Genomic DNA, 44581 nt, shown 5'->3' with positions numbered 1-44581 from the left:
ATTTGAAGATAAATGGTGAAACTGACTATATGTTTGACCACAGGATAGGCATTGATCCCAAATATCCTGAAGCAATATCAATCGTAAACAAATGCCTTGCATCAATAACAGAGGATGAACACAGGGCAATTTACAGTAAATGGCTTGCGGTTGAGTATAAAAAAGGTGTTGACTATGCACTTATCTGGAAAATTGTCATAGCAGGTGGAGGTGTTATATTCCTTTTTATTTTCTGGAACAGAAAAATGGCCATGGAGATTGCAGGCAGACGAAAAGCTGAAGAGCAGTTTCAGGCAATGGCGGCAAATGTTCCCGGAGCTATTTTTCAGGCCACTATTTCACCGGAAGGTTTTTTTGAATTTTTGTATGTAAGTCCGGGAATGGAAACCCATTTTGGCCTTTCGCCGGAGGATTTGATCAATGGGAATAAATTGTTTGTAATGTCCGGCAATGATCAGGAGCGTTTTCAAAGGAGTTTAAAAGAATTTTCAAAAAATGTTCAAAAAATTGAATTTTCCGGCCAGATGACAATGGTAAAGGGAAAAACAAGGTGGGTACACATTGTTGCAAAGCCATCTCTGCACAAAAATGGTGAGATTCCACTCTACAATGGTCTGATGCTTGATATAACTTTAAGAAAGCTTGCTGAACAGGAGAGACTTGCAAGTGAAAGAAAAATCTCTGCAATGAGTCAGGCCATGGATGATGGACTTGTTATGATTGACAGCCTGGGAAAAATACTTTTCTGGAATAGTGCTGCAGAGCGGCTTTTTGGTTATAGTGCTGATGAGGCAACAGGAGCTGATTTCCATTCCATTGCAACACTGCCTGATATTCAGCAGCAGGCCATAAGAGGATTAAAAGAGTTTGCAAAAAGCGGTCAGGGGAATGTCTTTGGTTCAACCATGCAGAACAAAGCCATAAAAAGAACCGGAGAGATTTTTCCTGTTGAGGTGACACTTTCTTCATTTCAGGTGGATGACGAATGGTTTGCAGTTGGTACTATCCGTGATATTACGGAGAGAAAAAGATCAGAAGACAAATTGAAAGCCCATATGGAAGATCTGGAGAGATTCAACCGCCTCACCATAAGCCGTGAGGAGCGGATGATTGAGCTGAAGGAGCTTATCAGACGAGGAGATCAAGCCCATGGCAATGGAGATAAACATGAATTTGGTGGTGTTGCCAATGGGTTCCCAGATGGTGCTACCCATGAGTCGTCATATTATGGATTACAGTATGACCATACAACAGATTCAGCTATATCTGAAAAAGTCAATATATGTGATGATGATGCCACTGAACAACTTGAAAGACAGCTTGAAGAGATGGCCAGATCAAGGCGGGCAATGCTCAATATCATGGATGATCTGGATGAGGCAAAAAAAGAGGCGGAGCTTGCAACAAAGGCCAAGAGCGATTTTCTTGCCAACATGAGTCATGAGATCCGAACTCCCATGAATGCAATTTTAGGGCTTACGCATCTTGCCATGAAAACAGATCTTAACCCAAGACAGATGGATTACATCTCAAAAACACATGCATCTGCCCAGAATCTGCTCGGGATCATCAACGATATCCTTGATTTTTCAAAAATAGAGGCTGGAAAACTTGAAATAGAGGTAATTGAATTTGATCTCAATGAAGTTTTGAATAATCTGGCAAGCCTTGTGACAATAAAGGCACAGGAAAAGGGCCTTGAGATGATTTTCAAAATGGATTCAGGGGTACCCAGGGCACTTATGGGGGATCCTCTGCGCCTTGGTCAGATTTTGTTGAATCTGAGCAACAATGCTGTGAAATTTACCGAAAAGGGTGAAATTGTAATCTCAATTGAGCCTGTTTTTGTGGAAGAAGATGCAGCAAAGATCCGATTCAGTGTCCGTGATACAGGCATTGGATTGACAAAAGAGCAGATATCAAGGCTTTTTCAATCATTCTCCCAGGCAGATACCTCCACAACCCGAAAATATGGAGGAACCGGTCTTGGCCTTACCATCTGTAAAAAGCTGACAGAGATGATGGACGGAGAGATTGGAGTTGAAAGTGAACCAGGAAAGGGGACAATTTTCTTTTTCACTGCAAAATTTGGCCGTCATAATCATGAAATAACGAAAAGGTTTGATGTTGTACCCGAGGCCATAAGGGGACTTAAGGTTCTTGTGGTTGATGACAATGATACGTTCCGCGATGTATTAAAGGAATACCTTGAGGTGTTCAAATTTGACGTGCATACAGCAGCCTCGGGTATGGAGGCCATCAGGAAAATAAAAACAGATCACTATCAACTGCTTTTTATTGACTGGCAGATGCCTGGTATGGATGGGTTTGAAACTGTCCAACGCATCAACTCAGATAAATCTTTGCAGGCCCATAATCCGCTTCCCAAAATCATCATGGTGACAGGACATGGAAGGGAAGATGTCATGAATCAGGCTCAGAAAGTCAATCTTGACGGTTTTCTTTTAAAGCCTGTTACACATTCCCTGCTTTTTGACTCTATCATGGAGGCATTTGGTCAGGGCAATGAACAAATGGGAGGCTACCATTCAGAAAAAGATCTTTATGTTGTCAAAGAGCTTGACCAGATAAGGGGAGCCCGTATTCTTCTGGTGGAAGACAATGAAATTAACCAGCAGGTGGCTTTGGAGCTACTCAGTGAAAAGGGCTTTCATGTAACTTTGGCAAATAATGGCAGTGAGGGTGTGGACCAGGTTGTCAAAAGTGCTTCAGGAACCCTTTTTGACCTGGTACTGATGGATCTTCAGATGCCGGTCATGGATGGCTATACATCAACAGCGCATATTCGTAAGATAGAAGGGGAGGCTGGTAAGGTTCCCATAATTGCAATGACCGCTGATGCAATGATAGGCGTAAGAGAGCATGTCATTGAACAGGGTATGGATGACTATGTAAGCAAACCCATTGATCCGGCATTGCTGTTTGATGCTCTGATCCGGTGGATAAAGCCTGGGCAAAGGGAAAAAAGCTCATATCCTGTTGATGTCTCTTATAATATGGATGGGGGCATTAGCTATGGAAACCAAGAACTAAAAGGATCTTTAAAGAAAAATCACGCCGGAGATTTTCATATTTTGCCTAAAACTGAAGATTTAGAAAAGGTAACTTTTTCCAAGGCAACTTCAGGAAACCTAACTTTTTATGACAACTTCACAAAAGCCCTTGAGCCTTTGATCAATACCGCCACAGGGCTTTCAAGGGTAAATAATAACCATGATCTATACAGCAGGCTTTTAATGAAATTTCATGATGATCATCTTGATATTATGAAGAGGATAAATGATGCTGTTAATTCAGGTGACCAGGAGCTTGCTGTTAGGCTTGTCCATACTGTGAAAGGGGTATCTGGTACCATTGGGGCTGTTTCACTTCAGGAGAAGGGCGCCTTGCTTGAACATGCTTTAAAGTCAGATTTCAATAGTGATAACAGCAAACTTGTAAATGAATTTGGTGATGCCATGCAAGAGATTCTCAAGTTGCTGGAGATGGCCCCTTCATTGCAGGCAAATGTTGATAAAGATGGAAACAGCACACCTTCTGAAATATCCGATCCGTCCAGATTGCTTGAGTTGCTTGAAGAACTTCAGCCCCATGTTGCAAAGCGTAAACCCCAGCCATCAAAAGAGTTGATGCAGAAGATAGCTTCACTGAAATGGCCGGACGATCTCTCAATTTCCGTAAAGGAGCTTGAAAAGCTGATTGGCAAGTACAAGTTCAAAGATGCATTGCAATCTGTGGAGGATTTGAAAATAAAGCTTCAAAAAAATTAATAATAACAAAGCCTTTAATGTGCTAACTTTTTATATTAAAGTCTCAGTAAGTGGCTGTTTTAAAAAAGACTTTCATCTCTTCGATTGTGGCGGAGAACCGTCATGAACGTTTTATAAGAAAGTCCCCGTGGTTAAAGGTTTTTTTAAGGACTTTCATGCTTCGTTGTGGCAGATGGAACTGCCATGGCCGTTATAGGAAAATTTTTTATGGAACTTTCAGAATTTATTGTAATGGTTGTTGATGATACCGAGACCAATATTGATGTTCTTGTGGAAACCCTTGGAGATCAATATGATGTCAGGGTGGCAATGGATGGTGAAACAGCACTGGAAGCCGTGGCTGATGAAAAACCCGATCTGATTTTGCTTGATATAATGATGCCGGGTATGGATGGTTATCAGGTGTGCGAAGAGCTGAAATCAAATCCTGAAACAAGCAATATCCCTGTTATTTTTCTGACTGCAATGACTGAAACTCAGGATGAAGCCCGGGGCCTTGAGCTGGGAGCTGTGGATTATGTTACCAAGCCTTTCAGTCCTGATCTTGTCAAGGCAAGGGTTAAAAATCAGATTGAGTTAAAAAAATACAGGGATCACCTTGAAGATGTTGTAAAGGAGCGAACAAGGGAGCTTTTGTTGACCCAGGAGGTGACAATTGAGAGCATGGGAACCCTTGCAGAGTATCGTGATCCTGAAACAGGCGGACATATTAAACGTACCAGAAACTACGTTAAGAGGCTGGCCCAACATTTAAGTAAAAATCCCAAATTCGAACATCTCCTGGATGAAAAAGCCATTGACATACTCTACAAGTCAGCTCCGCTTCATGATATTGGCAAGGTTGGTGTTAGAGACAATATTCTGCTTAAACCCGGAAGGTTGACAGAAGAAGAGTTTGAAGAGATGAAATTGCACACTGTTTATGGACATGATGCCATTTTGATCAATGAAAAAAAACTTGGAGAAGGCTCATTTTTAAGTGTTGCAAGGGATATTGCACATACCCATCAGGAGAAATGGGATGGCAGCGGTTATCCCCGGGGACTGAAAGGAGAAGATATTCCATTGAGCGGAAGGCTCATGGCTCTTGCTGATGTCTATGATGCCCTGATCAGTAAAAGAGTTTATAAGCCCCCTTTTTCCCATCAAAAAGCTGTTGAGATAATAAAAGAGGGCAGGGGTTCTCATTTTGATCCTGATATGGTTGACGCATTTATGGAAATTGCAGAAGATTTTAGACAGATTGCCCTGGAGTATGCCGATTGTGAAGAGGAGCGTGAGATGTTGTCAAAATAGAACATTTCCGGGCAAAAAACTTTTAATGTTTTCGGCATGCATCATTTGCCGGTTTACACTTTTCCAATGGTAAAATAACCCAACGGTAGAGACACAATGCATTGCGTCTCTACTCCAGACAAGAATTGTAAAGTACTTTACCGTGAAAACACATTCCGTTTTCATGATCGGGGGTGGTCGAAGTCGCATCCGGCCATGACTGTTTAATCTGATATGAAGGATGCCAAATATTTTTATCAAAGTGTTCAACGGGTTAGTTACAAAACATTTCCGGAGAGGAACCTTGTAAGACTTGATCTGGATACACTTTTTTCAAGTTTCCCAATGCTCCAAAAACACTCGGTGCAAAGATGGAGATCATCATCTGTCCAGTGCAGATCTCTTTTCACAGGTGTACCGCACATATCGCAACGGTTACAGTCATAAAATTCGTCTGTGTGTCCCAGTACAACAGAGTGGCTCATGTACTGGATGCCTGCCTGGAAAGGTGTCTGGTAAAGGTCTCCTTTGTGTTTGATCCATTTTACCTTGCCGATATAAGCATCCCACTCATTTCCAGTGTAGCCGCTGTCAGGATTGCTTATATTTTTTATATAGATGGTTATGTCCTGAGATAAATTGTATCTAACTTCAATGCGCATTCCTCCCTGACTTATGTCACTTGCATGGGCTTCGTGGATATTTTCAGTGCTGTTCCAGGCCATAAGTAGAGGAATTTTACATTTATTTCGTATTGTTGACCGTTTATTAAATATCATGACAATTCCTTTCTTTTAAAAGAGTTTGGCCGAAAAAAATACCCTGAGTGTTCTTTCAAGGTTTGATTGCCGGGTAGAAAATGCATTGAACCTTTGAAATGCCTTAAAAGTCACCCGACACTTTAAACTTGAAGAGGCACTGAGCACCATTAATTCTATATAATTCCGGCATCCTTTATATCATACGTCACTTGGCAAGCATTTTACAGTCTGGGGATGAAAAGAGCGGAAAAGAGGTTGAAGAAGAGGTTCTTTCTCAGGAAAATTGAACCTGAAAAATGAAAAACTGAAATTGGTAAATGAAGTATTTTTAAATAATAATGCAATAATGGAATGAAGTCAAGTTATTCGCTTGTGATTATAATGGTTGTTTTGTAAATATTGTTTTAGACTTGTGCTGTTCAGTTTTCAATAACGCCCATGGCAGACCCATCTGCCACAACGCAACATGAAAGTCCTTAATAACGTATATGGCGGATTTCCGCCACAATCGAAAAGATGAAAGTCGTTTTAAAACAGGCTTTTACGGGGATTTTCTTATAACCAACATGGCGGTTCACCGTCACAATCGAAGAGTTGAAAGTCTTTATAAAAACAGCCATTTGCGGGGACTTTCATATAAAACCTTAAAATACGGGACTTTCATAAAGAAATGATGTCATTATATTTAAAACTTCATTTTTCTGCTGTATGTGTGGCGCATGTCCGCATTTTTTAACCATTGTTTTTACGCTTTTGCCGGAAACCTTATTTACAATGGTATCCACCTGTGCTGCTGTCCCATACTGATCATTTACCCCCTGTATTGCCATGACAGGAGATATTATTGATGGGAGAAGATATTCAATGTTCCAGTATTTGAAGTGTGGGGAGAGCCATGTATCTGACCATGCATGGAAAGTCTTTTCTGTTTTTTCACCATGATATTTTGTAAGTGACCCTAATGCCCCTTTTTCAAATGCTTTTAGAGCCTCTTCAATTCCCCGAATGGTTTCCGGTTCAACAAAAACGTGGGCTGCCTCTGTAATAACCCCTTTAAGACGGGCATTTTGTTCTGATGCGTAAATCAGCCCAATGCTTCCGCCGTCCGAGTGACCTACTATGAAAAAATCCTTTTGTGGAGGGATAATAAGATCAATTATTTCAGGCAGCTCCATAAGGGCGTATTCGTGCAGATAATTGATTGTCCGTGGTTTTGTAATATGGTTTGACAAGCCATATCCCTGGCGATCATAGATAACCCCCGGCCATTTGAGGCGGTTGCACAGAGCATGGGGAAAATCTTTCCACATTGCCATGCAGCCCAGACCTTCATGAAGAAAAATAAGATATGGGGTATCTTCCTCGTCAGATGAAGCACTCTTCGGTTCAATTATTTGATATGCAATGGATTGCCCATTTTTAAGTATTACTCTTTTTATATTTGACAATAAACCTACTCTCCTTTTACTGTACTTTGAAAAATTATCGGGTAAACCCTCATGGCCAAATGAGATTTCGGCCACCCCCGATCATGAAAACAGAAGGTGTTTTAACGGTAAACGGCATGATTGCGTATCAATCACCCCCAAGTATAAAAATGATAGTCATTTTCACGGTAAACGGTCATGGCCGTCATTCAGCCACCCCCGAATATGGAAAATTGTATCTATTCCCACGGTAAAAAAGGGCAATATTAATATACCCAAAAAATTGCTATGCCAAAATGTTTTTTTTAAGGAGTATTATATATGACACTTAAATTGATTGACTATATTACAGGTAAAGAGATCCCAGATGTTGGTGCTGAAGGCAATCGCCAGCTTTTTGAAAAATTTTTGGTGGAAGAGAGAGGGTTTTCAAAAAATGACATCAAAGTTGATTTTCCCATTACTGTTACAATAAAAGGGGAGCCATATCACTCAAAAATTGACATTGTTGTCTTTTGCAAAGATAAACCCCTTATGGCTGTGCGATGCATAGCAGGTTCCCTTGGATCATTTGAGAGGGAGATCCTTGCTGCTGCAAGGCTTTTTTATCATGGGCAGATTCCATTTTCCGTATCAACAGATGGTAAGGATGCGCTTGTCAGGGATGTGGTATCTGGAAAGCCTGTAGGAGAGGGGCTTGAGGCTGTTCCCGGCATTAATGCAGGCCTCAAGATTGTGGAAGATCATTCATACCCCGGGTTTCCTGATAAAAAACGAGACAAGGAGATGATTATCTTTCGTTCCTACGATATTGAAAGGCTGCATGAGGAGTGCGGTAATTCTGTTATGCAATTTAAAAAATAAGAAAAGTGGGCATCCTTCATATCAACCGGAAAGTGCTTTACACTTTTGGGGTCGTGACTCCCGATAAATGGGCATGATTCCCATGAAAGTGTAAAGTGGATAATGAAGGATGCCGAAAAGTGATAGATGAAGTTTATGAGGGTGGGCAGAGAATTTTCTGTCTGCCCTTTTTATTAACTCTGATATGATGAACCTGTAAAAGGTGCTATTTTACCGTGGAAATAGATACAAATTTCCATATTCGGGGGTGGCTGATCATCAGCCATGATCGTTTAAGATTATTTTTAACCATACTCAAGAGTCCTAACTTCTCAAATCCACCACCACATATTGTACTTTCAATTCTCTGAAAAATACTATCTGTGGTCTCCATTTAGAGAAGTTATGACTGACGAGAACCATAATATGCTGAAGTTATTATGGTTAATTCCTATTTAGGGCTTTTTGCGAGACATATCAAAAATATATTTTTGTTGTTTATCCCTTTGGCACATCCTTTTGACAGTGTTTGCAAAAGGTTGCACGTTGTTTAATAATTTCTGCACAATATGGACATTCCCTTGTAAAGTGACGGCTGTGCAGTTTCTTTATCGTCTTTTCAACGGTTTCCTGAAGTACTCTGCTTGGAAATTTGTGATTCAAAAGATGTTCAACAGCTTCAGTTCCTCCGATGTCTCCAACCATTTCTGCGGCCTTCTGCCTAACCCTTGGCGGGTTTCCTGGATGAAGAACCATTTTCAGTATCTCATCCCAGTCTCCAGCCATGTAGAGGTCAGTCAACATGGCAAAACCCTCTTTCATTGCCTCTTTGAAAGCTTCTCTTATTTCCATCTCATTGTTATCTAAGAGCTGACCCTTGCCTCCTATGGGGCTAAATACAGGCATGTACTCAAAATTATCTGAACCTGGAGTGTTGATGCATCTGTAGGATGCATTGAACTCCATGGTCTCCTTAAGGTTTTCCCATCCTTTTTTGTATGATGGGCATTCGTCATTGAAGCAGACAAACATATATGGTGTGCCCCAGCCAAGACCGTCACTGAAGTTTATTTCAGGAACTTCCCACAGATCCATTGCAGTATTACAGTGGGGGCAATTGGGTCTGTTCATTTCCATTAATCTTTGAAGAACTTCTTCTTTTGTTTCAAAAGCCATAATTATCTCCTGACCGCAAACATAAATGATGCAGTCTTTAAAAGTCCTGTTTAAGCATTTTTAAGTACCGTGAGTATAAATAAGTTGTTTTCATTCTTAATGAAAAACAGGATTCAATTTGCTCTGGTATTTAAAATACACGGTCATGGCTGCCATCCAGCCACTCCCGAATATGGAAAATTGTATCCATTGCCACGGTAAAAATGCCCTTTATCCGGCATGCTTCATTTCCCGCTTTACACTTTCAATTACACTAATCCCGTTTTGCGGGAAGCTCATCTAAAAAAGTGTAAAGACCTTCTGAGGTCATATGAAGGATGCCCTTTATCCGGACATTAAATTTAAGTACAAAAAATAGATTGTCAATTAAGGGATGATTAAACTGTAAACCCACTTTTTTCTTAGAGCCAAATAATTCTTAAACAGGCTCTTAAGTCTTGCTTATCCTCTAAATGTCAGATTTGAAAAGATCATCTGGTCTGGTGAGATCGTTTTCCGAAGGAGTCGTTTGATTGGGAACTGTACCCTCTTTAAAGCATTCATATATAATTTCTTCAGATGCGGAAGAGGGGAGAAGTCCTGTTTTTGCATCCACTTTGGCAAATACAACACCTTCCGGTACTGTAAATGTTTTTACAGGTTTTCCATCAAGGGCACCCTGCATGTAGTCAAGCCATATGGGGCTTGCCGATCTTGAGCCTGTCTCGCCTTTTCCCAGTGATTTTTCAAGATCAAATCCAACCCATACGCCTGTGATGTATTCGGGTGTAAACCCTATGAAAAGTGCATCATGCAGATTGTTGGTGGTTCCTGTCTTGCCGGCAGCCGGACGTTCAAGCGCTTTTACCCTCCATCCTGTTCCCGAGGTTATCACACTTTCAAGAATGTTTGTCATTATGTAAGCTGTGCTCTCCTCTATCACCTGCCTGCGGTTAAGGTCGGCCTGTTCAAGGGTTGAACCTTCCCTGTCCTCAATCCTTGTAATAAAAACCGGTTCCACAAAATATCCAAGATTGGCAAAAACCGAATAGGCGTTGACAAGCTCCAGAAGAGAGAGACCTGCAGAACCAAGGGACATCGCAAGATTCCGGCCTATTGGAGATGTTATACCCAGTTTTCTGGCATATTGAATTACATAATCCATTCCTATGTCCTGGACAATTTTAACTGTCACAACATTTCGTGATTTTACAAGAGCGTGCCTGAACAATGTTGGACCATAGAACCTTTCACTGTAGTTGTGTGGTTTCCAAAGTTTGTCTGAGGAATCATCAAAAACAATTGGAGAATCAATAATCACAGATGCTGCAGTATATCCCCTGTCAAGTGCGGCAGCATAAATAATGGGCTTGAATGCAGAGCCAGGCTGGCGGCTTGACTGGATTGCTCTGTTAAACTGGCTGTTCAAATAGTTTCTTCCACCGATCATGGCCTTGACAAGACCGGTTTCTGCCTCAATACTTAAAAGTGCTGCTTCTGCGGCAGGCTCTTGCTCAAGGGAAAAGATCCATTTGGCAGGGGGCTGTTTTATTTTTTCCTTGGTTTTACTCTTTTCTTCCTCTTTATTAATGGTACTTTTTTTTGCGTCTTTATTGCTGTTTGCGTCAATATCATTACTGTTTTCAGGTTCTTCATACTTTTTAACAGCTTTTACAAGTATAACATCTCCCACTTTGAAAACCTGGGAGGGTTTTTTGATTTTTACGATTCCCGGCCCCACTTCAGGGTTTGGCTTCCTTGCCCATGAAATATCTTTAATATCAATGGTGCCGGTATATTCTCCCACCACTGCCTGTGTTATCTTTTTCTTGTCATTGACTTCAACAACAACAGCTTTGTAAACAGTGTCTTTTTGGAGTTCTTTCCCATTAAGGGATTTGCTGCTATCCTTTATATACTCCTCCATTGCTGTTTTGGAGTCTGTAGAGACAAGGTTTTTAATAGGGCCTCTGTAGCCCTGGCGTCTGTCAAGATCATAAAGTCCGGTTACAACAGCTTTTCTGGCAATTTTCTGCAAAGGGACATTAACTGCTGTATGGATTTTAAGTCCCTGGTGATATAGTGCATCTTCACCATATTTTTCAACCACATATCTTCTGACATGCTCGGTGTAGCATGGTACGCTGTCAATGAACCAGTTTTTACGGGGATGAATATCCAGAGCAGTATTCATGGCATTTTTTACATCTTCCGCTGTAATGTATCCCTCTTCATGCATTCTTGTCAGAACATATTGCTGACGCTGTGTTGCACGATCAGGATAACGGAATGGAGAGTATCTGCTCGGCGCCTGTGGCAATCCTGCAAGCATGGAGCACTCAGCAAGGTTCAGCTCTTTTACATGTTTGCCGAAATAGTTTTCTGCTGCTGCCTCAACCCCATAGGCTCCGTGGCCGAGGTATATCTGGTTAAGGTAAAGATAAAGGATCTCGTCCTTGGAAAAATTTTTCTCAATGCGGTAGGCCAGTATAGCTTCTCTTATTTTCCTTTCATATGTTCTTTCAGGTGTAAGCAGAAAAGATTTGGTCACCTGCTGGGTAATTGTGCTACCACCCTGAACAATGGCGCCTGCTTTCAGATTTTTTATAAATGCCCTGAATATACCCACAGGGTCAACTCCGACATGTTCCCTGAAACGAGAATCTTCTGCTGCCACAAATGCATTCTTGAGGTTTTCCGGCATATCAGAGAGAGGAACAACAATGCGCCGCTCTTTATAAAACTCTCCAATTTTTGTACCATCATCTGAAAAAACACTGCTGACAGTTGATGGACGGTAATCTCTGAGGCCATTTATCTGGGGAAGGGTTTTGGTGATATGAAGATAAACCAGAAATCCCCCTGCACAGGCTGCACATACAGATAAAAAGCCTGTAATAAGTATTGTTATTAACAGCCATCTGAAGGTGGTTGCAAAGATTCCACGTTTTGCCTTGTTCTGTGGCATCGCCTTGATTGCTTTTTGTTTGCGCCCCATCTGTTCCAGGGTGAAGCTGTCTCGTTCAGGTATTTCCATAAAGGTTTTCAACACTTTTATTTTGACGGTTAACCGTCATGTTTTTTTAATTTGCAAATTCTTGTCTTTTAATGTTTTGATACTTTAATGCTTTGTTGGTGCAGATGAGTCTGCCAGGGCAGTTGTTGCTTGTGCAGTACTTGCCTTGTCAATTTAATTTGGCAAGATAGCATAATAAGATAAAGCAGAAAAGCTCCTTTTTTTGTGAGTTGATCATGCATGTTAATATCGTAACTTGTTTTTCATTTTATGCCTGTATTGACATGATATATTCTCAAAGTTGACACCTATGATCTTGTAAGCCTTGTCAACAGTATCTGAATCAAGATTCCCAAGATTAACAAAGATAAGGCAGGATTATCTATCCTGAACATCCTATCCATCCTGGTTATCCTGATTCAGATAAATGCAATATCTTCTGAAAAAGCAATAAGATGTCGATTTTGAGTAAATTAATAGCATAGAAAATTCCATTTTATCGTCTGCAAAAGCAAGTGCTTAGGAAAAATCAGCACAAAGGGCGCTAAGTTCATATGTCAGAGTTGCCTTAAAAAATATAAGGATTTTTGGCATCTTTCATATCACCCCAAAAGTGCTTGACTCTTTCTGGATCGGAATTCTTGAAAAATCCCCATGCTATTTTGTTAAACTGCAATTAAGCATCAGCATGAGATTCACTTTTGTTTGTCATTTCATCTGTTGATGTTTATAATCACATTGAATATCCTATGGAACATCGAAAGCCCTGGAGTTTAACATGAAGAAAGTGAAAACGCCCCACGACAATCTGTTCCGTGAAACCTTCAGCCGTAGGGAGAATGCGTTGAGTTTCATAAAGACATATCTCTCCCCTGTGCTACTTGAGGCTGTTTTGTGGCTGTTTTCAAATATCTGTTTAATTCCATTGAGGGAGTTCTGGCTGAAGATTTAAAAAATATTGTGGAACATTCACTTTCAAAAAAAGAAGGAGGGTTGGTCATGACACTGGCTGAAAAACTTCGGATGGAAGGTAGGGAAGAAGGAGAGATCATAGGTATTGAAAAAGGAGAGATCATAGGTATTGAAAAAGGAGAGATCATAGGTATTGAAAAAGGTGAAGTGATAGGAAGAATTCAGCTTTATCATGAAATACTGGGGGAAATCGTTCCGTCAAAAGAGAAATTGAGTCTCAATTCCATTGAAATATTGAGGGATATGCTAAAAGAGATAGAAAAGAGATGGATGAACGTTGCATCTTAAATAAAGCAGAATAACACTGTCCATGATAAGCCAGCTACTCCGTTTCTCCGGCTTCAGAGTGTCTGTATTGCATGACCCAGTCAACTTTAATATCTTATAGTGGCATCGAATTGGGCTCTGAGACAGACCTGTATGCTTAAAACAACGGCGTTCCTGTCATGTCTGCTGGTTGTTCAAGTCCCATTACCTTTAAAACAGTGGGAGCAATATCTCCAAGTATCCCGTTTTTTATTGCAACTTTACTTTGTGCATATTTTTCTCCGGCGAGGATGAATCTCACAGGGTTTAAAGTGTGGGCTGTGTGGGGATTGCCTTCAGAGTCCTTCATCTGTTCCGCATTGCCGTGGTCGGCGGTGACCATTGCCGTTCCGCCGGTTGACCATATTGCTTCCAAAACTTTTTTAACGCACTCATCAACTGTTGAGCATGCTTTGATTGCAGCATCGAGATTACCGGTGTGACCCACCATATCCATGTTTGCAAAGTTGAGGACAATAAAACGGAATCTGCCACTATGTATCATTTCGCAAGCTTTGTCTGCAACTTCTCTTGCACTCATTTCAGGTTTTTCGTCATAGGTTCTGACCTCCCTTGGAGAGGGTATCAATACTCTCTCTTCAAGGGGGAAAATTTTTTCATCACCGCCATTAAAAAAATATGTAACATGTGCATACTTTTCCGTTTCAGCAATTCTCAGTTGTGAAAGTCCATGGCTGCTAATCACTTCTCCAAGGATATTGTCAAGGCGTTGGGGTGTAAAAATGACAGGGAACTGAAATGACTCCTCATACTGTGTCATGGTAAGAAAGCGTTTTGGTTCAAGTATGGTTTCCCTTTTAAAAAAGGTAAATGTAGCAGGCTCTTCTGTAAGGGAGCGGCTGATCTCCCTTGCCCTGTCTGCTCTGAAATTGAAGAATATAACAGCATCGTTTTCTTTTATAACAGCAATTTTTTTTCCTTCCATTTCAGAATTTTCACCATGTGCACAGGATATTACTATGGATGTGGGCTTTACAAACTCATCGGTTTCTCCTGCTTCATATGCTGCATTGATGGCTTCAAGTGGATCATTTGCTGTTTTTTCCGATCCCCGTGTGTAAAGATTGTACGCAGCCTCAACTCTTTCCCATCTTGTATCTCTGTCCATGGCATAAAACCTGCCGCAGATGGTGGCAATTTTACCTTTACCTTTTTCTTAAGAAATGACTGAAGTTGTTCAAGGTAGCCAAAGCCGCTTTTAGGTGGGGTGTCTCTGCCATCTAAAATGGCATGAATATATATATTGTCAATGCCAAAATCACAGGCCATGTCAATCAGGGAAAACAGGTGGGTTATGTGGCTGTGTACTCCACCATCTGAAAGAAGTCCCATCAGATGAAGAGCATTACCTTCATTTTTAAGGGTTTGCATGGTATTGACAAGGGAAGGTATGGATAAAAAGGATCTGTCGGAAATGGCATTATTTATTCTGACAAGATCCTGAAAGACTTTTCTGCCTGCACCTATATTCATGTGCCCGACTTCAGAATTGCCCATAATACCATCCGGAAGCCCCACAGCATTACCGGAACATAGAAGCTCTGAGGATGGATAGCTTAATTCAAGCATTTTCAGAAAAGGTGTGCCTGACATTGCAACAGCGTTGTCATCTGTAAAGGGGTTTTTCCCCCATCCATCAAGAATTACAAGGGCATCCACTCTATGGTCACAGTTTCTTTTTTGATCTCTATTATCATTTGTCATTAATTTTGGACCTTTTTATCTTATTAGATCAATTCTGAGCCTTTTATGCCTCTGCTATATCTAACAGTTCAAGGCGGGGAGCATCGCTCCAAAGTCCTTCAATATTATAAAAGTCACAGGTCTCTTTGTTGAAGATATGTATAATGATGTCCCCAAAATCCAGAAGAGCCCAGTTACCTTCTTTTAAGCCTTCAACACCAAGGGGCATATTGCCGGTTTTTTTCATTTCTGTATAAAGGTGCTCTGCAATTGAAGCTGCCTGGCGCTGGGACGACGCTGTAACCACAACGATAACATCTGCGTATGATGTAAGTTCCCTGACATCAATTGCTGTTATATTAAGAGCCTTGCGTTTTGCAATTTCCCTGATAAATGGAGAAAGACGACTTTTTAGTATTGAAGATTCATCATTGTTAGAATCTTTTTTTCCCGCAGAATCGTTTTTTGCAGATTGATGAGCAGAGAGGCCTGGGTTTGCTTCTTTAGTGAGCTCATTTTCTTCTGATTCCATCAATACTTCTTTATATTCAGTTGTCAAAATAGAGTCCTTTTTCTATAATTATTTTTTCCACAAAAGGTGGGACAAGTCCGGTTATTGTTTGATGATTTTTTAGCATTTGTCGGATTTTTGTGGAAGAGATTGGAATTGCAGGCACCTTGCAGATGTGAACAGGTCTGAAATCTGGAGCGCTGTTTGTAAAGGTATATTTGCCTGTAGGTGAATCATTTGAGTTTAAAGGCGGTATATATTGATAACCTGATGATATTACACTGTGAAGAAACAATTCAATATCCTTGAGCTTTCTTTTATCACCTGCCCGGGTCATAATAATTGTACTTGTCTCCCTGAATATACTCCTGACATCTTTCCAGGTTTCCATTTCAAAAAAAGCATCTGTTCCAATGATAAAAAATAGATTGACATTATCATTTGGTATATCCACGATATCTACATCTACATCTACATCTACATCTACATCTACATCTACATCTACATCTACATCTACATCTACATCTACATCTACATCTACATCTACATCTACATCTACATCTCCCGATGTCTCTGCCTTTTTAGAGAGGCATTTTTCAAATTTAAATTGTTTTATGGTGTCAATGCTGAAAGATTTTCCCTGGCGCTTAAGTTCAATATCAGAAGCTGTGATTCCGGAAAGTTCATTGACAGCTCCTTTGACCATCTGGAAACGAAGAGTAGCAGGTACAAGGTTTCCTGATGGTTTATGAGGCGGGATGGCAGAAGGAATCAGATGGATTATGTCAAGATCAAAGATTTTTTTAACAAATATAACAACTTCTATATGACCATTATGAAGCGGATTAAATGTGCCTCCAAACAGGCCGACATTCATACTCTCCCCTCTTGCGTCTTTTATTGCCGGATATGTCCGTTACCCCGAACGATGATCTCAAAGTGACAATGCTTCCAATGTTATTGCCGGATATGTCCGTTACCCCGAACAACAAATTTGGTGGTTGTAAGCTCCTCAAGTCCCATTGGGCCAAAGGCATGAAGTTTTGATGTACTGATGCCGATTTCAGCACCAAGACCAAGCTCTCCGCCATCATTGAAGCGGGTTGAGGCATTTACAGCAACCATTGATGATGAAACGTTTTTTATAAAATATTCGGCATTTTCTGGATTTCCTGTGACAATAATATCAGTGTGATCTGAACCATATGTTGAAATATGGGTGATGGCATCCTCCATATTTTTGACAATCTTCACAGCAAGAACAAGGTCAAGATACTCTGCGTCCCAGTCACTCTCTTCTGCCTTTTTGATATCAGCAAGAATTGCCAAAGTGGCACTGCAACCCCGAAGTTCCACACCTGCCTGGGAAAATTTTTCAGCCATTGCAGGAAGAAATGAAGATGCAATCTCTTCATGCACCAGAAGTGTTTCAAGGGCGTTGCAAACCCCTGGCCTTTGAACCTTTGCATTAATGCAGATATTCATGGCCATATCAATGTCTGCATCTTTGTCAATATAGGCATGGCAAACACCTTTGTAGTGTTTCAGGACAGGAATTGTTGAGTTTTGGACAACAAATCTAATAAGCGCCTCTCCTCCCCTTGGAATAACAAGATCAATGAACTCCTCCTGCTGAAGAAGGATATTGATTGCATCCCTCTCTTTTACCGGAAGAACCTGAACACAATCTCTGTCCAGTCCTGCTTTGGCAAGTGCATCCTGAATGATCTGGGCAAGTATCATGTTTGAATGAAACGCCTCTGAACCTCCCCTCAATATTGAGCAGTTTCCGGCTTTAAGGCAGAGAGCAGCAGCATCCACTGTTACATTGGGGCGGGATTCATAGATCATGGCAATTACACCAAGGGGTATCCTCATTTTTGATACTGCAAGACCATTGGGACGTTGCCATTTTTTTACTGTTTCACCAACAGGATCAGGAAGAGCAAGGACATCCCTTAGACCCTGTACCATTGAAAGAATTGTTCCCGAAGATATTGTGAGCCTGTCAATCATCGCAGATGAAAGACCTGATGCACGAGCTGCCTCAAGGTCTTTTTCATTCTCTTTTTTTATCTCAGTCTCCCTTTCCATGAGAGTTTCTGCAATGGTGTTGAGAGCACTGTTTTTCTGTTCTGTGGAGGCTGTTGCAATTTTTCTTGATGCAGCTTTTGAAAGCTTTGCAGTTTTTGTAATAAGAGAGGATAATATATCTAAAGATTCCTGCTTTGTGGATGATAATGGTGTGGACATTGTTCGCTATCCTTGTCGCATAAACAGGTTACAGCCAGGTTATCTCTGTGTATAACGTCATCAAAGGGTTTTGATCCAAGTACCTGGCGAATTTTATCACTTTTGAGGCCCATGATCTTCCTGATTTCAGAGGATGGGTAGTTGACAAGTCCCCTGCCAAGATGGTTTCCCTCAATAGATTGAATATCAACCGGTGCTCCCATGGAAAAGTCTCCTATGACATCTGTGACTCCTATGGGAAGAATGCTTTTACCCCTGTGGATAACAGCATCCTGGGCGCCATGATCAAGAACAATGGCACCTTCGGGTTTGAGATTAAAGGCAATCCAGCATTTGCGGCTGTTCATTCTCTTGTTTACGGGTATAAAAAAGGTTCCTTTATCTTTTCCCTGCACAAGGTCAGTTATGATGCCGTCATTGAGACCCCCTGCAATGATCATTGGAATACCGGCACGGGTCAGTTTTTTGGCAGCAGTCACTTTGCTTAACATTCCACCGGTACCAAGATTGCCGGGGATACCACCTGCGGCCTCTTCCATCTCTTCTGTAATTGTTGAAACGCTTGAGAGGAGACGAGCATCTTCATGTACCCTTGGGTCTTTATCGTAAAGTCCGTCAATATCTGTGAGATTAATCAGGATATCTGCATCCATCAGAAGGGTTATCATGGCTGCAAGGTTGTCGTTGTCTCCTAATTTGATCTCTTCAAAGACAACCGTATCGTTCTCGTTTATTATGGGAATAATCTTCCAGTCCAGAAGCTGGTTAAGGGTATTTCTAGCATTGAGGTAGCGACGCCTGTGGCTGAGATCCTCTCTGGTCAGAAGAAGCTGGGCAACCCTGGCATCATACCTGCTGAAGGCATGTTCCCATTCGAGAATAAGCCCTGCCTGTCCCACTGCCGAAGCAGCCTGTCGTGCTGGAATACCGTCGGGACGTCTTTCAAGCCCTATCTTTTTAACACCTGTTGCAATGGCTCCGGATGAGATTATTACAACCTCAACGCTGTCCTGTCTCAAGTGATTAATCTGGTCACTGATACTTGTTATCACACCTGTATTAAGTCCGTGATTAAGCGTCAGAACACCGCTGCCGATTTTCACCACAATTCGTTTTGCGTGTTTAAATAGGTCTTTTCTGTTCTCATTCATAGCAATGGCATTTCAATTTCAGGTTCTGTTTCAGGAGTCGGTCTTTGGAGAAATATCCGGCTGAGAGGCAATTCTGCGGGCAAGTTCTGCAACAAGTTTACGGGTTCCTTTTCCAGTAGCAGCAGAGATGGCAAGAATATCAGAATTTGTGGTTTCTGAGTCTTTTGTCTCTGTAGAGTCTAATTGGGAAGATTTAGGGCTGTCGCAGTATTTTGCTGTAGTATAGGCATGGATAAAAGCCTTAACCTTTGATTCAGTATCGGAAATGTCTGTTTTGTTGAGCACCACTATCTGTTTTTTTTTAGCAAGAAGGGGGCTGTAAAGAGATAATTCCCTGTTGATAAGGTTGAAATCATCAAGGGGGGATTCAGGGTTGACTTTGGAAACATCAATAAGATGGAGTAATATGCCGGTACGTTCCACATGCTTTAGAAAACGCACTCCCAATCCTGTTCCTTCATGTGCGCCTTCAATAAGCCCCGGAATATCAGCCACGGCAAATGGTTCTCCAAAATCGGGTTGAACCATTCCAATTGATGGGGTCAGAGTTGTAAAAGGATAATCGGCAATCTTGGGTCGTGCAGAAGATATAACGCTGATAAGGGTTGATTTGCCGGCATTGGGAAGCCCTACAATGCCCACATCAGCTATGAGCTTCAGCTCAAGTTTAAGATTTAGTTCCACTCCAGGCATGCCTGGCTGGGCATATCGGGGGGCACGGTTGGTTGATGTTGTAAACCGTTTGTTGCCCCTGCCACCAATGCCGCCTTTTGCTACTATGAACTCCTGTCCGGGTTGCGTCAGGTCTGCAATGACATCACCTGTATCCGCATCTGTAATAAGGGTTCCGGCCGGGAGTTCAACAATACGGTCTTCTCCGTTGCGTCCGTGGCGGTTGCTTCCTTCACCAGGCGCACCGTTGGCTGCCCTGATAAATTTCTGGCGGCGGACATCAAACAATGTCCGTTTTGAAGAGACGGTTTTAAAAATGACACTTCCGCCATCTCCACCGTCTCCACCGTTTGGACCGCCCTTTTCAATGAATCGTTCCCGGCGGAAACTTACACAACCGGGACCACCTTTACCGGAAAGGACTGTAATAATGGCTTCATCTATGAATTTCACGCGTCATAAACACAGACTCTCTTTTTGTCGCGGCCCTTTCTCTCATAGGAGACAACACCGTCGATCAGTGAAAAGAGAGTATAATCTTTCCCCATGCCAACATTCTGGCCGGGATGAATTTTGGTGCCAAGCTGTCTTACCAGAATATTTCCGGCACGAACACTTTCTCCGCCATATTTTTTGATGCCACGGCGCTGGGCATTGGAATCCCTGCCGTTTCTTGTACTACCGCCTGCTTTTTTATGTGACATTTTATTAATCTCCTTAAATACCTTGAAACAGAATAATTATTCTGTCTAAGTTCAGATTGAGGGGAAATCAATTCTTTAAAATGAAAAATACCCCTCATGATTTTCATGATCGGGGTGGCCGTTGATTTAAGGCCATAAGCGTTTAGGAAAGAGCACTTAATAACATTCCCAATTTTAAAATCTACAGATTCCCCCTATTGATTTAGTCGATTTTTGAAAAATCACCACAATATGATGTGTTATAAATTGATTTTATATCCTTCATATTGTAGTAAGATCAAATATGTAAACACTTAATCAACAAAGTCATTGATATGGGTCTTTATTTTGGAAATGTAAAAGTTATTTAAGCCCAATTCCTTAGATTGCTATTGAGTTAATTTTAACAGCAGTATAATGTTGTCTGTGGCCTTTCATTTTTCTGTAGCCTTTGCGTCTTTTGTATTTGAATACAAGAATCTTTTTGGCTTTGGCCTGCTCAACAATCTCTCCTGTGACAACGGCACTTTCAATGACAGGGGCGCCAAGGGTGAGGTTTTCTCCATCAGAATAGAGAAGTACATCATTAAACTCAATCTGTGATCCGGTATCTCCTTCCAGTTTTTCAAATCTGAGGACATCCCCTTCCTGGACCTTGTATTGTTTTCCACCGGTTTTAATTACTGCATACATTCTGATCATCTCCTTACAGGTATATTTCAAACGAACTTATGTCGAATTTAAAAATCCAGAAATACTATGATGATTATGCCCGTTTGTCAAGGTAAAACTGGTGTTTAAAATTTCTGTAAGTTTTACATGGATGTCTGGCAATTGCTTTTGTTGATAGAAAAGGCATATTTCATAGAGTCGCCAAAGTACTTTACACTTTTTTGTGAGATATTCCCGCCATTCAGGCTTTTTTCTCCGGAAAGTGTAAAACGGAAAATGAAGCATGCCATAGAAAAACAGAAAAAGCGCTTATTTCAAAAAGTTTTCATGGTAAATGGTTGCAAAAAAATTATAATCACGTAAATTAGTTGAGTTTGAGAGATTAGGGTGGGGAAAAGTTGATACAGGGAGAAAACTGCCTGGATAAAAAACAAAACAGTCTGGAGATGAGTATGAAAAATATTGTTCGTCCCGAACATCCTGATATTACACTGGAAATGTGGGACACTATAGATGATGTTATTTTAAAGTGGAAAGATACACCTGGCTCTGTGATTACTGTGCTCAGAGAGTGTCAGGATGTTGTTCGTTACCTTCCGTCAGAGCTTCTGGCATATATAAGTCAAGGTATGGGGCTTCCTGTCAGTCAGGTATTTGGGGTTGCAACATTTTATTCTTTTTTTTCGCTGACTCCCAAGGGCAGACATAATATAAAGGTATGCACTGGTACTGCATGTTATGTTAAAGGGATTAAAGAGACTATTAATCGTATTTACGGTAAGTATGGTCTGAAGGAGGGATGCACAACAGATGACAGGCGTTTTTCCCTGGAGGGAGTGCGTTGTCTTGGTGCCTGTGGACTTGCTCCTGTAATGGTTGTGGGTAAGGATATCTATGGCGCTGTTTCTGCTGATAAAGTTGTTCAGATTCTTGAAAAATATGAATAATAACAAGCGGTTCGATGGTTTGGCAGAACCTGATATTTGTTGACATTTGAAATTTGATTTCTCAAAAGAGCAAATTTAATTTCAGTATGAAAATACGAAAGAGAGAATATAATGAATAAAACCAGAGTTCAACTGATGCTGTGCGGTGGTACAGGATGTGATGCCACCGGCAGTGAAAAAGTGAGAGTTGCCCTCCAGAGCGAGATTGAAAAGCAGGGACTGTCCGATGAAGTTGAGATCATTATAACAGGGTGTAACGGTTTTTGTGCTGTCGGGCCTGTAATGGTAGTTCAGCCCGAAGGTATTTTTTATCAGAGGATTCAGCCTGAAGATGCCGCAGAGATTGTAGAATCCCATTTTTTGAAGGGAACACCTGTAAAAAAGCTTCTTTACAAAAATCCGGCAACAAAAAAATATATTCCAAAGATGGAGGATATTCCTTTTTTTTCAAGCCAGGTATTCAGGGCCATGCACAACAAGGGGCTTATTGATCCTGAAAAAATTGATGAATATATTGCAAGGGATGGCTATTTTGGGGCAGCCAAGGCCCTTACCGAGATGACCCCTGATGACATTGTTCAGGAGATGCTTGACTCAGGTCTTAGGGGTAGGGGAGGGGCAGGTTTTCCCGCAGGGCTGAAATGGCGTTTCGCACAGCAGGCACAGGGCGATGTTAAATATGTGCTTTGCAATGCAGACGAAGGGGATCCCGGGGCATTTATGGACAGAAGTATTCTGGAATCTGATCCCCACTCAGTGCTTGAGGGTATGATAATAGCCGCAAAGGCCATAAACTCCCACAAGGGATATATCTATTGCAGAAGTGAATATCCCCTTGCAGTAAAGCGCCTTGGTATTGCAATAGAACAAGCCCGTGAATATGGACTTTTGGGCAGCGATATCCTTGGTTCCGGATTTGATTTTGATGTTGAGATCTATCAGGGTGCAGGGGCATTTGTCTGTGGTGAGGAGACGGCGCTTATGCGCTCCATCGAGGGAAAGAGGGGGATGCCTGTCCCGCGCCCGCCTTTTCCTGCCCATAAGGGGCTTTGGGCAAAACCCACCATATTAAATAATGTTGAAACCCTTTCAAATGTTGCCCAGATAATGCTCAATGGTGGTAAATGGTATGCAGGGGTTGGAACAGAAAGCAGCAAGGGCACAAAGGTTTTTGCGCTTTCAGGAGATGTTTGTAATATCGGTCTTGTTGAAGTGCCCATGGGAACCACATTGAGAACTCTTGTCTATGATATAGGAGGAGGTGTTCCTGATAAGCGTAAATTTAAAGCTGTTCAGCTTGGAGGCCCTTCAGGCGGATGTGTGCCGGAGCAGTATCTTGATACCCCGATTGATTACGAAGAGATCACAAAAGTAGGTGCCATCATGGGTTCTGGAGGTGCCATTGTCATGGATAACACCACCTGTATGGTGGATATGGCACGCTATTTTATGGATTTTATCCAGGATGAATCCTGTGGAAAATGTACTCCTTGTCGGGAAGGAACCAAAAGGATTCTTACAATTCTTGAGGATATGTGCAAAGGTAAGGGGAAGCCCGGAGATATTGAGCAGCTTGAAGAGCTTTCAGAGGTTGTAAAACACGCTTCTCTTTGCGGTCTGGGGCAGACAGCGCCCAATCCTGTACTTTCAACCCTGCGCTATTTCAGGGATGAATATGAGGCACACATATATGATAAAACCTGTCCTGCAAAAACATGTCCTGATCTTGTGAAATTTGAGGTTGATCCGGAACTTTGCAAACGTTGCGGACTCTGCTTTAAAGGATGTCCGGCAGATGCCATAACCTGGAAGAAAAAAGAGGTTGCAGTTATTGACAAAGATAAGTGTATTAAGTGTATGTCTTGTTATGATCGCTGTAAATTTGATGCTATCTTGTAGCAGTTATTAAACACAATGGGCAAACAATGTGTGAATTTTGCTTCCTCCCCATAATGACTATCTGTCCTTTTTTCACGTTTGTGTTTGACTAACCGGCCGTTAAATATTATAAATACAGGTTTTGGGCATATAGACTCAAGAGTTCTTAACTCTTGAGTCTATCAATATGTATTAGTGCTTTAATCCTTAATTTTTGTTTCAAAAAAACAAGAAAATTGGGAGATGCTTATGGGTTGCGGGTTTCCCGTGATAGGTATTTTTGAAAAGGCTCAAGAGGTTTTATAAGAAAGTCCCCGTGGTTAAAGGTTTTTTAGGGCTTTCATGCTTCGTTGTGACAGATGGCTCTGCCATGGCCGTTATATGAAAGTCCCCGCCGTTTTTGGTTGCGCGGGGCTTTCATGCTTCGTTGAGGCAGACGGTTCTGCCATGGCCGTTATATGTGTCGATTTTGAGTGGCTAACCCCAAGGTATAATGACTATTGTTTTTTATTTTCTTGAAAACAACAAGCCTGTTTTGTCGGTAAGATCGTTTGTGACATACGGGTATCGGAGGATGAATATATAAAAATGCCGGAATTTGATTGTGAAAAGCCGGAGCTTGCCTTTAAAAAAACTGGGGGGCTGCTCCCTGCAATTGCTCAGGATTATCTTACAGGAGAAGTCCTGATGCTTGCCTACATGAATGAAGCCTCCTGGGAGGAGACAATCAAGTCAGGTATGGCAACATATTACAGCCGTTCTAGACAGAAACTCTGGAAAAAAGGGGAGACATCTGGACACATGCAGGTTGTAAAGGAGATCCGGATTGATTGTGACAATGATACTGTTCTGTTGAAAGTTGACCAGATTGGTGGAGCCGCCTGTCATGAGGGCTATAAAAGCTGTTTTTTCAGAAAAGTACATGACGGAGAGTCTTTAGTTATTGTCGAAAAAAAGGTTTTTGATCCTGAGAAAGTCTATTAATGGTATTGGCTGATATAACTACTCAAAATCTACATCTTGTTGGCTTTCTCGGCATTTATTGAATTTGTCTGAATCAGGACAACCAGGATTTGCAGGATGCTCAGGATTTACAGGATGCTCAGGATTTGCAGGATGCTCAGGATTTTTATCCTGTAAATCATTATCATACTGGGCATCCTGATTCAGACAGAAGTGACAAGGCTCAAAAGAGCATAGGTGTCGGCTTTGAATAACTATAGTATTCCAGATAAACCGGTTGGCATTTCTAATATATGAAAAAGCAAAATCACTTTCTGGAAATCTATACATGTCTGCTCACAGCCATAATCTAAAGAATGACAACGAACTCAAGGGTCGTAAGTTTTCAAATCTGCCATCATAAGAACTTGTGACTGACGAGGGGACGAAATTTGGAGTTAAGGAATTTAAACAGATGAAAAAATTACTGAAACTGGGTATTCCCAAGGGGAGCCTGCAGGATGCAACGGTTGCACTTTTCAGGCGGTCCGGCTGGAAAATAAATGTAAATGGACGCAGTTATTTTCCTGATATAAATGATGATGCAATTGAGTGTGCACTGTGCCGTGCCCAGGAGATGTCCATTAATGTTGAAAGTGGTATAATTGATGCCGGTCTGACCGGAAAGGACTGGATTGCCGAGCATGGCTCTGATGTACATGTTGTATCTGATCTTGTCTATTCCAAGATGAGTGCAAGACCTGCACGCTGGGTGGTGGCTGTTGCAGGTGATTCTCCAATGAATAAGCTTGAAGATCTCCAGGGAAAAACCATATCAACGGAGCTTGTAAAATTTACCAATCGCTACTTTGAAGAGCGTAATATTGATGTAAACATAAAATTCTCATGGGGAGCCACAGAAGCCAAAATTGTCTCAGGGCTTGCAGATGCAATTGTGGAGATCACGGAAACAGAGAGCACTATTCGAGCACATAATCTGAAGGTTATCCATGAAATCATGCAGACCAATACCCAGCTTATAGCAAACAGGGCAGCCTGGCAGGATCCTGCCAAGCGCCAGAAGATTGAACAGATTGCCCTGCTGCTCCAGAGTGCACTTGTGGCAGATCGGCTTGTTGGGCTTAAAATGAATGTGCCTGAATCAAAAATGGAAAAAATTGTATCTCTTCTTCCAAGCCTTAACGGCCCGACTGTTGCACATCTTTATAAGTCCGACTGGTTTTCTGTGGAAAGCATTGTGGATTCAAGTGTGGTCAGGGATCTTATTCCGGTTTTACTGAAAGAAGGGGCTGAGGGAATAATAGAGTATCCTCTTAACAAGGTTATATAACTGTCATTGCAGACTCAACTGTAACTGTAAAGGGTTGAGTACGATAAAACATTCTTATTTTAAAAGCTGCATGTTTCCTGATTCAACGGTCATTTGTTTCTGGAAATGGGGAGTTTATCAACATCATTCAACAGGGGGATTTTTTATGGCATCGTTTAAAGCTGCTGAGAGAACAAATGAAATCACGCCATTTCTTGTAATGGAGATCATGGAAAAAATCCATGAAATGGAAGCCCGTGGAATTGATGTGGTACACTTGGAGATAGGAGAGCCTGATTTTGATACACCTGAGTGTGTCCGCTCTGAAGTGACAAAGGCATTTGAATGCGGCGAAACAAGCTACACCCACAGTCTTGGCGATCCTCGTCTTAGAAATGCCATCTCAGAGTATTACCAGAAGACATACAATGTTGACGTGGCACCAGGCAGAATTGTTGTTACATCAGGCACATCTCCGGCAATGCTGCTTCTTTTTTCGGCTCTGCTTGATCCTGGGGATGAAGTGATTATTCCTGATCCTCATTACATATGCTACCCGAACTTCATAAGGTTTACCCAGGGCGTTCCTGTGATGGTTCCTGTATATGAAAAGGATGCCTTTCAATATACACCACAGGCCATCTCTGAAAAGATAACAAGTCGTACCAAGGCTATTCTTGTTAACTCTCCATCAAATCCCACAGGAAATGTAATGCCCTGGAAGACAATGGAGGAGATTGTCGCGCTTGCCGATCAACACGGTATTGCCGTGATATCAGACGAGATTTACCATGGTCTGGTTTACGGTGATGATGCCCGATCTATGCTTGAAGTTACTGATAGTGCTTTTGTTTTTAATGGTTTTTCAAAACTTTTTGCCATGACCGGTCTGCGTCTTGGATATCTCATTGCTCCGGAGGCATTTATACGGCCAGTCCAGATTTTGCAGCAGAACTTTTTCATATGTGCCAATTCGGTTATTCAGCTTGCCGGAACAGTTGCTCTAAAAGAGTCTGAAAAAGAGATAGTTGAAATGAGGCGTATTTATGACCAGCGCCGTCAATATATAATTAAAAGACTCAAGGCCATGGGATTTGGTATTACCGTGGAACCCACCGGAGCTTTTTACGTATTTGCAAATGCAAAAAAATTCTCTTTGGATTCGTATGGGTTTGCAATGGAGCTTCTTGAAAATGCCCATGTTGGCATAACTCCTGGAATTGCATTTGGTAAAAACGGTGAGGGCTACCTCAGATTCTCCTATGCAAACTCCATGGAGAATATTGAAAAGGCAATGGATCGCCTTGAGAACTACCTTAACAATCGGCAGGGAGGCTGATTTTTTGCGGGGGGGCATATGATAATCAAGCAGGCAGAATTTATTAAAAGTGCTGTTAATCCATCACATTTTCCGGAACCGGAATTTCCTGAAGTTGCATTTGCAGGGCGTTCCAATGTGGGAAAATCATCGCTTATCAATACTCTGGTCAACAGAAAGAGCCTTGTTAAAACAAGTTCAAGGCCAGGTTGTACCCAGTTGATAAATTTTTTTAATATTAACAGTAACTTTTTTTTCGTAGATCTGCCTGGATATGGATATGCAAAGGTCTCCAAAAAAATAAGAGCGCAATGGGGCCCTATGGTTGAAAGATATCTCAGTGTCAGGCCAAATCTTATGGGGGTTCTGCTTTTGATTGATATACGCCGTGAACCCCGAAAAGAAGAGTTTGAGCTGATGCAATGGCTTGCTAATCGCTCCATTCCAGCTTTGATTGTGCTTACCAAGGCGGATAAGCTATCCCGCAATAAACAGCAGAAACAACTTGCTGCCACAGCAAGTATGCTGGGGTGCAGAACAGAGGATATAATTCTTTTTTCTGCCACATCAAAGCAGGGCAGGGAGAGTGTGCTTGAAGAGCTTGGAACCCTTTTTTCTCAAAATTGATTTTTTATCGTGGAAATAGGGCATGTTTCATTTATCAGTTTACACTTTTTTGTTGGAAACTACCGAAAAATGAGAATGGTATTACGGAAAGTGTAAAGCTTGCTTATGCTACTCTCACACAAAAAACAATGATGAGGTGTCATGATGAGTGAAGTTGAAGAGTTAGAATCAAGGGTACGTTCTCTGCCAGCCGAAGATTTTGCAACATTTAGAGAGTGGTTTGTCGAATACGAAAATAGTATTTGGGATCAACAAATTGCCAATGATTACCGCTCCCCAAGGAGTTCAATGGATCTGGATTGGAAGTCACGCAGACTATGACAGTTATCTAAAATAGCTGAAATTTAATAACGTACATGGCGGATGCCCGCCACAATCGAAGAGATGAAAGTCGTTTTAAAAACAGCTATTAATTGAGACTTTCATATAAACAGAAGAGACAGGAGATTTTGTGTCAAAGACAACTTCAGAGCCACCCTCTGTAAATAAAGATGCCCATAGTGGAAAAAGAGTCGGTGCAGTTTTGCCAGCTATTTTTAGATCTGGCTTTATAGCCATTGCAGGGGCACCAAATGCCGGTAAATCAACACTCCTGAACCGTGTCACAGGAGAAAAGATATCCATAACCTCAAGAAAGCCCCAGACCACAAGGGACAGGATACTTGGAGTTGTTGAAAGACCATCTTCCCAGATAATCTTTATTGATACACCAGGTATCCATAAAGCAGGCTCTCTTTTGAATCGGAAAATTGTGGATCAGGCAATTGCAGCCATTCAGGATGTGGATGCCATTCTGCTTATGATTGATGCATCTGTGAGGGATATGACATCGGAACAGATAATCATCAAACAGCTTGAAAAGGCTCGAAAGCCTGTTATTCTTGCTATTAATAAGACAGACCTCGTATCTGCGGACAGGCTGTTACCTATGATTAAAAACTGTTCAGAACTCCATCCCTTCATGGCTGTGGTTCCCATAAGCGCTGCCAGGGGAGTTCAGATAGATGAGCTTCTTAATGAGGTGCAACTTGCTCTTCCTGAAGGTCCTAGGCTGTTTCCAGAAAATACTTTAACAGATCTCTCCGAGAAATTTATTGCCGGAGAGATGATTCGTGAAAAAATTTTTCGCATGACCGGTATGGAGATTCCCTATTCAAGTGCGGTGACTGTGGATTCTTTCAAGGTGGAATCAAAATTGATCGTTATTCATGCAAGCATTCACCTTGACAGGGATTCCCAGAAAGGAATCGTGATTGGCAAGGGTGGACAGATGCTGAAAAGGATCGGAGAGCAGGCAAGAAAGGACATAGAGCGCATGACAGGTTCTAAAGTACTTTTAAAGCTATTTGTAAAGGTTACAAAAAACTGGAGCCGAAATGAGCTAACTATGAGGGAGTTTGGGTATAAGTAGCCCGATGATTTAAATAAAATGGATTACTATTACTTTGACCTTGATGAGGGGCTTCAGAAAAGGGAAAAACAGAAGGCAAGGGAGCTGAGAAACAGTCAGTGGTGGAAAAGAAAACGATCCCAGGGTGTGTGTCATTATTGCAAAAGTGTTCATACGCCTTCAGAGCTGACAATGGACCACATTGTTCCCATTGCAAGGGGGGGGAAATCAGTTAAAAATAATGTGGTTCCATGCTGTAAGAGTTGCAACTCAAAAAAAAAACAGATGCTTCCCCTGGAGTGGGGTGAATATATGGAAAAACTTCTGCTGAAAGAGGAATTACAGGGATAATTAATAATGGCAATTGAGAACGATATTGTACTTGTATATCTTGAAGATACACCAGTTTTTTTTGCAAGGGTAGAATCAATATGGCCTGATGTTAAAAGAGACTGGTTTAATATTGAACTGCTTGTGCTTCAGATCCCTTTAAAGGTTGTGGTCTGGACATTGAAAGATCTCTATATAAATGGCGGTGAGTTTTTCATGGGTGGCAAGAGAATGCGCATTGAAGTTGTGGAATCGCCGGAAGACGACTTTGATGAGGAAGAGGAAGAGAAGCCTAAAGTGTCACGTAACAGTAATGGCTTTTATGAAATATCTGCTAAAAAGAAAAATACGGTAGAAAAACACAGTATCATGGAACCATCAGAAATAGAGGAATCAGAATCATTGTCAGCTTTGGATGAAGAAAAGTTACATACTGATGGTGATGCAGAAAAAAGCCGGATTGTCTCTTTTAATGAGTTTTTAAAGAAGAAAAATCAGGAATAAGGGCTTGTGCTGTTTTTACCGTGAAAATGACTATTATTTTTTATACTTGGGGGTGATTGATACGCAATCATGCCCGTTTAATCATGAAAATCATGGTTCAAAAAAAGTGTAAACTGACAAATGAAAGATGCCATTATTTCGTGTTCATTCCTTAGTTATCTCCATGGAAAAGTATTTCAAAAACGCTATTTTTAGATTCTTATTTTTATTTTGTGGTAAACTGCGTTAAATATGAAAATCGGTAAACTTGAAATCCAGGGAAACACCATACTTGCTCCCCTTGCCGGTATCACGAGCCAGCCATTTAGAACACTTGTAAAGCGCTGTGGATGTGCGTTGGTGTGTTCGGAGATGGTAAGTGCTAAAGGTCTGTTTTACAATTCCGATAAGACCGCACGCCTCCTTGAAACTCATCCTGATGAACACCCTGTCTCAATTCAGATTTTTGGTTCTGAGCCTGATATAATGGCAATGGCTGCAAGGAATATTCAGCAAAGAGGAGATGCTGATTTAATTGATATCAACATGGGATGCAGTGTAAGGAAGGTGGTTAAAACCGGTGCAGGTGTTGCGCTGATGCAGAACCCGGACAATGCTGAAGCTGTTATTAAAGCTGTCAGGGGTGCAACTTCTCTTCCTTTTACCATAAAAATACGTGCGGGCTGGGACAACTCCGGCAGACAGGCAGTTGATATTGCCGGCAGGGCGGAAAAATGTGGTGTTGACGCTGTGGCTATTCATCCAAGAACAGCATCCCAGGGATTCAGGGGTAAAGCAGACTGGGCTCTTATAAAGCAACTCAAAGAGATTCTCTCTGTTCCTGTGATAGGAAACGGGGATATTGTAACTCCCAATGATGGAATTCGCATGATGGAAGAGACAGGATGCGATGCTGTTATGGTTGGACGTGCAGCCATGAGTAATCCCTTTATACTCGCAGATATTGACGATATGATTGCCGGTAGAAACTGCAAGGAACGTTCAATTGACGAGATTTTTGATGCGATGCGAACGCTTCTTATGGAAAGCGTTGACTACTTTGGCGAGGAGACAGCCTGCAAGATGATGAGAAGTCGTCTTGTCTGGTTTGTTAAAGGATGGCCTGAATGCAGCAAATTCCGGCAGGCTCTTACACGTATCTCCAAAGCATACGAGGCTTTGGAATTGATGGAGTCATACAGGTCTATACTTTGAAAGGTGCTCTTTGGACAAGACGTTTTAATTGAGTAGGTGCTTATCATAATTTTTAAAAAACTTGACATAAACATCGTTATTTAAGAAAATGCCCTTACAGTTTTTTTGAGCATCGCTTTTTACGAAATCATAATCTTATGTAAACGAACATGGCTGCGATTGAGCCACCCCCTAAAGATAGAAATTTATATCCATTTTCACGGTAAACGGACATGGCTGCGATGTAACCACCCCCAAAGATTAAAATTTGTATCCATTTCCACGGTAAACAGGCATGATTGATGACGTATCAATCACCCCCAAGTATAAAAATAATAGTCATTTTCACGATAAAAATATAAAACAGGGAGACCAGATGCGATGAATGACTTTCTTCAAAGTCTCAGAGGGAACAGCCAGAAGGAAAAGCGGACGCCCAGGACCAGAAGAGGTTTTGATAATGGAAATCAGTATAATACATCACCAGGCTTACACCAGGGGCATGGGAACTATCAGAATACAAGAGGTGGCAATATCAAAAGACCTGTAACCAGAGGTTCTGCTCAGCCTCATATGCCGACTGGTGCAGATCTCCAGCCACCATACATTCCAGTGGAGGGAACTGATCAGTTGGCTGAGCTTATGGATGTTTTCACAAAAAACCAGGAGATGCTCATAAGTGTCCAGGAGAGGCGGGTAATGGTTGAAGAGCGTAAAGCAATTGCACTTGAGGAGCTTGCTGAGTACATGCGGGTTGCAACTTCCTCTTCAACATTGAAAAAACTGCTTGCATTGAGTGCTGGTTCTGAGCTGCCAGGCGCTACCATTGAAGATACATATGTTGGTGATGGCGGTGCCGAGACAGTCGGTGAATCTGCTCAAATGATTGACTCAAATGATTTTTACCAGGAAAACAATACATCTCCAAATTTTGTTGAAGAGGAAGAGTTGTTTTTTAGAGAAAAAGTCAGATTTGATTCAGGTTCTGAAAAATCTTCTTCATTAAAAGGTTCTGCAAAGAAGGACTCCTTGTCACAATTTAAGGGGAAGAAAGATACAATTGCTACTCAACCTCTAAAAAATGATTCTGTAGAAGAATCTAAAGAAAAAATTTCTCAACAGGTTTCGCCGGAATCATCAGATTCCCAAGGAACCCCAAGCCATACTGCTTCTGCAATGACACTTGAATCAGCCAACAGTGATAGAGCACCGGAACCAAAGCAAAGAAACAAAGATGTACTGCTCAGAAAAAAAGGTGAGAAAACCGGTGAGGCAGGGCATTCAGTGAGAAAAAGTTCATCAAAAGAGTCAAACAGTCAGCAGGTTACTGTTTTGAGTCGCAAAAAAGGCGAGGTAAAAACATCAAGGAAGAGTGTTTCATCGCCCTCTAACTCTTCTAATAATATTGATAAAAAAGACGATCTGCTAACCAGTAAAGGTAGCCAGGGAAAAGAGGGTATTCTCTCCCGCGAAGAAGTTATGGCTATTATTATCTCCCTGCGTGAAAAAGGTTGTACATTTGATCAAGTAGCACAGCATCTTGTTGATCTTGGCCAGCCAACTTTTTCAGGCAGAGGAGAATGGCATGCGCAGACCATACACCGTCTCTGCAAAAAACATACATGAGAAAAACGGCATCCTTCAAAACCGCTTTAAAGGATGCCCTTTTTTCATGATAGAGTCAGAAATTTTCCTGCCAGTTGTTTCAGTTCAAGGGGGATGGTCGTTATATCGTCAAAGGGTCTGACGCCTTTTCTGTCTGCTTCTGCAATTTCGTCAAACTCAGGCAAAAATCCAATTATTTCAAAGTCAGAAAGAGAGTCTGCGATCAATTTTTCGTCTTCCTTTGATCTGATTCTGTTTCCCAGTACTACGATTCGCTTTATTCCGATATCCTGACCCAGTTTGCGAATTCTTTCGGCAGCCACACGGCTTCTTGCACCTGGGTTCACCACTGCAACAAGCGCATCCACTGATCCAGAAGTTGCACGTCCAAGATGCTCCACGCCAGCTTCCATATCCATTATTACAATATCTTTTCTGGCAAGTACAAGGTGGTTCATCAAAGCCTTGAGTATTGTGCTTTCAGGGCAGATACATCCGGAACCACCGCTTTTTACTGTTCCCATGACCAGAAGTTTAACGCCATCTCTTTCCAGTGAAAATCTTTCAGGTATATCATCCACTTTTGGGTTAAGAGTAAAAAATCCACCCATTGTACCTGGTTTAGCTCCGGTTCGCTCTGCTATCAGATCGGAAAGTTCTGCCACAGGTGTAATGGGGATATTTTCGGAAATGCCAAGACCGGCAGCAAGGTTTGCCACAGGATCAGCATCAATGGCAATTACCCTGTTGTCAGGATCAAGATGTGCAATGCATCTTGCCAAAAGTGAAGTTATTGTGGTTTTTCCAACGCCGCCTTTGCCGCCGATTGCCAGTTTTAAACCCATTATGTTTCTCTCTTCCTTTGTCGTGAAAACAGATTCTTTTTCAATAGTCCAGGTGGCCGTTGCATGCGGCCATGGAGTTTTAGCATGAAAATACCCCCGACTCATCTTAATAATGCGGGGTTGCTGATGAGTGCCATCATCATTTACATAATCTCATTTTTAATGCTGCTTTTATGATCAATAAGATATACCTTGTGGCCATTGGATTTGGCATGTTCAATCAGGTCTTCTTTTATGATAGCCTGAACTTCATATTTTTTATTCATGAGATCTTTGGGCATGAGCAGGAAACATTGCTGGGCTTCTTCTTTTGTCTCAAAAGCTGGAATAAAAGGAGTGGGAATAGAATCTGTTGCGAATCCCATAAGCTCTTCTGATGATGTTCCTGGATCCTGAATAACCACGTACAGCCATTGATCCTTTATCTTGGTGGTTTTTGTGTTCATAATTGTTATAGAGGCTTTTTAATAAAAAATGTGTTTTTTGAGTAGAGCATTAAAAAAAACCTCTCCCTTGCAAAGAGAAGAGAGAGGTTTCCATTGTGTTTAACTGATTTCAGACAATATGTAAAACTGTTTTGTGGATTACAGCTCAAGCCAAGAGTCTGAATAGAGTGTATTGCCCAGAATTACGTTAACGGTCTTTGCATAATCCTGCATCTCTTTGCTGAGGCTGCCCATATCAGGCTGGTTGCCATCCATTATTGCATAAACAAGATCAATAATGTCCTGACGTTCTCCCTTTGCAATTGATGTCAATTTCTCATCAAGTGGGTCAGAGATAACAGACTCCATGCCATATTTCTGCAGCATCACCATGTAGGTCTGGTTCAGGATTGGACGAAGATGGTTTGGAGGCCCGTTGGAAATGTTGGAAAGACCGCATGTGCTCTTTGCACCAGGAGCAATATCCTGAAGCATTCCCTGGAAATTCATGAGGCTTATGGCCTGGGGCTGCTGGATATTAACCGGAGTTACGATACCATCAACCCAAATTTTTTCATTTGGAATACCTGCCTCGTTAGCAAAATAGAGAAGTTCCACAGCAAGGGCAGCACGCTCATTTTCATCCCTTGGAAGACCATCAGGTCCCCACATCAGGGCAACAAAATCTGCATCATACTTTGCAGCCATTGGTACCATTGATTCATAGCGTTCCGGTCTTGCCATGATGGAATTAACTATATGGGGTTTATCAGCAGGTTTTGCAACTTTTAATCCTGCTTCAATGGCATCAATGTTTGATGTATCGAGAAGAAGGGGCATGCCGGGAACTGCTTCCTGTACCACCTGAACCACCCAAGGCATAAGCTCTGTACCAAATTTTTTGGCAGGCCCAAGGTTGATATCAATGTAATCCATGCCCTTTTCCTTCTGCATGATAACTTCTTTCTGGATGGGTTCTGGATTACGCTTGGCAGGATCAGGCTCTTTGAACTCCTTTCCAATCACGTTGGAAATAACATTCAGGCTTTCTCCAAATAGTATCATAATCTGTTCCTTTATGGTTTAGCGTTGAAAAAAAATGAAAAATACTGGCATCCTTCATTTTACGGTTTACACGTTGCATAACTTAAACTACCTGATTGTCAATTGTGCTCCAACCAAAAAAGTGTCAAGTCTTTTTGTATGATATGAAGGATGTCAAAAAACGACTACACGCTTTTTTTCTGCAATCTATTTTGATTTAAGGAATGCAGGCAGATGTGCAGCTTCCCTTGGGCCTACTGTTATTGTCCAGCCCGGAAGTTCCTCTTCCACATCACCGGCAATGGCTGCAGCATAACCTGGAATGATCAGCTCTGTATGTTTTACCTTATCCATGATACCGCATTTTTTAACAAACATTCCCACGTCATCACCGCCGAATTTACCGGCAGCCCAGGCAGTAAGAACAGAAAGACCTTCAGAATCTTTTATTAGCAGCCAGCATGGAACCTTGCTTGCTTCAATTTCACCGGAAACGATGAAGTAGGTCAAAGCAAAGTTTGTTGTAACCACAACAGGTGAGTTTTCGTCAGGGTTGCCGATTTCAAAGATACCTTCTGTAACAGTCATTGGTCTCTGGGGATCTGTAAAGATATTAAGTCTTTCAAGAAGAAGTGGGAATAGAGACTCTGTTGTAAAATCTGACATTACAACAATTCCGCCGTATTTGGCAACAAACATGGCAGATATAACTGTTTCCATATCAAGGTTGGAAGCCATTTCACATGGGAAAGTGATTGTGGGAAAGCCCAGAGCCTTGTTACCTGCTTTAAGGGCTGCACGGCGAATTGCCACCTGATCTTCAAGGGCCTGCTTGATTTCCCTGGAACCGGAGTCAATTACAATATCCTTGATTCCCATGCCGGTAAGCTTTGTGGTCAGGGGAATAAGAGCCTCTACAGAGTCAGCTTTAACAGCAACAGGAAGATCGTTCTCTTTTGCAAGGGCGCCCATGGCATCCACATTAGCTTCTGTTGCAGCATATATCAAAGGACGTTTAAAGCCGGCAGCTTCAACGCCCGCTTTCATTACATCAACATCTTCAGTCATAAGTACAAGGTTGAATTCTGATTCAGATGCAATTTTCTTGGCAGTGTCGGCAAAAGCAGCAGCACCAGCTCCGACATCTTTTACAACCAGAAGTTCAGGTCTCAGGTTAAGACCTACCCTTTCGTACTGGAAAGCATTATAAACTTTCAGTTTGCTATCAAGAGCCGCTGCATCAATATCTGATGCAACAGTTGCAGCAAGCACTGTTGGATTAAAGAAAGTTTTTTCGTGTCTGTAAAGGACTGTCTCTCCACCGGTGGTTGTCTGGCGCACGCCCTTTCCAAGTTTTACAGGACGAATGGGTGGGGCAGATGCTTCGGCAAGCTTTTCCCGAGCTTCGTCGGATACATATGGACAACTGTCAAGTTCAGCCTTTCCAGATGCCAGATTCATGGCAAATGCAAGGCATGTGGGAACACCACACTCCTTGCAGTTGGTCTTTGGAAGGAGCTTGAATATCTGAATACCGGTTAATGCCATTGTTCTCTCCTCTTATTTGTTATAAAAATATTTTTTGTATGATCGCTTTTTTCAGATTATGCCATGCCCCGTTTTAGAAGGCATGGCTTTTCTGAATTTGGTTGCTTATGTTATGTTGATTTTAAGCTGTAATGCTTCTTTTAAGGTGAAACAAATTATTCTCCTTTCTCTTTTTTGCCTTTATTAAGGGTAGCAGGAGTTTCGGAGAAGTAAAAAGCGATCATTTTAATGTCTGTTTATCCAATGAGTGGTTCCATGCTAAGAGCTGGATGACCTTTCTCCTGGAGGAATGGAAGAATCTCTTCTTCTGTGATTCCAACAGTTTCATCTGCAATTTTGTCATAAAGATCAGGTACACCCATTGCAGCACCCCTTGCATCAATTCTATCCTTGAGCTCTTCCTTGAGCATCTTGGGCATCCATACCATTCTCAATAGGCCACCATCGCCAAGGATGAATTTACCCTGTGTGATATTGTGTTTGGAATGACCCACAAAGCCTGGAGAGCAAGCACCACCGCCCATGACACCGGCAAGTGTTGTAAATTTCATGCCGCATGGAGTATCACCGGGATAATCACGACCTACTGTCATAACACCGTTGCATGATGGTAGCATGGCAGCAATACATTCACAGCATCCGCATGTGGTCATTGGATCATGAACCATGGAGTAGAAGTTGTAGTGTGTTACAGCTCCTCTGGATGCTTTTTGTACAAACTCGTTGACACCTTTCCACTGGCCAAGTTTTGGATCAATGCACTCACCCTTTTCAATTGGCTGGTTAGGCCCTGTTGGGTTGATCTCAAATGCAGCCCGGCAGTCCATCCAGTTATATGCGCCGCAAAGTCCTGTTCTTTCAGGGCTGACGGAGCAGACGTGGTTTGGTGCAAATGACTGACACAGTGTGCAGGAGTAGAAGATTTCAACATCTTCGTCGGTCATGCTGTCAACACGTGAGTCACGGGTCTGATATTCCGCCCTTGCCCTTGCTGTAATTTTGTCAACATCTTCTGTTTTTGTGTAGAGGGTGACCTGTACCTTATCTACGATTTTTTTGAAATCCTGATGAAACTTGGCATGGAGTACAACACCGATATGTTTGAGGCTGAAGCCTTTTTCCATTGCTGCCTTGCTTATACGTACCCAGGAAATATCTCGCTGGCCAATATGCATGATGCCCTGTATATAGTTTACAAGGTGATGAATCTGGCGTTCCATGATGGGTTCAAAATCTTCCTGGAACTCACGACCTGCAATCTGTACATAGATGCCAAGTGGGAAGGTTTCGCCTTCTTTAAGGTCTGTTACATCCGGACCTTCCAGAATCACTTTGCCATCCTCGATCTCGTTCATCTGAGCCATTTTCACAAGCTCTGTACACTGGGTCTTTCCACCGCCGCACTGGACATGGAGATCTGCACCGCGAACACGCTCACCTTCAAATGCAGGACCAAATGCCATGGGGATGTCAATTTCAGTTACATTGACCTTAAGGCCGCGAGTCTCAATGGATTTCTGGCACATTTCATCATGCTTAACGTTGGTAACAACATGCTCGTATGTACAGAGACCAGTAGGCAGAATCTGTGGAATATCAGTATCAGCCAGAGTCGGAAAACCCCAGTTAACACAACCGGCCGCAGCAACACCCCACTCGGTACCAATATCACCCAGAGCGTTGACAAAGGCAAAAATTCTGTCCTTGTTGTATTTAAGTATAGTCTTGTAGTCACCGGGCTGTACGCCACCAAAAGCCATTGCAGCCCTGTTGGCAAAACCAAGGGCAAATACAGCAGATGAGATATCAGGCCCAAATGGAACAATACGTGTGTTCCATCCAACCTGAACACCGGCTTCAATAAGCTGCTCAATAACAGTCTGGCCATTATGGTTTGCAGCACAGAAAATATAGAGACTCTTTCGCTGATAATCCTCCACGATCATTTTGGCGATTTCAGGATTTGGAGCAGCACCAACAATAGCAGCAAATCCAGGGGCTGAACCATCAACAAACTCAACACCTCTTTTTCTCAGGATGGTATCATCAGCAGGGCCTGTCCAGATTTTACCGGCTTCAAGATCAGGATCTTCATGGGGATAATAGAAATCAGGATCTGTAACAGCTCGTAAAGCTTCCTTGATTTCGTATGCAATAATACCTGCCATACCTGCGTCAAGGAGTGGGCCAAGATAGGGAAGGTGATTTTTGCTTTTCACGTGTGGTGGCAAAAGTCCACGGGCAAAATCAAGTGGTTTTTTCAACTCTTCAAGATTGGTAACTTTAAGGCCTGTCAAGGAGTAAATGACAGGAAGGTAGTACCCTGTATTGGGAAATTCAACTTTTGTATCTGCATTATAGGTCTGCAGAGCTTTTCTGTAAAGCCCCTCGACTTCCGAAACTACTTTATATCCACCCTGAATAGCTGCAAATGCTATTAATTTAGACATATATATTCCTCCTTCGTTGAGGATTTATTATTTTTTGCATTTATTATTTTTTATTTCAAAGCTTGATAGTAATCAAAGCTTGATAGTAATCAAAGCTTGATAGTAATCAAAGCTTGATAGTAATCAAAAGCTTGATAGTAATCAAAAGCTTGATAGTAATCAAAAGCTTGATAGTCAAAATTCTTACGTTTTAGTCCTGTCCATGAATAAACAAAGCTTCAAGTATTCCGGTTATTTGAGATATCCATAAACAGTGGGGTACTCATAAGCAAATCAAACATCTCTGTATCCGGAGATTTGAGATATCCATAAACAAATCAAGCTTCAGGTGCCCTGGGATCTGACATACCCATAAACAGATTAGGCTTCAAGTTTCTGGCGATCCGCCATATCCATGAGAACTCTTTCTCTGGCCTTGTCAATGCCAAGCTCTTTACGCTTTTTGTCAATATGGGCAATCATTTTATGTGCATGTTCAATTGGGTCTTCAGTCACATCCCACATTCCTCCGTACATCTTCTCCATCTCTTTGAAAAGATAATCCTGGAATACAGGAGCTCCAAATGTAGGCAGAGTACCGCCAAATACTGTATAGACACCAGATGTTACAAAATAATGGCCAATGGAGATGGCTTTTTCACTCATCCACTCGGGAGCACTTCCGGCAGCAGGCAGGTCAGCAATATCATTTCCAAGGCCGCCAGCTTTGACAACCTCTGTTGCAGCAAGAAGAATACGACTGTTATCAACGCATGAGCCAAGATGAAGAACAGGTGGAATACCAACAGTTTCACAGATCTCTGCAAGGCCTGGCCCGCAGTAAACCGCAGCAGCTTCAGGGGTGAGAAGGCCGTGCATAGCAGCAGTAATAGCACTGCATCCGGTACTGAGAACAATTACATCGTTTTTGATCAGCTCTTTTATGATAGTGATGTGATGTTCATTATGTTTTGTTCTGGCATTGTTACATCCTACAACACCTGCAATACCACGGATTCGGCCATTGATGATATTATCATTGAGGGTGTAGTATGTTCCACGGAATGTTCCACCAAGGTGGTATTTGATGGATTCCACGCCAAAGCCTGCAATTTGGGCTGACTTGTGCTGGGGAATCATGACATCTGCATCACGGTTCTCAAAGTTATCAATTGCCATTTTTACAATACGTGTGGCATCTTCAAGTGCATAGTGCTCATTGAATTCGATGTGGATAACGTTTTCCTGCTCCATTCTGGCAATTGGGTGGGTTGTGATAAGTTTTGTGTGGAAGCATTTTGCTACATTTGCAAGGTTCTGGAATATACACTGGATATCAACAACCATTGCATCGCAGGCACCAGTTATAATTGCAAGTTCCTGCTGGAGGTAGTTACCGGCTGTGGGGACACCGTGACGCTGGAGCATCTCATTGGCTGTACAGCAGATACCGCCAAGCTGGATACCGTTTGCGCCTTTGCTTTTTGCATAGTCAATCATCTCCTGGGACTGTGCAACAGCAACAATAACCTCGGACAGTACAGGCTCATGTCCATGAATGATGATGTTTACATGATCTTTTTTCATTACACCAAGATTGGCTTCAGACTGGAGCGGATATGGTGTTCCAAAGAGGATATCCTGAAGATCCGTTGCCAGCATTGAGCCGCCCCATCCATCAGCCAGACATGCTCTTGTACCCTGCTTGATGAGGTTTTTGTAATCCTGGTCAACACCCATGTGTGTGCGGTGCATGATCTCAACAATTTCCCTGTCAATGTTTCTTGGTTTTACACCATATTTTTCCCATTTTTCATAAAGAGGCTGGGGTGCACGTTTCAGATAGAGAAGTTCGCCGTCGGCTTTACCCCATTCATTCAGTGCTTTTTCACCAACTTCAAGGGCTATTTCGTCAATATCTCTGTCAAGGGTTTCACCGTCAACTTCAACGGTAACTGCAACTCCAAGGTGAGGTGCAACAGCAAGGAGTTTTTCAGTATCTTTTATTGTGTATGCATCGCTCTCTTTTCTTGCAGCAGCCATAAACACTTCAGCAACAGATCTTCCGTGATCTGAATGGGCGGCAGCACCACCTGCGATCATTCTGATAAAGTTTCTTGCAGCAATTGTATTTGCAGTGGCACCGCAAAGTCCCTTACGGGTATCCTCACCTTCAATGCCGCCTTTGGGAAGGGGCAGTCTGCATGGTCCCATTGCACAGTTTTTGCAGCATATACCCTGAAGTCCGATATTACACTGTTTCATATTCAAGGCTCTGTCAAAGACAGTTTCAACACCAAGCTTATGGGATCTTGTGATCATTTCCTGGGTAGCTAAATCAATTGTGGATTCAATGGGGTCTGCTAATTTGGGACCCTTATCTTTTTTTACTTCTGCCATTAGAGGTTCCTCCTCCTGTTATGTAAGTACTTGTCATGAGCTATGAACAAGTAAAATAGTATTGGATACTCTTATTACACTCTCTTGTGTACTCTATCAAGACCCTTCAGAATCTTGTCAAGTTCCGACAACTGCTCTTTGGCAGGGGTCATGCTTACAGGGGCAGCAGGTGCCGAAGATTGTGCTGTCTTGTGTTTTGCCTGTTCCGCAGCGCGTTTTTCCCTGAGAGCCTGCTCTTCAGCCTCAATTTTGGCAGCAGCATCAGATGCAGCTTTTTTCTCTGCTTCAACTTTGGCTTTTGCATCAGCTTCAGCTTTTGCTTTTGCGTCGGCTTCAGCTTTTACCTTGGCAGCAGCGTCAGCTTTTGCTTTTGCTTCTGCATCAGCCTTTGCCTTTGCTTCTGCCTCAGCTTTTGCTTTTGCTTCAGCTTCAGCCTGTGCCTTTGCATCAACAGCAGGAGCAGCTTCAGCTTTTGGTGCAGGAGCAGCTTCAGCCTTTGGAGCAGCAGGAGCGGCAGCGGCAGCAGGTTTTGGAGCTTCTGCTTTTGGAGCAGCAGGTTTGGCAGCAGGAGCCGCAGCCTTGGCCTCTTCAATTGAAAGATCCGGAGCTGGTGCAAGAGCTGCAAAGTCAATCTCAACATCGTCAAGGCGTTTGGCGATGGGAGCAATATCTGCTGCAGAGCCGCCATTGCTGATAAGTTCAATAAAGGCTTTTGCAAGCTTGATTGCTTCTGGATGGCGCATTATCATGATATTGGAACCAGCCATAAAGTAGGATACAGCACCAACAGCTTCCATCAGTATGGCACGACGTTCAGGGTCACCAAGTTCAGGTGCCTCTTCTGCGGTCTGTTTGGCCTCCTTGCATTTCCATACTTCGTTTGCAAGGTTGTTTATAATGGGGTTCTGGAGTTTATCGTCACCCTGGGTCATGGCAGCCATTGTTAGACGCTCCATAACAGAGTAGGTGTATTCAAGACCATACCCTAGACCACCGGTTGTGGGATCAACAATTACCTTGTTTAAGGGAACTCCGAGGTTTTCAAGAAGAATGTTAACCTGCTTGGCAAGGTTGACATCAATGGGAGATGAGGATATCACTGTGTGGCCATATCCCATAGCAGCAGCGCCAATACCTTTGTAGTTCTTCTCCTCCACAGGGCCGAGAATCAGGTTTTCTCCCTGGCATACCTCTGCGATTTTTTTAAGAACAGCTTCGTCTTTGGCAGGTGAGGTGCATCCCCAGACAACCAGAGGGACATTGATGGCTGAAATGACTTTCTGGACAGTTGCGGCAGCATCTTCTGGAGAAGCGTCCTGATCATTGGGATCAATACTTTTCAACTGAAGAACAATAATTTGTGCCCCAAATTCTTCCACACATTTTTTTGCCCAGGCAGCCGGATCTGATATAACATCCTTAAAAGGTGCCAGGGCACTTGCTGGCCAGTCCTGGGGTTCCATGTCCCATATTTCCATGGCGATGACGGGTTTGTTTGGCATGTCTCCTTCAAACTGGTAAAAAGGATAACATGATTCGGCACCAATTGTGAGGGTATTGTCACCTTTTCCAATGGTAATACCTTTGATTGCGCCGGCATAGGATTCTTTAGTAATTTCAAATCCCACTTTTACCTCCTTATGGATAGATTATTAAATGGTTGCGGGTTACTATCAGTAATATGATTGTTTATAACTAAATCATATGGAAAGCCAAAAAAAGAGCTTGACCGGGGATTGCACAAAGGGGATTGAAAGTTTTTAAAAAACAGTATTTTGGAGATATATTCATAATTGATCTGTTTAATAACCTTAAAATTGTGGGTATCTTTCAAATCATCCTGAAATACTCTGGCATCCTTCACCTGCAACATTCCATTTTTTGGATTAAACATATGCTGTTGTGGATAAATCTAAAAAAAATGAAACTTGATCATAAAGTAATCTGAAGAGTGCCGAAATGCTTTACATTATTTTGAACAGGTAGTAGAGAAAAAAAAGGAATTCCTGCTCATGTAAATGTACTGTTTTTTAGGATGCCCCTTTTATGTATATTTAAATTATGTTCATTTAACTTCATGGCTGCAAAAGGTGTCTCCTGAATTAACCATCAGAATATTTACAGGCAGGGTAACCTTTTGTCAATAGATGAGTGCATTAATTCTTGATGAAAATGAAAGCAGTAGAATGTTAATTCTATGTTGAAAATATTTGATATGATTAATAAATGAATTCTGTTCAGTTGATTTTTTTAAAAGCATTGGCTCAATTCTATTGTTGATGATAGGTGCCATAGAGATTTTTTTTGGCTGATTGTGCAAATATTTCTTGACTGTCAATGCTCATTATAAGATTATTCCGAAAACTCACTTCTCATTAACATTTTGTCCGAAATGTATTTATGGTACGTATAACCGCTAATAATACTTTTAAATAAATTATTGTAGGCTTCAACGTTTGCAGGCTTCTGGAATGGCTCATTTCAATATCTGATCACGGATTATTTTTGTAATTTTATTAAAATTAAATGGTTTTTTCATATTCACTACAAAATAGGGCACCCTTTATATGATCATAAAAGTAGTTTACACTTTTTTGATCAAGAATACTAATTATAAGGAGAAAAGCCCTTTTTAAAGTGTAGAGTGGAGTATG

Annotated in this window: 35 protein-coding genes and 1 pseudogene; 16 read left to right on the top strand and 20 right to left on the bottom strand. The window is 41.9% G+C overall.

The genetic code is table 11. The features are described from left to right. A partial coding sequence (locus MTBBW1_RS18415; RefSeq protein ID WP_186441466.1) for a response regulator occupies positions 1-3791 on the top strand: 3791 nt, incomplete at its 5' end. 207 nt (positions 3792-3998) lie between these two features. Beyond that, positions 3999-5087 (top strand): response regulator, encoded by a 1089-nt coding sequence (locus MTBBW1_RS18410; protein ID WP_080805901.1) that lies wholly within the window; start codon positions 3999-4001, stop codon positions 5085-5087. A gap of 257 nt (positions 5088-5344) precedes the next feature. Here MTBBW1_RS18410 and MTBBW1_RS18405 read toward each other — a convergent pair whose 3' ends face one another. Both MTBBW1_RS18405 and MTBBW1_RS18400 read right to left on the bottom strand, forming a co-directional pair. After that, the gene (locus tag MTBBW1_RS18405; protein WP_080805750.1) at positions 5345-5845 is read right to left on the bottom strand and encodes a PilZ domain-containing protein; all 501 of its coding nucleotides are present in this window, start codon (positions 5843-5845) and stop codon (positions 5345-5347) included. Positions 5846-6471: 626 nt separating this feature from the next. After that, positions 6472-7275, bottom strand: a complete 804-nt coding sequence (locus tag MTBBW1_RS18400; RefSeq protein ID WP_087881800.1) for an alpha/beta fold hydrolase — start codon at positions 7273-7275, stop codon at positions 6472-6474. A 300-nt stretch (positions 7276-7575) separates the two neighbouring features. Between MTBBW1_RS18400 and MTBBW1_RS18395 the strand changes: the two genes are divergently transcribed. Then, a complete protein-coding gene (locus MTBBW1_RS18395) occupies positions 7576-8118 on the top strand; it encodes a type I restriction enzyme HsdR N-terminal domain-containing protein (RefSeq protein WP_080805749.1) in 543 nt (180 codons plus the stop codon). A gap of 477 nt (positions 8119-8595) precedes the next feature. On the opposite strand, the gene MTBBW1_RS18390 is transcribed toward MTBBW1_RS18395, so the two are convergent. Together MTBBW1_RS18390 and MTBBW1_RS18385 are read right to left on the bottom strand one after the other, a co-directional pair. Further along, positions 8596-9273 (bottom strand): zinc ribbon domain-containing protein, encoded by a 678-nt coding sequence (locus tag MTBBW1_RS18390; protein ID WP_080805748.1) that lies wholly within the window; start codon positions 9271-9273, stop codon positions 8596-8598. Between the two features lie 448 nt (positions 9274-9721). After that, a complete protein-coding gene (locus MTBBW1_RS18385) occupies positions 9722-12289 on the bottom strand; it encodes a penicillin-binding protein 1A (RefSeq protein WP_186441464.1) in 2568 nt (855 codons plus the stop codon). Positions 12290-13046: 757 nt separating this feature from the next. Here MTBBW1_RS18385 and MTBBW1_RS27860 point away from each other — a divergent pair. Then, a complete protein-coding gene (locus MTBBW1_RS27860; RefSeq protein ID WP_139786814.1) occupies positions 13047-13220 on the top strand; it encodes an Rpn family recombination-promoting nuclease/putative transposase in 174 nt (57 codons plus the stop codon). A gap of 47 nt (positions 13221-13267) precedes the next feature. Then, positions 13268-13528: a hypothetical protein gene (locus tag MTBBW1_RS18380; RefSeq protein ID WP_139786813.1), complete on the top strand. Its 261-nt coding sequence runs from the start codon at positions 13268-13270 to the stop codon at positions 13526-13528. Between the two features lie 139 nt (positions 13529-13667). Here the strand turns inward: MTBBW1_RS18380 and MTBBW1_RS18375 are convergent. The 8 genes and pseudogenes from MTBBW1_RS18375 to rplU form a co-directional block, all read right to left on the bottom strand. Then, a pseudogene (locus MTBBW1_RS18375) lies at positions 13668-15160 on the bottom strand (hypothetical protein); the annotation flags it as partial. Positions 15161-15314: 154 nt separating this feature from the next. Continuing rightward, a complete protein-coding gene (gene rsfS / locus MTBBW1_RS18370; protein ID WP_080805894.1) occupies positions 15315-15782 on the bottom strand; it encodes a ribosome silencing factor in 468 nt (155 codons plus the stop codon). A gap of 16 nt (positions 15783-15798) precedes the next feature. Next, entirely contained in the window at positions 15799-16638 is an 840-nt protein-coding gene (gene nadD / locus MTBBW1_RS18365) for a nicotinate (nicotinamide) nucleotide adenylyltransferase (protein WP_080805742.1), read from the bottom strand. 80 nt (positions 16639-16718) lie between these two features. Beyond that, complete coding sequence (locus MTBBW1_RS18360) at positions 16719-18014, bottom strand: glutamate-5-semialdehyde dehydrogenase (protein ID WP_080805741.1); 1296 nt, start codon at positions 18012-18014, stop codon at positions 16719-16721. Next, entirely contained in the window at positions 17975-19165 is a 1191-nt protein-coding gene (gene proB, locus MTBBW1_RS18355) for a glutamate 5-kinase (RefSeq protein ID WP_080805740.1), read from the bottom strand. The genes MTBBW1_RS18360 and proB overlap by 40 nt, the downstream gene beginning before the upstream one ends. A 30-nt stretch (positions 19166-19195) precedes the next feature. Continuing rightward, positions 19196-20290 (bottom strand): GTPase ObgE, encoded by a 1095-nt coding sequence (gene obgE / locus MTBBW1_RS18350; protein WP_080805738.1) that lies wholly within the window; start codon positions 20288-20290, stop codon positions 19196-19198. Beyond that, entirely contained in the window at positions 20287-20541 is a 255-nt protein-coding gene (gene rpmA, locus MTBBW1_RS18345; RefSeq protein ID WP_080805736.1) for a 50S ribosomal protein L27, read from the bottom strand. The genes obgE and rpmA overlap by 4 nt, the downstream gene beginning before the upstream one ends. 360 nt (positions 20542-20901) lie before the next feature. Next, positions 20902-21213: a 50S ribosomal protein L21 gene (gene rplU, locus MTBBW1_RS18340; RefSeq protein ID WP_080805734.1), complete on the bottom strand. Its 312-nt coding sequence runs from the start codon at positions 21211-21213 to the stop codon at positions 20902-20904. Positions 21214-21644: 431 nt separating this feature from the next. On the opposite strand from rplU, the gene MTBBW1_RS18330 reads away from it, so the two are divergent. The 3 genes from MTBBW1_RS18330 (at position 21645) to hisI (ending at position 25001) form a co-directional block, all read left to right on the top strand. Further along, a complete protein-coding gene (locus tag MTBBW1_RS18330; protein WP_080805892.1) occupies positions 21645-22139 on the top strand; it encodes an NADH-quinone oxidoreductase subunit NuoE family protein in 495 nt (164 codons plus the stop codon). A gap of 111 nt (positions 22140-22250) precedes the next feature. After that, a complete protein-coding gene (gene nuoF / locus MTBBW1_RS18325) occupies positions 22251-24038 on the top strand; it encodes an NADH-quinone oxidoreductase subunit NuoF (RefSeq protein WP_080805730.1) in 1788 nt (595 codons plus the stop codon). Positions 24039-24605: 567 nt separating this feature from the next. Continuing rightward, positions 24606-25001, top strand: a complete 396-nt coding sequence (gene hisI / locus MTBBW1_RS18320) for a phosphoribosyl-AMP cyclohydrolase (RefSeq protein WP_080805728.1) — start codon at positions 24606-24608, stop codon at positions 24999-25001. Between the two features lie 18 nt (positions 25002-25019). Here hisI and MTBBW1_RS18315 read toward each other — a convergent pair whose 3' ends face one another. Beyond that, complete coding sequence (locus MTBBW1_RS18315; protein ID WP_080805725.1) at positions 25020-25310, bottom strand: hypothetical protein; 291 nt, start codon at positions 25308-25310, stop codon at positions 25020-25022. Positions 25311-25434: 124 nt separating this feature from the next. On the opposite strand from MTBBW1_RS18315, the gene hisG reads away from it, so the two are divergent. The 8 genes from hisG (at position 25435) to MTBBW1_RS18275 (ending at position 33257) form a co-directional block, all read left to right on the top strand. Then, positions 25435-26310 carry an ATP phosphoribosyltransferase gene (hisG, locus tag MTBBW1_RS18310; protein ID WP_080805723.1) on the top strand — a complete coding sequence of 292 codons (876 nt, stop codon included), beginning with the start codon at positions 25435-25437 and terminating at the stop codon, positions 26308-26310. A gap of 145 nt (positions 26311-26455) precedes the next feature. Beyond that, positions 26456-27628 carry a pyridoxal phosphate-dependent aminotransferase gene (locus MTBBW1_RS18305; RefSeq protein WP_080805722.1) on the top strand — a complete coding sequence of 391 codons (1173 nt, stop codon included), beginning with the start codon at positions 26456-26458 and terminating at the stop codon, positions 27626-27628. Positions 27629-27646: 18 nt separating this feature from the next. Continuing rightward, positions 27647-28234, top strand: coding sequence for a ribosome biogenesis GTP-binding protein YihA/YsxC (gene yihA / locus MTBBW1_RS18300; RefSeq protein ID WP_080805720.1), 588 nt, complete (start codon positions 27647-27649; stop codon positions 28232-28234). Positions 28235-28685: 451 nt separating this feature from the next. Beyond that, positions 28686-29645, top strand: coding sequence for a GTPase Era (era, locus tag MTBBW1_RS18295; protein ID WP_342743930.1), 960 nt, complete (start codon positions 28686-28688; stop codon positions 29643-29645). An 18-nt stretch (positions 29646-29663) separates the two neighbouring features. Then, positions 29664-29975, top strand: coding sequence for an HNH endonuclease (locus MTBBW1_RS18290; protein WP_080805717.1), 312 nt, complete (start codon positions 29664-29666; stop codon positions 29973-29975). A 6-nt stretch (positions 29976-29981) separates the two neighbouring features. Next, complete coding sequence (locus tag MTBBW1_RS28500; protein WP_186441462.1) at positions 29982-30458, top strand: hypothetical protein; 477 nt, start codon at positions 29982-29984, stop codon at positions 30456-30458. A gap of 231 nt (positions 30459-30689) precedes the next feature. Then, entirely contained in the window at positions 30690-31652 is a 963-nt protein-coding gene (gene dusB / locus MTBBW1_RS18280; RefSeq protein WP_080805715.1) for a tRNA dihydrouridine synthase DusB, read from the top strand. 360 nt (positions 31653-32012) lie between these two features. Further along, a complete protein-coding gene (locus tag MTBBW1_RS18275) occupies positions 32013-33257 on the top strand; it encodes a hypothetical protein (protein ID WP_080805713.1) in 1245 nt (414 codons plus the stop codon). Positions 33258-33301: 44 nt separating this feature from the next. Here the strand turns inward: MTBBW1_RS18275 and MTBBW1_RS18270 are convergent, their stop codons facing one another. The 7 genes from MTBBW1_RS18270 to MTBBW1_RS18240 form a co-directional block, all read right to left on the bottom strand. After that, positions 33302-34081 (bottom strand): ATP-binding protein, encoded by a 780-nt coding sequence (locus MTBBW1_RS18270; RefSeq protein WP_080805710.1) that lies wholly within the window; start codon positions 34079-34081, stop codon positions 33302-33304. A 143-nt stretch (positions 34082-34224) separates the two neighbouring features. Next, positions 34225-34527, bottom strand: coding sequence for a hypothetical protein (locus tag MTBBW1_RS18265; protein WP_080805707.1), 303 nt, complete (start codon positions 34525-34527; stop codon positions 34225-34227). Between the two features lie 138 nt (positions 34528-34665). Beyond that, complete coding sequence (locus MTBBW1_RS18260) at positions 34666-35571, bottom strand: dihydropteroate synthase (protein ID WP_080805705.1); 906 nt, start codon at positions 35569-35571, stop codon at positions 34666-34668. Between the two features lie 186 nt (positions 35572-35757). Next, positions 35758-37098: an acetyl-CoA decarbonylase/synthase complex subunit gamma gene (acsC, locus tag MTBBW1_RS18255; RefSeq protein ID WP_080805703.1), complete on the bottom strand. Its 1341-nt coding sequence runs from the start codon at positions 37096-37098 to the stop codon at positions 35758-35760. A gap of 236 nt (positions 37099-37334) precedes the next feature. Continuing rightward, positions 37335-39548, bottom strand: coding sequence for an acetyl-CoA decarbonylase/synthase complex subunit alpha/beta (gene acsB, locus MTBBW1_RS18250; RefSeq protein WP_080805701.1), 2214 nt, complete (start codon positions 39546-39548; stop codon positions 37335-37337). Positions 39549-39908: 360 nt separating this feature from the next. Next, complete coding sequence (gene cooS, locus MTBBW1_RS18245) at positions 39909-41927, bottom strand: anaerobic carbon-monoxide dehydrogenase catalytic subunit (RefSeq protein ID WP_080805699.1); 2019 nt, start codon at positions 41925-41927, stop codon at positions 39909-39911. Positions 41928-42001: 74 nt separating this feature from the next. Beyond that, entirely contained in the window at positions 42002-43555 is a 1554-nt protein-coding gene (locus MTBBW1_RS18240) for an acetyl-CoA decarbonylase/synthase complex subunit delta (protein WP_080805696.1), read from the bottom strand. Between the last annotated feature and the right edge of the window lie 1026 nt (positions 43556-44581).

This window comes from Desulfamplus magnetovallimortis (assembly GCF_900170035.1).
In the GTDB taxonomy this organism is placed as follows: Bacteria; Desulfobacterota; Desulfobacteria; order Desulfobacterales; family Desulfobacteraceae; genus Desulfamplus; species Desulfamplus magnetovallimortis.
Note: the sequence above shows the minus strand (reverse complement) of the source record. Positions and strands in the feature narration are given on the sequence as shown.

Excerpts from the sequence above, each read along its gene's own strand:
- MTBBW1_RS18265 (WP_080805707.1), bottom strand. The coding sequence starts at position 34,527 with ATGAACACAAAAACCACCAAGATAAAGGATCAATGGCTGTACGTGGTT.
- MTBBW1_RS18315 (WP_080805725.1), bottom strand. The coding sequence starts at position 25,310 with ATGTATAGATTTCCAGAAAGTGATTTTGCTTTTTCATATATTAGAAAT.
- MTBBW1_RS18390 (WP_080805748.1), bottom strand. The coding sequence starts at position 9,273 with ATGGCTTTTGAAACAAAAGAAGAAGTTCTTCAAAGATTAATGGAAATG.
- MTBBW1_RS28500 (WP_186441462.1), top strand. The coding sequence starts at position 29,982 with ATGGCAATTGAGAACGATATTGTACTTGTATATCTTGAAGATACACCA.
- nuoF (WP_080805730.1), top strand. The coding sequence starts at position 22,251 with ATGAATAAAACCAGAGTTCAACTGATGCTGTGCGGTGGTACAGGATGT.
- MTBBW1_RS18305 (WP_080805722.1), top strand. The coding sequence starts at position 26,456 with ATGGCATCGTTTAAAGCTGCTGAGAGAACAAATGAAATCACGCCATTT.
- hisG (WP_080805723.1), top strand. The coding sequence starts at position 25,435 with ATGAAAAAATTACTGAAACTGGGTATTCCCAAGGGGAGCCTGCAGGAT.
- rplU (WP_080805734.1), bottom strand. The coding sequence starts at position 21,213 with ATGTATGCAGTAATTAAAACCGGTGGAAAACAATACAAGGTCCAGGAA.
- MTBBW1_RS18360 (WP_080805741.1), bottom strand. The coding sequence starts at position 18,014 with ATGTCCACACCATTATCATCCACAAAGCAGGAATCTTTAGATATATTA.
- MTBBW1_RS18290 (WP_080805717.1), top strand. The coding sequence starts at position 29,664 with ATGGATTACTATTACTTTGACCTTGATGAGGGGCTTCAGAAAAGGGAA.
- MTBBW1_RS18385 (WP_186441464.1), bottom strand. The coding sequence starts at position 12,289 with ATGGAAATACCTGAACGAGACAGCTTCACCCTGGAACAGATGGGGCGC.
- acsC (WP_080805703.1), bottom strand. The coding sequence starts at position 37,098 with ATGGCATTAACCGGTATTCAGATATTCAAGCTCCTTCCAAAGACCAAC.
- MTBBW1_RS18410 (WP_080805901.1), top strand. The coding sequence starts at position 3,999 with ATGGAACTTTCAGAATTTATTGTAATGGTTGTTGATGATACCGAGACC.
- rsfS (WP_080805894.1), bottom strand. The coding sequence starts at position 15,782 with ATGGAATCAGAAGAAAATGAGCTCACTAAAGAAGCAAACCCAGGCCTC.
- dusB (WP_080805715.1), top strand. The coding sequence starts at position 30,690 with ATGAAAATCGGTAAACTTGAAATCCAGGGAAACACCATACTTGCTCCC.
- MTBBW1_RS27860 (WP_139786814.1), top strand. The coding sequence starts at position 13,047 with ATGAAGAAAGTGAAAACGCCCCACGACAATCTGTTCCGTGAAACCTTC.
- hisI (WP_080805728.1), top strand. The coding sequence starts at position 24,606 with ATGCCGGAATTTGATTGTGAAAAGCCGGAGCTTGCCTTTAAAAAAACT.
- MTBBW1_RS18380 (WP_139786813.1), top strand. The coding sequence starts at position 13,268 with ATGACACTGGCTGAAAAACTTCGGATGGAAGGTAGGGAAGAAGGAGAG.
- MTBBW1_RS18260 (WP_080805705.1), bottom strand. The coding sequence starts at position 35,571 with ATGATACTATTTGGAGAAAGCCTGAATGTTATTTCCAACGTGATTGGA.
- MTBBW1_RS18270 (WP_080805710.1), bottom strand. The coding sequence starts at position 34,081 with ATGGGTTTAAAACTGGCAATCGGCGGCAAAGGCGGCGTTGGAAAAACC.
- acsB (WP_080805701.1), bottom strand. The coding sequence starts at position 39,548 with ATGTCTAAATTAATAGCATTTGCAGCTATTCAGGGTGGATATAAAGTA.
- MTBBW1_RS18395 (WP_080805749.1), top strand. The coding sequence starts at position 7,576 with ATGACACTTAAATTGATTGACTATATTACAGGTAAAGAGATCCCAGAT.
- MTBBW1_RS18405 (WP_080805750.1), bottom strand. The coding sequence starts at position 5,845 with ATGATATTTAATAAACGGTCAACAATACGAAATAAATGTAAAATTCCT.
- rpmA (WP_080805736.1), bottom strand. The coding sequence starts at position 20,541 with ATGTCACATAAAAAAGCAGGCGGTAGTACAAGAAACGGCAGGGATTCC.
- yihA (WP_080805720.1), top strand. The coding sequence starts at position 27,647 with ATGATAATCAAGCAGGCAGAATTTATTAAAAGTGCTGTTAATCCATCA.
- proB (WP_080805740.1), bottom strand. The coding sequence starts at position 19,165 with ATGAATGAGAACAGAAAAGACCTATTTAAACACGCAAAACGAATTGTG.
- cooS (WP_080805699.1), bottom strand. The coding sequence starts at position 41,927 with ATGGCAGAAGTAAAAAAAGATAAGGGTCCCAAATTAGCAGACCCCATT.
- nadD (WP_080805742.1), bottom strand. The coding sequence starts at position 16,638 with ATGAATGTCGGCCTGTTTGGAGGCACATTTAATCCGCTTCATAATGGT.
- MTBBW1_RS18330 (WP_080805892.1), top strand. The coding sequence starts at position 21,645 with ATGAAAAATATTGTTCGTCCCGAACATCCTGATATTACACTGGAAATG.
- MTBBW1_RS18275 (WP_080805713.1), top strand. The coding sequence starts at position 32,013 with ATGAATGACTTTCTTCAAAGTCTCAGAGGGAACAGCCAGAAGGAAAAG.